Source organism: Bartonella sp. ML69XJBT (assembly GCF_028618515.1).
GTDB lineage: Bacteria > Pseudomonadota > Alphaproteobacteria > Rhizobiales > Rhizobiaceae > Bartonella.
The window spans coordinates 1-57,671 of the sequence record NZ_JAQITB010000012.1 but is presented as its reverse complement, the minus strand read 5'-3'; the positions used below and the strand labels follow the sequence as shown (position 1 = coordinate 57,671).

Annotated in this window: 31 protein-coding genes, 1 tRNA gene, 2 pseudogenes and 1 riboswitch; of the genes and pseudogenes, 19 read left to right on the top strand and 15 right to left on the bottom strand. The window is 38.6% G+C overall.

All coding sequences use genetic code 11. The features are described from left to right. Window positions 1-1,002: 1,002 nt before the first annotated feature. From PVV68_RS05495 to PVV68_RS05485, 3 genes are all read right to left on the bottom strand, one after another. Window positions 1,003-1,587 carry a GNAT family N-acetyltransferase gene (locus PVV68_RS05495; RefSeq protein ID WP_273720936.1) on the bottom strand — a complete coding sequence of 195 codons (585 nt, stop codon included), beginning with the start codon at window positions 1,585-1,587 and terminating at the stop codon, window positions 1,003-1,005. 50 nt (window positions 1,588-1,637) lie between these two features. Then, window positions 1,638-2,771: a type III PLP-dependent enzyme gene (locus PVV68_RS05490; RefSeq protein WP_273720929.1), complete on the bottom strand. Its 1,134-nt coding sequence runs from the start codon at window positions 2,769-2,771 to the stop codon at window positions 1,638-1,640. Between the two features lie 1,120 nt (window positions 2,772-3,891). Further along, entirely contained in the window at window positions 3,892-4,809 is a 918-nt protein-coding gene (locus PVV68_RS05485) for a rhodanese-related sulfurtransferase (protein WP_273720935.1), read from the bottom strand. A gap of 114 nt (window positions 4,810-4,923) precedes the next feature. On the opposite strand from PVV68_RS05485, the gene eda reads away from it, so the two are divergent. Continuing rightward, complete coding sequence (gene eda / locus PVV68_RS05480) at window positions 4,924-5,589, top strand: bifunctional 4-hydroxy-2-oxoglutarate aldolase/2-dehydro-3-deoxy-phosphogluconate aldolase (protein ID WP_273720928.1); 666 nt, start codon at window positions 4,924-4,926, stop codon at window positions 5,587-5,589. Window positions 5,590-5,961: 372 nt separating this feature from the next. On the opposite strand, the pseudogene PVV68_RS05475 reads toward eda, so the two are convergent. Further along, a pseudogene (locus PVV68_RS05475) lies at window positions 5,962-6,222 on the bottom strand (ferredoxin--NADP reductase); the annotation flags it as partial. A gap of 72 nt (window positions 6,223-6,294) precedes the next feature. After that, complete coding sequence (locus PVV68_RS05470; RefSeq protein ID WP_273720927.1) at window positions 6,295-7,125, bottom strand: ferredoxin--NADP reductase; 831 nt, start codon at window positions 7,123-7,125, stop codon at window positions 6,295-6,297. A 1,966-nt stretch (window positions 7,126-9,091) separates the two neighbouring features. On the opposite strand from PVV68_RS05470, the gene alr reads away from it, so the two are divergent. Then, entirely contained in the window at window positions 9,092-10,207 is a 1,116-nt protein-coding gene (gene alr / locus PVV68_RS05465) for an alanine racemase (protein ID WP_273720925.1), read from the top strand. Window positions 10,208-10,503: 296 nt separating this feature from the next. On the opposite strand, the gene gcvP is transcribed toward alr, so the two are convergent. From gcvP to gcvT, 3 genes are read right to left on the bottom strand one after another with little or no spacing between them, the layout of a single operon-like run. Then, window positions 10,504-13,299, bottom strand: a complete 2,796-nt coding sequence (gcvP, locus tag PVV68_RS05460; protein ID WP_273720934.1) for an aminomethyl-transferring glycine dehydrogenase — start codon at window positions 13,297-13,299, stop codon at window positions 10,504-10,506. Between the two features lie 5 nt (window positions 13,300-13,304). Then, window positions 13,305-13,673 (bottom strand): glycine cleavage system protein GcvH, encoded by a 369-nt coding sequence (gene gcvH / locus PVV68_RS05455; RefSeq protein WP_273720924.1) that lies wholly within the window; start codon window positions 13,671-13,673, stop codon window positions 13,305-13,307. A 6-nt stretch (window positions 13,674-13,679) separates the two neighbouring features. Further along, a complete protein-coding gene (gene gcvT, locus PVV68_RS05450; protein WP_273720923.1) occupies window positions 13,680-14,798 on the bottom strand; it encodes a glycine cleavage system aminomethyltransferase GcvT in 1,119 nt (372 codons plus the stop codon). A 137-nt stretch (window positions 14,799-14,935) separates the two neighbouring features. After that, window positions 14,936-15,036: riboswitch (glycine riboswitch) on the bottom strand. Window positions 15,037-15,499: 463 nt separating this feature from the next. Here gcvT and PVV68_RS05445 point away from each other — a divergent pair. The 4 genes from PVV68_RS05445 to PVV68_RS05430 all read left to right on the top strand — a co-directional run bounded on the left by PVV68_RS05445 (window position 15,500) and on the right by PVV68_RS05430 (window position 19,090). Then, window positions 15,500-16,162, top strand: coding sequence for an LON peptidase substrate-binding domain-containing protein (locus PVV68_RS05445; protein WP_273720922.1), 663 nt, complete (start codon window positions 15,500-15,502; stop codon window positions 16,160-16,162). A 13-nt stretch (window positions 16,163-16,175) separates the two neighbouring features. Next, the gene (locus PVV68_RS05440; RefSeq protein ID WP_273720921.1) at window positions 16,176-16,376 is read left to right on the top strand and encodes a Trm112 family protein; all 201 of its coding nucleotides are present in this window, start codon (window positions 16,176-16,178) and stop codon (window positions 16,374-16,376) included. 364 nt (window positions 16,377-16,740) lie between these two features. After that, complete coding sequence (locus tag PVV68_RS05435; RefSeq protein ID WP_273720920.1) at window positions 16,741-17,154, top strand: helix-turn-helix domain-containing protein; 414 nt, start codon at window positions 16,741-16,743, stop codon at window positions 17,152-17,154. A gap of 904 nt (window positions 17,155-18,058) precedes the next feature. Next, window positions 18,059-19,090, top strand: a complete 1,032-nt coding sequence (locus PVV68_RS05430; RefSeq protein ID WP_273720919.1) for an aspartate-semialdehyde dehydrogenase — start codon at window positions 18,059-18,061, stop codon at window positions 19,088-19,090. Window positions 19,091-19,425: 335 nt separating this feature from the next. Here PVV68_RS05430 and PVV68_RS05425 read toward each other — a convergent pair whose 3' ends face one another. Then, a complete protein-coding gene (locus PVV68_RS05425) occupies window positions 19,426-20,052 on the bottom strand; it encodes an SH3 domain-containing protein (RefSeq protein ID WP_273720918.1) in 627 nt (208 codons plus the stop codon). A 514-nt stretch (window positions 20,053-20,566) separates the two neighbouring features. Here PVV68_RS05425 and PVV68_RS05420 point away from each other — a divergent pair. From PVV68_RS05420 to PVV68_RS05410, 3 genes are read left to right on the top strand one after another with little or no spacing between them, the layout of a single operon-like run. Continuing rightward, complete coding sequence (locus PVV68_RS05420) at window positions 20,567-21,385, top strand: MetQ/NlpA family ABC transporter substrate-binding protein (protein WP_273782712.1); 819 nt, start codon at window positions 20,567-20,569, stop codon at window positions 21,383-21,385. 6 nt (window positions 21,386-21,391) lie between these two features. Beyond that, window positions 21,392-22,426, top strand: a complete 1,035-nt coding sequence (locus PVV68_RS05415; protein WP_273720916.1) for a methionine ABC transporter ATP-binding protein — start codon at window positions 21,392-21,394, stop codon at window positions 22,424-22,426. Then, entirely contained in the window at window positions 22,419-23,078 is a 660-nt protein-coding gene (locus PVV68_RS05410) for a methionine ABC transporter permease (RefSeq protein WP_273720915.1), read from the top strand. The genes PVV68_RS05415 and PVV68_RS05410 overlap by 8 nt, the downstream gene beginning before the upstream one ends. A gap of 1,035 nt (window positions 23,079-24,113) precedes the next feature. On the opposite strand, the gene PVV68_RS05400 is transcribed toward PVV68_RS05410, so the two are convergent. Continuing rightward, on the bottom strand, window positions 24,114-24,593 hold the full coding sequence (locus tag PVV68_RS05400) for a MaoC family dehydratase (protein WP_273720914.1): 480 nt from the start codon (window positions 24,591-24,593) through the stop codon (window positions 24,114-24,116). Between the two features lie 167 nt (window positions 24,594-24,760). Here PVV68_RS05400 and PVV68_RS05395 point away from each other — a divergent pair, with 167 nt between their 5' ends. The 4 genes from PVV68_RS05395 to PVV68_RS05380 all read left to right on the top strand — a co-directional run bounded on the left by PVV68_RS05395 (window position 24,761) and on the right by PVV68_RS05380 (window position 30,072). Beyond that, entirely contained in the window at window positions 24,761-26,092 is a 1,332-nt protein-coding gene (locus tag PVV68_RS05395; protein WP_273720913.1) for an NAD(P)H-dependent oxidoreductase, read from the top strand. Between the two features lie 1,215 nt (window positions 26,093-27,307). After that, on the top strand, window positions 27,308-28,045 hold the full coding sequence (locus PVV68_RS05390; protein WP_273720912.1) for a creatininase family protein: 738 nt from the start codon (window positions 27,308-27,310) through the stop codon (window positions 28,043-28,045). A 16-nt stretch (window positions 28,046-28,061) separates the two neighbouring features. Continuing rightward, window positions 28,062-29,090 (top strand): GTP-binding protein, encoded by a 1,029-nt coding sequence (locus PVV68_RS05385; RefSeq protein WP_273720911.1) that lies wholly within the window; start codon window positions 28,062-28,064, stop codon window positions 29,088-29,090. Window positions 29,091-29,100: 10 nt separating this feature from the next. Beyond that, on the top strand, window positions 29,101-30,072 hold the full coding sequence (locus tag PVV68_RS05380) for a WD40 repeat domain-containing protein (protein WP_273720910.1): 972 nt from the start codon (window positions 29,101-29,103) through the stop codon (window positions 30,070-30,072). Window positions 30,073-31,170: 1,098 nt separating this feature from the next. On the opposite strand, the gene PVV68_RS10625 is transcribed toward PVV68_RS05380, so the two are convergent. From PVV68_RS10625 to PVV68_RS05360, 3 genes are all read right to left on the bottom strand, one after another. Then, window positions 31,171-35,952: an autotransporter outer membrane beta-barrel domain-containing protein gene (locus PVV68_RS10625; protein WP_342753038.1), complete on the bottom strand. Its 4,782-nt coding sequence runs from the start codon at window positions 35,950-35,952 to the stop codon at window positions 31,171-31,173. Window positions 35,953-36,124: 172 nt separating this feature from the next. After that, entirely contained in the window at window positions 36,125-38,704 is a 2,580-nt protein-coding gene (locus tag PVV68_RS05365; RefSeq protein WP_273782711.1) for an autotransporter outer membrane beta-barrel domain-containing protein, read from the bottom strand. Between the two features lie 387 nt (window positions 38,705-39,091). Then, complete coding sequence (locus tag PVV68_RS05360; RefSeq protein ID WP_273782710.1) at window positions 39,092-41,809, bottom strand: autotransporter outer membrane beta-barrel domain-containing protein; 2,718 nt, start codon at window positions 41,807-41,809, stop codon at window positions 39,092-39,094. A 930-nt stretch (window positions 41,810-42,739) separates the two neighbouring features. On the opposite strand from PVV68_RS05360, the pseudogene PVV68_RS05355 reads away from it, so the two are divergent. Further along, window positions 42,740-43,298 (top strand): annotated as a pseudogene (locus PVV68_RS05355) (integrase arm-type DNA-binding domain-containing protein); the annotation flags it as partial. Between the two features lie 435 nt (window positions 43,299-43,733). On the opposite strand, the gene PVV68_RS05350 reads toward PVV68_RS05355, so the two are convergent. Both PVV68_RS05350 and PVV68_RS05345 read right to left on the bottom strand, forming a co-directional pair. Continuing rightward, window positions 43,734-46,889, bottom strand: coding sequence for an autotransporter outer membrane beta-barrel domain-containing protein (locus PVV68_RS05350; protein WP_273782708.1), 3,156 nt, complete (start codon window positions 46,887-46,889; stop codon window positions 43,734-43,736). A gap of 667 nt (window positions 46,890-47,556) precedes the next feature. Further along, window positions 47,557-53,460, bottom strand: coding sequence for an autotransporter outer membrane beta-barrel domain-containing protein (locus PVV68_RS05345; RefSeq protein ID WP_273720906.1), 5,904 nt, complete (start codon window positions 53,458-53,460; stop codon window positions 47,557-47,559). A gap of 216 nt (window positions 53,461-53,676) precedes the next feature. Here PVV68_RS05345 and PVV68_RS05340 point away from each other — a divergent pair, with 216 nt between their 5' ends. The 5 genes from PVV68_RS05340 (at window position 53,677) to PVV68_RS05320 (ending at window position 57,520) form a co-directional block, all read left to right on the top strand. Beyond that, the gene (locus PVV68_RS05340) at window positions 53,677-54,612 is read left to right on the top strand and encodes a siderophore ABC transporter substrate-binding protein (RefSeq protein ID WP_273782713.1); all 936 of its coding nucleotides are present in this window, start codon (window positions 53,677-53,679) and stop codon (window positions 54,610-54,612) included. A gap of 91 nt (window positions 54,613-54,703) precedes the next feature. Next, the gene (locus PVV68_RS05335; protein ID WP_273782706.1) at window positions 54,704-55,660 is read left to right on the top strand and encodes an iron chelate uptake ABC transporter family permease subunit; all 957 of its coding nucleotides are present in this window, start codon (window positions 54,704-54,706) and stop codon (window positions 55,658-55,660) included. After that, window positions 55,653-56,603, top strand: coding sequence for an iron chelate uptake ABC transporter family permease subunit (locus PVV68_RS05330; protein ID WP_273782704.1), 951 nt, complete (start codon window positions 55,653-55,655; stop codon window positions 56,601-56,603). Before PVV68_RS05335 ends, PVV68_RS05330 begins: the two co-directional genes overlap by 8 nt. Continuing rightward, window positions 56,600-57,358, top strand: coding sequence for an ABC transporter ATP-binding protein (locus PVV68_RS05325; protein ID WP_273720903.1), 759 nt, complete (start codon window positions 56,600-56,602; stop codon window positions 57,356-57,358). Before PVV68_RS05330 ends, PVV68_RS05325 begins: the two co-directional genes overlap by 4 nt. An 88-nt stretch (window positions 57,359-57,446) precedes the next feature. After that, a tRNA-Gln gene (locus PVV68_RS05320) sits at window positions 57,447-57,520 on the top strand. Window positions 57,521-57,671: the final 151 nt, after the last annotated feature.

Here is a 57,671-nt window from a genome sequence, read left to right as displayed (position 1 = left end):
TAGATACTGAATGCTTATTCCTCATCAAACTCTTATTAAATGCGAGAATATGTGCGCACTTTTAAGAATGACCTTTTGGAAAGAGTTGTACAGTTTGAGATAAAAAACATCTTTATGATGATTTTTTCTTCCCGATTCTATGACACAAAAAAACATTGAAAGAGTATTTTCCTCTTTATGATAGAGAACATTGTAATACTCTTCTTGCCTTTAACAAAACACTGTTCTTGAATACGTAAATTGATTGTTTTATCCAGGTCTAACGAAAGCTTACATTTCATTATAATTGCACTATCAAAAACCTCTCTCGTTATTTTATGGATTTTTCACTATAAACTTAAGTCGTACAAAAACTCTCAAACTTTTTCTCTTTAAACACAATGATAGGAAAAACTGTTAAGCACAATAGGCAATATTATTATATCATTATCAAAACACATATCCATAGACTTGATTCAAGCCATGAAGAGCACATATTTGCACGGCGTAGTATAGTAGAATCTACCTTAGCAAAGGACTTTCTGAAATGTAACTTCTTCCTCTTGAGAAATCATCATTTTGAATTCACAACCCCTAACAATCAAACTGACTATTTCAGTTATAATGGCATCTCTAATCTCAAAAGATACTGGTCTCTTGAGTACTACAATTTTTGAAACATAGGACTCTCTCAAAACGAGATTTTAAAACCATTTCTGCTGTTCTTCACCCTCTATTTACCTCCAATGAAAAACTTTGGTGACATAAAGTAATGAAAAAATTCTATAAAGAGAGCAATAAAATAACATCAACGTTTTCATCAAACGCCCCTTAAAAACAATATAAACACCAAGCCCCCTCAATAAATGACCAGAAATGATCAAACAGAGCAAAATACACATGCAAGCAAAAGCATGCTAGGCAATAAAGCTATCCTAAAATTTGTATTTCAAGACAAAAAACACCATGCATAAAAATGGAGAGTTCCTCCATGATACTATGGTTAGAAAATAAATTAGTCTTTTAAGCCACTTTATGACGCTGCAAACGATTCAAAAATTCTCGTTCTCCACTAGGAATCAGAGTGCCATGACATGCGGAAAGGTAGTCTGGTATTAATTCCAACGCTTGAAAACGGTGTTTTTCATAAGGACCAGGCATTGCCAAATTTTTCGTGAGCCTGTTTGAAAAACCAAAACGCTGATAAAATGCACCATCACCCACTAATAAAATGGCACCATGACCGAGTTCTCTTGCTGTTTTAATTGCATGTTGCATAAGAACAGATCCTATCCCCATACCGGAATATTCTGCTGAAACAGCCAAAGGTCCTAAAAGCAAAGCATATTGTATAGCATTTTGCTCTTTGTTAAACCGGACATGCCAAAGACGTACACTACCGACAAGCTCTCCAAGTGCATTTTTAACGACAAAGGAAAGCCCACACGCAGCTAACCGGCCACGACGTAAAACCTCTGACGACTTACGCTTACGCCCCTTTCCCAAAGCTAAATCAAGTAACTGTTCCCGATACGGCGCATCAGCTTCTTGCTCACATGCAAGGCTAAAAAGCGCACCATCTTTTGTTTGAAAATGTATCATATCCATATTTGTCACATGCCTTCCCACTATACATCTTGTCATCAATAAAGAAAGACTTAAATCACATAGGATCGCAAAGGCTCAAAACCATTAAAAGCAACCGATGCATAAGTTGCCGTATAAGCACCCGTTCCATGAATCAACAACTCATCGCCCACTGTCAGAGATAAAGGGAGTGGATAAGGTTTTTTTTCATAAAGAACATCTGCCGAATCGCATGTTGGACCCGCTAAGATGCAAGGCTCCATTACCTTATCATCATGAGGTGTTTCAATAGGATAGCGAATTGCTTCATCCATAGTCTCAGTAAGACCATTAAATTTTCCCACATCAAGATAAACCCATCGGATATTATCATTGTCTGCTTTTTTGGATATCAGAACAACTTCTGTGCGAATAACACCCGCATTACCAACCATCCCACGTCCTGGTTCAATGATCGTTTCAGGAATACGATTACCAAAATATTTTTTTAACGAATCAAAAACAGCTGTACCATAAGCTTGTTCGCTAGGAACATCTTTCAAATAACGCGTTGGAAAACCACCGCCCATATTAACCAATTTCAAGGAAATTCCTTCTTGCTCCAAACGCTTAAAAACTGTAGCCGCATCCGATAAAGCACGATCCCACGCCCTAAGATCAGTTTGCTGAGACCCTACATGAAAAGAAACACCATACGCTTGCAAACCCAATTGATGTGCTCGACGTAATACATCAACCGCCATAGCAGGAACACAACCAAACTTACGTGACAAGGGCCACTCAGCGCCTTTTCCATCTGTAAGAACCCGACAAAACACGCGAACTCCTGGAGCAGCACGCGCAATCTTTTCCACTTCTTCAATACAATCAACGGCGTAAAGGGAAATGCCAAGAGCATATGCATGGGCAATATCGCGCTCTTTTTTAATCGTATTTCCAAAAGAGATACGATCACACGTTGCCCCCGCTTTTAAAGCCATTTCAATTTCTGCAACAGAAGCCGCATCAAAAGATGAGCCTAAGCAAGTAAGCAAACGCAAAATCTCAGGTGCTGGATTTGCCTTTATCGCGTAGAAAATACGAGACTGCGGAAGAGCTTTTTCAAAATTTAAATAATTTTCACGGACAACATCTAGGTCAACAATTAAGCATGGACCTTCAGAACGATGTGTTGCAAGAAAATCGCGAATACGTTGCGTCGCCATCTATCAATTCTCCTAAGGGAATAAGATCCCTTCTCTATGCTTGGACAGCATAGAGCCGCCAATAGCTAAAAGACAAAACACATACAGCTAATATGATTACTCTGATTACTTTCACAATCAGAAAGAAACCATACCGCATACAATGAAAGAACAGCGCAGAAACTGCGTTATCCTATTTTATCTGCCTTTTTGATTGGAGTTGAGAAAACCACTTCCGCACTGAAGGCAATGAGGTGTGCCTCTATAGTTATCCCAGCATTTGGACAGCTGGAAGACACCAGAAAGGCCCGCACCGTCGTTGCTTCAAGATGTCCTCACTCTTTCGGTTGGCCGTAAGAATGACTGGAGCGGTTAGTTCCAGGTACCGTACCGGTTAATCTCACCATTTGAGAACCAGCGGACACCCACAGGCACGTGCGACTTTGGGCAAGGTTTCATATAAGATGAATTCCTCTTCATTTCAATAATTTTTTTTTATTTAAACATTTTTTAATTTTTAAAGAAAATATGATGTAAAAAAACAACAGATTCTGGCAAAAAATAAGTCACTCTATTTTTTTAATCACTTGTAAGCCTTATAAAAAGCCTCATCATTATGTCACTTATTTGCAACTTTTATTCAAAAATCTGTTTGCTTGGGATTCCTTTGTGGAGAGTTGCCGCTACGCAATCCATAATGATAACTCTCTTATCTCGAAACATTCAGCATTCCATCATAAGAATGCTTATAATAATACATGCCACAGTATCATCGTCTTTAATATTGATGAAATCATAAATCCATCATAATATCTTTACCATTCCCACTCATACACTTAACTCCTACATGTAAAAGAGCGCCTTCATCCCATATTGTATCTGAGAACACGTTCAAGTCACCCCTATTTACACTCTCACCTCTATGACACTCGCAATGAAACACTTTATTGTTTCAAAATGAGGAACATTTGAAATCAACCAAATACAAGAAATGAAAGGAAGCTGATTGCAAAAATAAACAACACTTAACCAATAACTGAAACTTTCACAGCAAACAAAAGACCGGACAACGCCCAGTCTTCTAACCCTTTTCTTTCTTAACAAAAAAAGTAAAAAAATTAAGCTTTAAACGACAATATCTTTAAGACTCTTGATGAGAATCAATTGCACGCAATTTTGCTAATTGGAATTGCCTATGACGTTCGCGAAAACGCTGCCTATCAGCTTCACTGCGCGTATCATAACAAGCATCACACGAAACACCTTCTTCATAATGAGGTGACAATTTACTTTCAGCATTAAGAGGAGAACGACATGCACGACAAAGCTCACGTCCACATTCTTCAAGACCATGTTTAACAGAAACACGCTCATCAAAAACAAAGCACTCTCCCCACCATAAACTTTCTTCTTTTGGAATTGTTTCCAAATATTTCAGAATCCCGCCTTTTAAATGATAAACCTGTTCATAGCCAAGTGCACGCACGTAAGCAGTTGATTTTTCACAGCGAATCCCACCTGTACAAAACATGGCAATTTTCTTTTTCTTTTTTAAATCAGCTTCATGCTTGCGTACCCATTCAGGAAATTCACGAAACGTTTTAATACGCGGATCAATTGCTCCTTGAAAACTCCCAATCGCATACTCATAATCATTACGCGTATCAATGAGAATTGTCTCTTCATCTTTAATAAGAGCATTCCAATCTTGAGGATCGACATAAGTCCCAACCACCTTTAACGGATCAACACCTTCAACCCCCATAGTGACAATCTCTTTCTTCAAGCGCACTTTCATGCGATGAAATGGCATTTTTGATGCCCATGAATATTTAATTTCCGGCGTTTGAAACGCTGGTTCAGCTGTAATAAAATCCACTAATGTTTCAATTGCAGCACGAGATCCCGCAACAGTTCCATTAATGCCCTCTTGTGCCAAAAGCAGGGTTCCTTTGATATCATTTGCTTGACATAAATTCTGCAAAGGTTTTTGTAATTGACGATAATGCTTTAATTCTGCAAAGCAATAAAGTGCAGCAACTCTAAATTTTTTTTCCATGTTCTTTGCCATAACGCGGGTTTCATTCAATTTCAAGATTTATTCATCCACCCTTTAACATATTGTGCTTAATCAAACTATATGAAACAATATCATCTCTTAAGAGAAAACATCATGTGCCAAAAAATAGACGCTCTTTTATCACTTCTCCAACAACAAACTGTTATACCTATTTTGCAGATTGACGATCTGCAAAGTGCCATACCCTTAGCACACGCCCTTGTTAAAGGCGGACTCAAAACAATTGAAGTCACATTGCGAACCCCCAATGCATGCGATGCAATAAAAGCAATTATACAGGAAGTGCCACAAGCAATCGTTGGCGCAGGAACAATTCTGAACCCTCAGAACTATGAACAAGCCGAACGTACAGGAGCAAAGTTCATTGTAAGCCCTGGCTTCTCAAATCAATTAATCGATTGTGCAAATAATAGTGAAATCCCCCTTCTCCCTGGTGTGATGACACCAAGTGAGCTCATGCAAGCACGAGATAAAGGCTATTCATATCTTAAATTTTTTCCTGCCAAAGCAGCAGGCGGCATCGCCTTTATTCAAGCCTTAGCGTCCCCCTTCTCTGACATCCACTTTTGTCCAACAGGCGGCATAACACAAAAAAATGCAAAGCAATGGCTCCAGCTTTCTAATATCTTCTGCGTTGGCGGTTCTTGGATAGCCCCAAAACAGCTTATAGCAGCAAGGGATTGGAATGCAATAAGCGCATTAGCACATGCAGCAACACAGCTTTCCTCTCACACGACAAAAGGACGTTCCACACTATAAGGCGCAGATCTATATTATCACTCTTAACGAAGACTTCCCCCTCATACACCCCCGTTGTCATTCTTCCCTATCACCACCATAGAGAGGCAAATCATCACCCCCCCCTTCATCAGAAGAAATTTTGCAGTAAACCTGTCGTTTCCAATGTTGGGAGAATCCTTCGGCATCTGAAACGATTCACAAAAGACATTTTACGCCTTTCTTCTATAGTTTTTATTCCCACGCTAATCCCGCTTGTAACCTGCAAACAAATGATTTTGATTGATCAACATAGAAGAGATAAGAAAATCTCACGATATTTAGGGTTCTCATTCAACATAAAAACTCTCATTACCATTATAAATCAATGTATTATAAAAAATAATCATTCTACAGAACAGTTGTAATACATCCCATATGCTCGAGAAATTCACGAGTGATCATAGGATAAAATTTCAACTGTTGTGCATATGCGTCAATCAGGAAATCTTTTGGGAAAGAGACACCAAGATCTCTCGCAAAAGCGAATTCATCTCACCGATGAGTTGTTTGAATAAGCACCATTTCTGAAAATATTTCATAAGTATCAGAATCACGAACAAAACCTGCAAAGGGAGCAACACCCACTGCTGTTGAAAGCAAATAAAAAAGCTTTTTTAGAAACAAAAGCAGCAAAAATCCTTGGATCTATAGAGTTTTATGCATAAAATGCAGAGAGCTCTGCTCTCACCCTACAAAAGCACGCTCCACAACATAGGTAGCAGGTGCATTATTAGCACCTTCAACAAGACCAAAGGATTCGCACATCCTTGCACAATCCTTCAACATTGCCATAGAGCCACAAATCATCACACGATCTTCATCAGGAGAAATTTTGGGTAAACTAGTCGTTTCAAAAAAAGCACCGCTCTCCATAACAGTTGTAATGCGCCCCATATATTCAGAAGATTCGCGGGTGGTCATAGGATAAAATTTCAACCGTTTTGCGTATTCGCCAATCAGTGGATCTTGTTGTAAAGAGGCGACAAGATCCTTCGCATAAGCAAGTTCATCTCGCTGACGGGTTGTTTGAATAAGCACCACTTCTGAAAATTTTTCATAAGTATCAGGATCACGGATGAGACTTGCAAAGGGAGCCACCCCCGTCCCCGTTGAAAGAAGATAAAGACGCTTCCCAGGAATAAGAGCATCAAGAACCAATGTTCCAGTTGCTTTCTTACGCATCAGCACTGTATCACCAATTTTAATTTTTTGCAGATGTTCGGTTAATGCCCCCCCAGGAACTTTGATTGAAAAGAACTCAAGCTGTTCATCCCAAAAAGGACTTGCAATTGAATACGCACGATAAACCGGTTTCTCTGCGTTTGGTAAACCAATCATAACAAATTCACCAGAACGAAAACGAAAATTTTCTGGACGATTCAAGCGAAATTTAAACAAACTGTCCGTATAATGATAAACTTCCTGAACAGTAAGCGCGAACACATTTTCAGGAATAGGAAAGTTTGACGTAACGCCGCTAATGTTTGACTGAACATGAGTAGCAGACATTTTCATAAAACTCTTCCCTTAATCTTCATCCAACCTACAATCTTCAAAGTGATATAATACCTGCATCCTCATCTGCCAATATTTTTCTTAAAATACAGATCATAAGATTAACACTTTTATATCAAAATTAGTTGCAAAAAAACGTACAAAACATGCAACTTGCATGATCCCAAACGCTATTATCCCAAAACACATTATCATTATCATTGTCGGTGATAAAAAAATCCAACGCAGACATTTTATAAAGATCATTTAAACAGTAAATATAACATTTAGGCAAATCTGCTCAAACACAATTAAATTCATAAAAAAATAGAAATTTGATAATATCCAACACAATACCCTATGTCATTTGTATCTTTGTCAAAGCAAGAGAAGATATTTCAAAATAAATTCTCAATCACAACAGCTCTTACATTTAACATCGCTCAATTTATGCTTGTTTTCTTATGAGAAACACAAATGTTAGCGATATGAGTACAGATCAATAACTGGTTTTAGTGTGTTTCTATAATTTTCCAGCGTTGATTATCAGGCATAGAGATTCGTTGTGTTCCCTACCGACCTTCCTCACATCATTATTCACGTGAAGAGATGAACTATAAGATGATCTTTGAACAACAAATTTGATTTCCATTTCAATAAATGAAGTTGTGGAATACAAAAATACCCAATAACGACCATCTTGGGAAAAAAGAACGGTCAAATCAACTGCTTTCAACGCATCAGAAATGGTTTGTACAGTCAAATCTTTCCCATTAACAAAAGCTACTTCAGGTACATGATGGGACGGTATTCCTCCAAGATTGTTTACAATGTTGATGCAATCATCATCATTACCGACAGCTTGAACGACATAAAGATCATTGCAGTTTCCATAAGTATAGGTATTTTGCTTGGCTTTGGCTGTATTATCGCCTCTAGGGAATCTAAAGATTGAACTTTACACACCCGTCACAAAACAACAGGAGAATTATCCTGCCCCTTTAAAGATATTGCAAAGCGAGTATTCTTCAACGAGCATAAAAGTTACCAAATGTTTTGGAACTTTAAGAATACCCACGATTGTTTTGTACCATCCATTAAATCTGTTATGATAGAGGTAAGCAAATTTTTACTTTGTAAAATATTTCATTTGTATTGTATTGTTTTCTTGTCTTGCACAGCACTTCAATACGATAATTGCACTCCTGAACCTCTACCACAAAAATGCTTACACGTATCACTCTTCCAACCAACAGTCTTCCAGAGAAAGACATTAACGAAATGATCATCCCCACTTTTTATAAACCAATATACCCACCATCCCCGTTTTTAAAAAATGGGTTTGCCCAGTAGTAATGAGAACGCACTCCACCATCATTATTCTTCTGCTGGGAAAACGCTCATTGATTAAATTCAGAAACAAGCCAACCATTATGCGAAACAGCCACAGTCCCAACCGAAACAATAGTACAACTTGGCAAACGCACTAAAAACAATAAACAATGAAGAATATTTTTTATCTGTAATTGATAACACCTCCCCCTTTAATTCATGACAGATAAAGCTCATTTTATCAAAAGCACGCTCTATAACACCAATGTTACAAAAAACTTTAATTCACTACTGGTCGTACAGTTTTTTCTGATTTCACTATGAAAAACGACACAACACTATGAGTACATTTTTATTTTTTTAATGCTTGAACCAAAGACAATTCAGTAAAATACAAAAGTCTATGCCTTACCAACCCTCAGTAAATTACGCTGCCATAAAAATACAAAGGGAAAGAATAATACATTGACATGATTATACTCAAAATCAATCTTTTACCTTAAAAGATTGCTCTGACGATACATAATCCAGTATGAACTATTGATGATTTTAACAAGAACAAATAATACGGAGATCCTCTTCATATATCGTAGAGAACTATATGAAATAATCAAAGGGAACTTCGAGCCTCACTGACTTTAAGAGAATTTTTCAAATGAACAAATACATTGATGAAGCAAATGGTTTCTTTCCTGCTACAGCTATAGCAATTATTGATGTAAATGCTATTGTTGAAAATTATAAAATTTTAGCCAAACGTGTCGCCCCAACACAATGTTCAGCCGTTGTAAAAGCCAATGCCTATGGGCTGGGTGCAGATAAAATTGCTCCTGCGCTTTATCAAGCTGGTTGCCGCACTTTTTTTGTTGCCAAAATCGAAGAAGCACTCCAATTAAAAACTATCTTACCAGAAAATGTCATGATTGCTCTTCTCAATGGGCTTCCACACACAGCAGAAGAGTTTATCGCACAATCAGGCATTGTTCCTGTTCTCAATTCTTGGCATGCTATCGAAGACTGGCAAAAACTTTGCCAAAAAAAGCATAAAAGATTTCCTGCAATCATTCAAATCGATACCCAAATGAACCGATTAGGACTTGATAAACAAGAATTACAACAACTCATCAAACACCCTAAAATTTTCGAACTAGCAGAAATAAAATATATTCTCAGTCACCTTTCAAATGGAGAAAACGCCTCTCGTTCATCCAATAATACACAATTAGCTGCTTTTAAAGCCATACTTGCAAAGTTGCCTGCCTGTAAAGTCTCATTTGCCAATTCTGGAGGCATCTTTCTTGGTCCAGATTTTTATTTTGATCTTGTTCGCCCCGGCATTGCGCTTTACGGTTTTAATCCCCATAGCAAACAGCAAACCACTCTCAAACCCGTTATAAAACTTGAAGCTCAAGTTCTGCAAAGCCGCTTTACTGATATAGGAATGCCTGTTGGTTACGAAGAAAGCTTTATTACCCGCAGACCAAGCACTCTGACAACCATTTCTATCGGCTATGCTGATGGTTGGCCACGCATTCTTTCCAATAAAGGGAGCGTTTATTTCAATGGACACAAACTCCCTATTGTTGGACGCGTTTCTATGGATTCTATCATAGTTGATGCTACCGATCTTGAGAAAAAACCTCAAAGAGGTGATTGGGTAGAACTCATTGGTCCCCATCAAACTCTTGAAAAAGTATCCACCGATGCCAATACCATTCCCAATGAAATTCTTACTTCTTTAGGAACCCGCTATAAACGTATTTACATTTAAAGTTCTCTCAAGACATAAAGTAAAAAAACGCCTCCTTTCAGTAAAAAATCCTTCAGCACTTTCAAATTGGATAAAACAGTCAAATATAAGACTATCCATCCATACGCCTTCCCCAGAATTCTGTTCATCGATATTTCCATCAAAAGATTTAAGTGAATAATGATAATAGAAATCATCAATTTATTTGAAGCCGATTACTAAGAAAAACGAAATTCCAGAAGAACAATAGAGTCCAGAACAAATGACAAAAAGCCCACACAAAATGTGTGGGCTTTTATCAATATAAACCAATAAATTTAATAGCTATTCCCCAACGGTGGACAAGAACAAATCAGCATTCTATCACCCGCAACATTATCAATACGAGAAACAGGAGGCCAATATTTACTCGCTGGTTCAAGATGAGAGTTGGGAAAAGCCGCTTCTTGCCGCGAATAAGGTCGTGCCCAAGCATCATCTACCGTATCGACTAATGTATGAGGTGCATTTACCAATGGATTATCATCTTTTGGCCAAACACCGCTACCAACTTTTTTGGCTTCTTCAGCAATAGAGAGCAAGGCATCACAAAAACGATCAATCTCTACTTTTGGTTCTGATTCCGTTGGCTCAATCATCAAAGTTCCAGGAACAGGAAAAGACATTGTCGGTGCATGAAATCCGTAATCAATTAGACGTTTTGCGATATCATCAACACTGATCCCATATTGTTCTTTCAAGACGCGTGTATCGACAATACATTCATGAGCAACACGTCCATTTTTGCCTCGATAAAGAATAGAATAAGCCTGAGAAAGACGCGCAGCAATATAATTGGCATTTAAAATTGCTGTTTGTGTTGCATATTTCAAGCCATCAGCTCCCATCATTCGAATATACATCCAAGTAATGACAAGAATAGATGCACTTCCGTAAGGCGCTGCTGAAACAGCATAGGAGGTTCCTTCTTGTTCATGCCCTGGCAAAAATGGTATAAGATGCTCTGCCACTCCAATCGGCCCCACACCAGGACCCCCCCCCCCATGGGGAATGGCAAATGTTTTATGAAGATTCATATGACAAACATCTGCACCAATATCTGCCGGACGTGCAAGCCCAACAAGTGCATTCAAATTAGCACCATCAAAATAAACTTGTCCGCCATTTTCATGGATAATAGAGCAAATGTCCTTAATACTTTCCTCATAAACACCGTGAGTTGAAGGATAAGTGATCATGAGAGCTGCCAAACGCTCCTTATGCAATTGTGCTTTCATTTTGAGATCATCAACATCAACATCACCATCACTCAAACATTTCACCACAATAACTTCCATGCCCGCCATATGAGCAGAAGCTGGATTGGTACCATGGGCAGATGCCGGAATAAGACAAAGCGTGCGTTGATGTTCTCCCCGCGATTGGTGATAGCGGCGGATTGCCAAAAGACCTGCATATTCCCCTTGAGCACCAGAATTTGGCTGAAAAGAAACTTGTGCAAAGCCTGTAATTTCACACAACCACGCATTGAGTTGATGAATCATTTCCAAATAACCCACAACATCTTCTTGGGGTGCGAAGGGATGTATATTGGCGAGCGTAGACCAACTGACAGGCATCAATTCAGCAGCCGCATTAAGCTTCATGGTACAAGAACCAAGCGGAATCATTGCCCGATCCAATGCCAAGTCTTTATCTGACAAACGACGTAAAAAGCGCATCATATCAGTCTCTGAATGAACCGCATGAAAAAAGGGCTGTGAAAGAAAAGCAGCATCACGCCCCTCTCCCATAAGTCTTGGAGAGGACTCATCAACTAACTCAGCTCCAAAAAGCTGTACTAAAGCATGGGCATCCTCGTCTGTTGACAATTCATCAAAATTAATGGCAACCCTATCATCATCGAGAACACGAAGAAGACGCCCACCTGTTTTCGCTTGGCGTGCAATCTCCAGAGCTTTTCCCTTAACAACAACACTAACACAATCAAAAAAATATTTTCCTTCACAAGGAATACCTGCTGCCTCTAAACTGGCAGCAAAACGGCATGTTAAACGATGAACGCGCCGTGCAATATCTTGTAAGCCCTGAGGTCCATGCCAAACAGCATAGGCTGTTGCCATATTTGCTAACAAAGCCTGTGCTGTACAAATATTCGACGTCGCTTTATCGCGCCGGATATGTTGTTCACGTGTTTGCAATGCTAAACGAAAAGCAACACGCCCTTTCGTATCCACGGATTGACCAACAATACGCCCTGGAAGAAGACGTGTGAGCGCATGACTAACCGCAAGATAACCAGCATGAGGCCCTCCAAATCCCATCGGAACGCCATAACGCTGCATCGAACCGACAACAATATCAGCCCCCCATTTTGCTGGTGCTTCCATAAGAGTGAGTGCCAAAGGATCAGCAACAACAATGACCAGCGCGCCTTTTGCTTTTGCTTCTTTAATCACTTCACTATAATCATTAAAAGAGCCTTTTGTATCAGGCCAAGAGAGAACAATGGCAGCCGTATCAGAACAAATTTCGCCATTTTGGCTTATCTGAATGCCTTGTGTTTGTGCACGCGTTTGTGCAACACTCAAAATCTGAGGATGCAAAAGACTTTGAAGAGAAATTTTTGTTTTTTTCTCACGTGCAAAACGTATAGCTATCGCATTTGCTTCTGCTAAAGCAGTTGCTTCATCAAGCAGTGAAGCAGCAGCAACAGGTAAACCAGTAAGTTCACTCACTAATGTCTGAAAATAAAACAAAAGCTCTAAACGTCCTTGGCTAATTTCTGCCTGATAGGGAGTATAAGCAGTATACCAAGCTGGATTTTCAAAGAGATTTCGTAAAATAACGGGCGGGACAAATGTTCCATGATACCCCTGCCCTATAAAACTTTTATGTATCTTGTTCTGCTCCATTATTTTGGAGAGTTCTTCCAAGGCTTGGTTCTCACTTGCCGCCTTTGGGAGATTAAGAGGTCGTCCCAAAAGGATAGAGTGCGGAACAGCTTGAGAAACCAGTGTTTCAACACAATCAAGCTTTAAAACATCAAGCATTTTTTGTGTTTCATCGGGACGAAGCCCAATATGGCGGGAAAAAAAATGACGTTCTAACATAGCACTCATCCAATGAATGCCTTATAAGCAGCCTCGTCCATCAACCCTTCAAGTTGCGTTTCATCCTGCAAGGTCATTTTCCATAACCAACCTTCTTTTTCGGCTTTCTGGTTTACCAATTCAGGATTATCTACCAATGCCTCATTTATTTCGACCACCTCACCATCAAGAGGAGCATAAACATCAGAAGCTGCTTTCACCGATTCCACAACAGCAGCAGCATCACCTTTGACAAGTTGCGTGCCAATCTGCGGTAAATCAACAAAAACCAAATCCCCCAACTGTTCTTGGGCATAATGTGTGATACCAACCGTAATCACTTGTCCTTCAACACAAAGCCATTCGTGATCTTCTGTAAAATAAGTTTTAGACATAGAAAATTATCCTTTAAAATAACGTTGTTCAACAAAAGGAAGTGAATGAACAGACAGTGCAATCTTTTTGCCACGCAGCTCTGTAAAGACCTCTGTTCCTTCCACTTTCCAACCAACAGGAACGTAACCCATCGCTACAGGACCATCAAAAGAAGGACCAAAACCACCTGATGTTACTACCCCAATCTGATTCCCCTCATCATCGAGCAACACCGCGCCCGCACGAATAGGTTGACGTGTTTGCGGTTTTAATCCGACACGACAACGAGAAGGACCTCTCTCAAGTGCTTCAAGAAAAGCCTTTGCTCCATAAAATTGTGCCCCTTCTCGAACACTTTTAGGCACAGCCCATGTCAGCGCGGCATCAATGGGTGTGGTATCAGGCGTAATATCATTGCCATGCAAACACAACCCTGCTTCCAACCGAAGACTGTCGCGCGCCGCAAGACCAACCCATTCCACACGAGGATCTTGGAGCAATTTTTCAGCCAATGCATGCGCATGCACTATGGGGAGAGCAATTTCAAAACCATCCTCTCCCGTATAACCAGAACGGGTTATAAACCAATCTTGTTGTGGTTCAAACCCCTGCATAAACAACAGTTCATTACCAGGCACCCCCGCATCCGCCATAACAGCAGCGGCTTGAGGACCTTGGAGAGCAAGCAAGACCCTTTCAAGAGCAGTCACCTGACAGTCAAAACCAACAACCCGCTTTTGCAATTCAGCAAAGTCGCCTTCTGCATTTCCAGCATTCGCAACCAACATAAAACGGCATTCAGCTAAACGGGTAATGATAAGATCATCCAAAATACCAGCTTGCTCATTCAGCAAGTAATTATACCGTGAGTGACCAATCTTTAACAGTGCAGCATTAAGAGGAAAAGCATAGGATAAAAATTCCACTGCCTGTGGTCCCTCTACAGCAATCAATTTCATATGAGAAATATCAAAAAGCCCTGCATGTGCACGCGTATGAAGATGCTCTTTCAAAACACCAAGAGGATAAGTCAAAGGCATGTTCCAGCCTGCAAAAGCACCAAATTTTGCTCCCGCTTTTTCATGGAATTCATGTAAAGGAAGTCTTTTTAAAGAAAGTGTTTCAAATTCTTGTGATGTACCCATAATATCTCCAAAAGTCGCGCTAACGCCATACAATATGGCTGTCTCTGCACCCCTCTGTCATAAACCTGAGAGACTCGCGAAAAGATCTTTCGCTTACACCTTCGGCGCGGACCTTTCCGACTTTCCAGATCTGTCTTTCTTCTTTTACGGTCCTTTAAAGCCTGAGAGATTATGGGCTATTTTCCCCTTCGGCGGCATACGCAAAAGCTTGCAGTCTGCACTCTCCCGCAAAAGAATGAAAGAAACGATAACGCTCTTTCCGACATTTTTTAACCTATAGCCTATCTTTATCATGCTGTCATTAATAAAGTGATGAGAGCGCTCTCATTTTAAACTTGCATAGACTGTTGCAAAAGAATTATAATAGTGAGCCTTTTGAGCATTCTGAAACCCATAAATGTCCCTGTTTCAGGAAATAAAGGAAAAAAGATCAAGGGACATAAACAAAAATACAACTTGAGAAAAGGCAAGGTTTTGCCCTCTTAAAAGAAACACCAAGCAATATCCCTCTTGCACAGTACAACCTTAAACCACAGAGTTTCTGTATTTTTTAAAGAGGTAAAAATTTCAAATATTTTATCCAATAATTTAACGCACAAGAGATTTATTTTTCTTTTCTGTAAATTTTTGTCTCTCAATAGCGTCATAAAGTGCGATTATTTACGTACCAAACTTCATCACATAAAGGTTACAAAATACTCATGAAAGCAGGCAACATTCATTATAATTGCGAAAATGATCTCCCAAAGCAAATTGCTCTTTTCCCGCTAGAGGGAGCACTCTTGCTACCAGGTGGTTTTTTATCGCTCAATATTTTTGAACCAGAGGCGCTCGAAATGGTTGAAAATGTTATGCTAACGAATCGTTTAATTGGAATTATCCAACCACTATCATCGGATACAAACCGCTTTTCCACACAACTTTACAAAATAGGCTGTATAGGGCGCATTACAAACTACAATGAAACAGGAAATGGTCAACTTTTCATTATCTTACAAGGTGTTTGCCGCTTTACCTTAGAACAGGAACTCGTGAATACAAAATCTTATCGAACCGCTCTCATTCGCTCAAACATCGAAGACTTACAAGAGCCTGCCATTGCAGAAAACATTAATCGAGACAATTTGCTCAATATTGTTGAAAAATATCTCACGATAAATGAAATGGAATATAATTGGAGCAGTATTATACAAGCGCCCACCCCTTTATTAGTCAATGCTTTTTCAGCCCTTATCCCCTTTACACCGGCAGAAAAACAAGCTCTATTAGAGGCTCCAGATATTGGCAGCCGCGCCCAAACTCTTCTTGCTTTAACGGAGCGTTCACTCATGAAACAAACAGGGGCAGATTACCATTTAAACTAATAAATGTTGCAATATGAAAAAAATGATCACCGATCCCAAAATGCTTGAATTGCTTGTCTGTCCACTTACAGGAGGCATACTCTCCTTAAACAGAAACACGCAAGAATTAATCTCACTCAAAGCAAAACTTGCCTATCCCATTCGCGACGGCGTTCCCATTATGCTTGCTTCCGAAGCTCGTCCCTTGCACAACAATGAACTTGCACGACAATAAAAAAACAGCATATGAACAGTAGAAATCTTCGCACAGTTTTGCTCTGTAGCAGCCTGTTATATCGAAATTTCATCAAAACAGAGAAATGCATTGCAACAGTTGCATTTAAATTTTGCAAAAAGCAACAAGCAACCCCTTTCAATTCTAATTGACGATTTTAGAGAATTACCTTATGAATGAGCTTGTGATATTGGTCGTATACGCAGCGATCAATAGGGCCTGGAAGCCCTAACATCGAACACAGAATAGATCTGCTTTGCGGATATCCCGGAATTTCCGGGGGCTCTTGTTATGTCCAAGTGCTCTCAAGCACTAAAAGCAAGAGGCTGATTCGATGTCAGCACTTCCAGACCCCGGAATACTAATGCGAGGGCGCTCGCATCCAAGGGGGAATAAAGTGCGCGCAAAAAATCCACATTTTAACGATATCTCCGTAGGCAAAAAAATTCGTCTCAGAAGAAGCATCATAGGGCTTTCGCAACAAAAATTAGGCAGTCGCTTAGGTGTTACTTTTCAACAAATTCAAAAATATGAAAAAGGCATAAATCGTGTAGGTGCAGGACGCTTGCAAGAAATTGCCGATATACTGGAAGTACCTGTTTCTTTCTTTTATGCTGATATCGCAACAAAAGAAAAAACTACAAATCCCCATGATGACAGAATATCGAGCAAAGCGGAATCTCTGCTTTTAAAAAATTTCAGAATGCTTACCCGCAAAAAACAAAGAGCAATCTTGCAATTAATTTCTCATGAAGAAAACAGCAGCTTATTTTCATAAATTACACTGAAATTTTCTTAAATAAAAAGCTTTATAACAGGAGAGCTGATTTGAATACCATAAGCAAAAAAAATCACGACAAAAAACGCCTGTTGCCTTCATAGTATAGCAAATTGATTGATCATGATCATTTATTATCATGCATATTGAATGCTCTCCCGAAGATCGTAAGATACTCTTATTTTAAACCCTCCCCATTAAATCAGCAAAAACTATCCCCTTGCACGTCACAGGCATAGCTTGTGTGTGAGTAAAAACTGTATAAAAAGTGCCTCTTATAAACACTTTTAAATACAAGAGCTTTCACCCTATTGAGAACTAGTAAAGAGAATAATGATGCCAGCTTGCTCCTTCACAAACGTATAGATGGGAGTACATAATGGCTTTATACCATTCATGATAGCCGTCGTGAAATAAGCATAAGTGTCTTAAGAAAGATCTCTTTAAAACAAGGGCGTCAATATGCAACACAATGGTATTCTGTTCTTCACAACAAACATGCCCCCATGAGAACCTATCTATACAATAAATACTTAAACCAAATGAAATATAAAAAACTCTACCAACGCAATGCACGGATCAATTGTCACAACATTCAACTTCTCACGAAAACAATGCATATAAAAATAATGAAGAATTCACGAGATGAGAAGACTGTAAAAAAGACTGATACAACTTAGTATCAGTCTTTGATTTTGTAACTCTCAAAATTTCAGAAGAACAGTAGATTTAAAATAAACCGCTTTGTTGGCTATTGATTACAATTGATATGAACAAATTGAAGCTACATACAAAAATGAACTTTCTAAAAATAATATTCATTTAAATATTCCTTGACCAACTTACCTTCACCTGAGTATAGCCCAAGGGGAGAAGATAGAGAGAGGAACAGGAGTACAGAAAAATGAGTTTTAAAGTTGCAGTTGTTGGCGCAACAGGAAATGTTGGTCGTGAAATGCTCACAATTCTAGAAGAGCGTGGTTTTCCTACTCATGAAGTCGTTCCTTTAGCATCACGGCGTTCATTAGGACAAGAAGTTTCTTATGGTGATAAAACTTTAAAAGTAAAAGCGCTTGATAGTTACGATTTTTCTGACACAGATATTTGTCTCATGTCTGCGGGAGGAAGTATTTCCAAAGAATATGCTCCTAAAATTGCTGCTGCCGGCTGTGTCGTCATCGATAATTCATCCACTTGGCGCTATGATGCAAATGTCCCGTTGATTGTTCCTGAAGTCAATGCACAAGCGATTGGTGAATTTTCCAAGCGCAATATTATCGCCAATCCCAATTGTTCAACAATTCAACTTGTTCTAGCGTTAAAGCCCCTCCATAATGCAGCAACCATCAAACGTGTCGTTGTGTCCACTTATCAATCGGTTTCTGGAGCCGGTAAAGAAGGAATGGATGAACTCTTTGAACAATCACGAGCTGTTTTTGTTGCAGATCCCATCACAATAAAAAAATTCAGCAAACGCATTGCTTTTAATGTCATTCCCCATATCGATGTTTTCATGGAAGATGGTTATACAAAAGAAGAATGGAAAATGACGGCTGAAACAAAGAAAATTCTTGATCCTAAAATCAAGTTAACAGCCACAGCTGTTCGCGTTCCTGTCTTTATCGGTCATGCTGAAGCCGTTCATGTTGAATTTGAAAAGCCTCTAAGTGCATCTGAAGCACAGGCCCTTCTACGCGATGCGCCAGGCTGCCAAGTAATTGATAAACGCGAAGATGGTGGCTATATAACACCCTATGAAAGCACGGGTGAAGATGACACCTTTATTAGCCGTATTCGTGAAGATATCACCGTTGAAAATGGTTTAGCTTTTTGGGTTGTTGCGGACAATTTAAGAAAGGGAGCCGCATTGAATGCTGTTCAAATTGCGGAATTACTGGCATCCCGTAACTTAATAAAACCTAAGTCAGCAAATTAAACAAAAAAGCAGCATAAAGCAAAAGAGTGCTTTATGCTGCTCTATTTTTCGTAACTCCTGCCAATCACTGTTATCCACTGACTTCCTTCCCCCACCTCAAATGACGAAGCTTCCTCTTCGTGCTAGTTTGTAAATAACCAGCTTTTTGTCTTATAGATTTCACCTGCTGAGCATTTGTATGATTGACTGACAGAAGGCTGTAAATCCTTCCCTGAAGACCTACCATATACTCTAAAAATACTTGAATGTAAAAGTCTTATACACCTTATATCGCTATACTCCAAATGACAGTGTTTTACGGCGTAATGGGATAAGTTATTGGATTTCTTTCTCTCTTATGGAGCAGGATATGTCACAACACGGTAACGTGTTTCATTGCGTTCAAAATTTTTGAAATTGACATCTTCCGGGAAAAAGGGATTATAAGCGTTCACGTGCTTTACAGAGACACCCTGTGCCTTTGCTGATGGATTAAAAATCGTTTGTTCATCCCTTTTTTTGACACCTGTAGAATCAATAATCATATCGGTTCTGTAGAATTTTTGCGCCTTTTTCCGTGTTTTTTCAGGCACTGCAAGATTTTTTAAACCAGAAACAATCTGCTTTACCTTTTGCTTTTGTGTTTTTATGGCAGAATTTGGCTTCACAGACATATCTGTAAAAGAGATTGTAGGAACATTATTGACGTTTAAATAACGTGCAAACACCCAACCAACCTTTCCATTATAACCAAGCGAACACCAAGTTTTATTGGAGAGACAACCATTAATTTGTACTTTTTCTCCCATCGGAACGGTTGCAATAACTTTATAAGCTGTCGCTGGACCTGAGCGTAAAACCGCCTGACCTGATGCTACACGAGCAACATTTCCAAGCGCCGCATAGGCAGTCGTCACTCCAAGCCCCACTCCCCCCAAAGCTGATAAAATCAGTGTTGTTGATAAAAAATTCTTTTTAAACATTATGTTTCTTCCTCTCTAAAATGTGAAGGGCAAAATATTTACCTTGGCAAAAATTTGCCGCGTTTAAGTCAAGTGGTGACCAATTCTTTGCCTGCTCAAAGAAATTTCACCACATTTCGAGAAAAGTTCATCCCTTAACCGCCCTGTAAACACAGTCTATTGTCTTGATTGCGTACTATTCTCCTCATGGATTTACCGCCCAAACGTCGTCTGACCGCCGTAGCGCTATAAGCAATCATTACTTAAAGTAAGTTTTGAAATGCCCTTTGGTTCCCCAAACAAAACATGATAAGAAAAGAATTTGTTGCCAAAATTGAAGAGCAATACCGCTCGTACATGATGTTGTTTTGCAAAGAATACTGACAAATAGAGAAAAAATAATACTCTTTTTTGCATAAAAGTGATTGAATATTTTATAAAGCTTTTATAGTCTCAGATCTCTTTAAATAAAGACGAGTATATTGAATCCTCTCTCAAGAAATCTCTTGGAAAAGCAAAAGAAAGACAAACGCGCATGACATTAAAAAAAATATTCCGGAGTGCAACTATCGGATTCCTCCTATCTCTTTTTGCACTTTTTTTGTCCAGTGCCTTTTCCATGGCAGCAGATAAATCAAAAATAAAACTTGGTGTTATGGAAGGGCATGAAGCAACTATTTGGCAAGTCGCAGCTGCACAAGCTAGAAAAACCGGTTTAGAGATTGAACTTGTTTATTTCTCTGATTACACCCTCCCCAATGATGCTGTGAATGCTGGAGAAATTGATGCAAATGCTTTTCAGCACACACCTTATCTGAATAATCAAATGGAACAGCGTGGTTATAAACTTTCAACCGTGGGATATACATTTCTTGCCCCAATTGGGGTCTATTCACACAAAATCAAAGAATTAAAAGAGTTGTCTGATGGAGCACATGTTGGCATTCCTAACGATCCAACAAATGGTGGAAGAGCCTTACTTTTCCTTAATTCGTTAGGTCTTATTAAACTAAAAGACCCTCATGATATTCTTGCATCGCCACTTGATATTATTGAAAACCCTAAAAACTTGCAAATTCGTGAATTGGATGCCGGTATGTTAGGACGAGCTGTTGATGATTTCGACATTGCCGTTATAAATACAAATTGGGCTTTGGTCTCTGGATTAGATTTACAACAAGATGCAATCGCATGGGAAAAAGCAGAAAATAATCCTTATAATAATATCATTGTTGTACGCACCAGCGAAAAAAATGAACCTTGGGTCAAAAAATTAGTGGCTGCTTACAATAGCGAACCTGTCCGTGCAAAAATCAAAGAAATTTTTGGTCCAGCTGCCAAAACATCTTGGTGATTGTAAATGGAAAAACCCGCTCTTATTTCCTTAAAAAATATCAGCCGTTGTTTTAACAAAACGGCTGGTATTCCAGCAGTGAATAATCTCTCCCTCGATATCCAGGCGGGTGAGATTCTTGGCATTATTGGACGCAGTGGAGCGGGAAAATCGACACTTATTCGCTGTTTAAATGGATTAGAACAAGTTGATTCAGGATCGATTTTTTTTGAAGGGATAGATGTTTCCAATCTCTCAGAGACAGAATGGGCACCTTATCGTCAACGGATTGGTATGATTTTTCAACATTTCAATCTTTTATCATCAAAAAATATTATTGATAACATTGCACTGCCCTTAAAATTAAGTGGTATAAGTAAAAAACAGCGCCACAAACGTGCCCTTGAACTCATTGAATTAGTGGGATTATCTGGTAAAGAATATTATTATCCAGCAGAACTATCGGGGGGGCAAAAACAACGGGTTGGTATTGCCCGCTCTCTGTCCGCTAATCCTAAAATATTGCTCTCAGATGAAGCAACCTCTGCTCTTGATCCAGAAACAACACAGTCTATTCTAGAACTTCTTGCCGATATTAATAACCGCCTTAATCTCACGATTGTGCTCATTACCCACGAAATGGAAGTTGTGCGCACCATTGCGCATCGTGTTGTTGTTCTCAATCAAGGACGCATTGTAGAAGAAGGACGTGTGAAAGATATTTTTACCTCACCGCAAGATGATACAACCATTGCCATGCTCAAGCTTGTGACCCCACAACTTCCTGAAAAATTTGCAAAAAATCTTAAATCGATAGGCAATGAGGCTGTCATTGAAATCAATATTGCCGGTGAGATTGCCCAACAACCTTTTCTCAATCTTCTCGAAGATGAAACCGGTTTTAGAGCACGTATTTTACATGGTGGTATTGATACAGTCCAAGGTGAAACTATTGGGCGATTATTTTTAGGTTTCCCCGCAAAAGATAAAGAAGCTTTAGAAAAGGCTGTTCAGTGGTTGACCAAACAAGGGCGATATTGCGAGGTTTTAGGTTATGTTTAATGTTCTCTCTCATGAACTCCCAAGCGCCGTTCTTGATACAATATTAATGACAATAAGTGCTTCTTTGATGGCACTTATAATAGGGCTTCCCCTTGGTCTTCTGCTTTATACAACCGCACGTGGCGGTATTTTTGCCTCTTCTCTCATCAATCGCCCTTTGAGCATCATCATTGATAGTATTCGCGCCATTCCCTTTATTATTCTTGCATTTTATCTTCTCCCGATTACACGTATGGTTGTAGGAAGAGGTGTAGGAATGCCTTCGGTGATCTTTGTCCTCACCATTTCAGCTATTCCTTTTTATGCACGAATGGCCGAGCTTTCTTTTAAAACCGTTGAAAACGGCCTCATTGAAGCTGTCCGCTCCATGGGAGCAAGTCGTTTGCAAATTATCAGGCATGTTCTCATTCCTGAAGCACTTCCTAGTCTCATCACCGGTTTTACTGTCATGATAATTTCTCTTATAGGCGCCACTTCACTTGCTGGATATCTTGGTGGAGGCGGTTTAGGCGACATGGCAATCCGCTATGGCTACCAACGTTATAATACTTCTATCATGACAAGTGTTATCATTCTTTTAATCATTCTCAACGTCATTACCCAATGGACTTCTGATAAAATTGTACAAAAGCTTGACAAAACAAAGCACTAAAACAATTGAGTCATTCACACACTGTTTACCAAACACCATAACGCCTTTTAATGATGAGCTCCATTTTACCTTCTCTTGATGACGCATATATCGTAGAAAAAGGTATGGGGACATTTTAGGCAATCTTCATCCCTATCCTTTCAGCTATCTCTTTTGATGCATGAATGACCGCTTTCCTTTAAAACAGTTTTAAAAAGGCTCATCAAAGCTGTCCGTTTTGTGAGAGCAAATCATCTATAAATTATCAGGCATGTTATTATTCCCACCAACGCATTGATTTATAATGATAATTGCCTTTTTACATGCCTAATGAAAAACATAAATATCGTACGATACTCTTATTTTAAACCTCGTTTATATTGAATCAATCAAAGCTATTCCCTTACACATCACAAACAAGACTGGCATCTAAGTAGAAACTGTAAAGAAAAAACTAATGGCTCTCATGAATGCTCTCAAACGCAAAGGCTATCTGCACCATTGAAAGCTAGCAAAGTAAATGATACCGGCTCGTTCCCTCATAAACATAAAGATGAGGATATACGACAACTCTGCTATTATACTATTCATAAGCTTTCGTACAGTAAGCAATATTTCTTTAAAACAAGTACGTGAAATGACAACACAATAGTATTTTGCATCATGAGCTTCCCCCCCCAAAAAGAACATAAGAAATAAAAGCGTGAAGCAATGCGTAATCTCTATTATTAAAAAAACACCGTAAATGCTTTTGAAAGCCGTAAAGTAAAATTCAAAATGGCCGATAGTACAAGAACTGTTTTTTACTTAAACCACTCCTTATCCTGATCACCGGTTTTACAGTTATGATGATTTCTCTTCATCAGAGCCACTTCACTTGCTGAATATCTTAATAGAGGCGATTTAGGCGACATGACAACCGTCTATAGCTACCAACATCATAATACTTCCATCATGATAAGTGTTTTCATTCTTTTAATCATTTTCAATATCATGACCTAATGGAATTTTGATAAAGTTATGCAAAAACTTGATAAAACAAAGCACTAAAATAATTCAGGAATTTACATGGTTTTCCCCAACCATAGCAACAATAAGCCACTGAGCTGTAAGAGCTGGTTTTTTTAACTGTTCAATTTCCACCGTGACACCATAATGAAAAACAACCCGACCAGAAGGGCGCACTTCAGCATTATTTAAAACAAAACGAGCACGCACCCGCACACCTGTTTTCACAGGGCTCATAAAACGTACTTTATCAAAACCATAATTAATTCCCATTGTTGCCCCTTCCAACTCTGGAAGTGCCTCATAAGCAAGCGTAGACAAAAGTGATAAGGTTAAAAAACCATGAGCAATAGTTCCACCAAAAGGCGTTTTTTTTGCTCTTTCCTCATCTACATGTATCCATTGATGATCATCTGTTGCGCATGCAAATTGATTAATCATATCCTGTGTAACAAGACGCCACTGCGACAATCCTACTTCTTTCCCAATAAAATTGGCAACATCTTGTACTGCTATTTTTTGCTGCATAACACTATTCCTGTTTTATATGCTAAAAGTACTCCATCCCTCTTGCTTTTATAAAACCCATTCATTAGAGCATCAAGAATAAAAGATGAACTATCTTAAAAGCAAATGCGCCTTATCAATAAAGACAATGCCCTTTTAGCAAGGTAATGTGCAAATAGGAAAAAATAATGGCAAGTAATGTAAACCTAACAGGTTTAGCGCATGATTTGAAGCAACGTGCCCAAAACCACCCACCCATCCGTATTGGACTCATTGGTTGCGGTGAAATGGGAACAGATTTGCTATCAAGTGTTGCGCATATGGATGGTATAACAGTTGCAGCTGTTGCCACCAGAACGCCTTCACGTGTTTTTGATGCTGCTACATTGGCCTATGGTGAAGATGGATATGTACGTGAAGTTGAAAATGCTCATGCTCTAACCCAAACTCTTGAAAAAGGTTTTATTGCCGCAACAGATGATATCAACCTTGTTCTAAGCCATGAACAAATCGATATTATCGTTGATGCAACAGGCTATCCTGAAGCTGGAGCTGAAATTGGCATCAAAGCACTTGAGAATAATAAACATCTTGTCATGATGAATGTTGAAGCAGATGTTACAATTGGCTCTTATCTGAAACATGAAGCAGAAAAACGAGGTCTTATTTATACACTTGGTGCTGGTGATGAACCAAGTGCTTGTATGGAACTCATTGAATTTGTTTCAGCCCTTGGACACAAGATTGTAGCAGCTGGAAAGGGAAAAAATAATCCCCTCCTCTTTGATGCAACCCCCGATGCTTACGAAGAAGAAGCATTACGACGTAATATGAATGTTCGCATGCTCGTTGAATTTATTGATGGTTCAAAAACAATGGTTGAAATGGCAGCAATTGCCAACGCCACTGGGCTTCTTCCTGATTGCCCAGGCATGCATGGACCACAAACAGCATTGCAAGATTTAAACAAAGTACTTATTCCACAACAAGATGGTGGTCTTTTAAAACACTATGGTGTTGTGGATTATTCAATAGGTCAAGGTATTTCCCCAGGTGTTTTTGTCATTGCAGAAATAGCACACCCACGTCTACGCGAACGTATGGAAGATTTAAAAATGGGACAAGGACCTTACTTTACCTTTCACCGTCCTTATCATTTAACAGCAATGGAAGTTCCACTCACCTGTGCACGGATTATGCTTTATGGCAAAAAAGATATGGCACCACTTAACCATCCTGTCGCAGAAGTCTGTGCTGTTGCCAAAAAAGATTTACATCCTGGCGATCAATTAGACTTTATTGGTCTTTATAGTTATCGTGCTTGGATCATGAATTATACAGAAGCCCGTACACAGCAAGCCATTCCTTGTGGACTTCTAGAAAAAGCAACAGTAACTGCTGAAATTAAAAAAAATGAACTCATTACGGTGCATAATACTGCAATTCGTAAAGATCAGTGGATTGCACGCCTTCGCGCCAAACAAGACCTTCTGCTTCATGCCACCCTTCCTTCCCACTAATGCCTCAAAAATCCCTTGTTATCTTTATTATGTTAATTTACAAAAATAATTTTATCATTCTATAACTTGGATCAAAGACTAAATACGCTACAATTCACTTCTTCTTGTCCCCCCCTTATGATAAATGAATAAAAATATTCATTTAGCCTCACAAATGGAATAAGTGCGTAGATAAAATTTTTCATGAAGAAAATATCCTATTAATCCATTTTCATGCAAGAGTAATCACAACATTGAAAACTAGCAAAATGAAGGACAGAGTCCGCTTGTAGCTTGCACAAATAAGATAATCATACCGACTAGATTTTGCATTATTCTTTATATAGCAAGCGTTCTGAACGAGAATTGCAGAAAATAAGAAAGATCTTTTCAAAATAACGCATTGATTGATAAATCATCATTTATCATTTTTTAATTGCCTTAAAATTCCAAACACAAGAATATTTTTTGTTTTATACCTACTTAAAAGCATAAAAATTGTTCAAATTTGCTTCCCATACAAGACTTAAAAATAAGAGAGCGATATAAGGATATGGTAAAAGAAAGACAGTACTAACTTGCCAGTACAAAATAACCTACTGTCAAAAGAGAACGCAAACTCTCTCATTAAAAAAATATCAATTGAAAAATTTTAAACTTTCGCTAATAGCAGAATATTATATATTGTCTTTAGTGACTTTCATATTTGATACAGAATAAACTATTTAAAATATTCATTTCCCTCACTCAATAAAATGAACAACAAACTCTCCCGATTAGATCAGTGAAACTTCTTCTAAATTAGAAATAATAACGCTACAATAGAGACTACAGTGCTCAGTATATTTCCTATCATTAAAGAAGAAAACAATGAAATAATACCTACAACGCCGCAAAATCCTGCAAATAAAGACACATCCTTTAAAGACACATCCTTCACTCTTTCAAAAGTTAATCCACTTTGTCCTTCAATATGAGAGAAACAAGAAATCTCGCAAATTATACATTCTCTTTGCATAAAGCCTTATATTATCATAAAATTATAACCAAAATCGTAGTGCTTTTTCTCAAGAAGACTTTCATCATTTTTCATAAATCTCTCATCTCCATTACACACATATTTGAGATGACAAGGCTCCTATTTGCGTTTCTCTGATAGATAGATTAGGGTACGAGGAACGACTCTACCATTTTGATCACTTTGTCTCTATCGACTTTCTTTTAGGCAATAAATTTATGGTATCTAACACGCCTTTTCTTGCTCTTTTGCCCTTGGGCGCCCACGAATATCATGGAAGTCATCTTCCCTTTGAAACCGATTGGATTATTGCTGAAGCTTTTGCAAAAGCACTCACCCTACAAACAAAAGAGCAATTTCCGATTGCACTGTTACCGGTTGAAAAAATTGGTTATTCTGTAGAACATATGGATATTACAGGCACAAAAACCCTCACCTTTTCTGATGCTATTGAACGCTGGATCAATATTGGTGAGAGCTGCTATCATAAAGGTATGAAACGTTTTCTTCTTCTCAACGCGCATGGGGGCAATTCCCCTTTAATAAGCATCGTGATCACCGAATTACGAAGACGTTTTTCAATGCTTGCGGTTGCAACCAGCTGGAGTCGTTTTGGCCTACCGCAAGGTTTGATGGAACCGTCTCAACAGCACCTTGATATCCATGGAGGATTTATCGAAACCTCCTTAATGCTTTATTTAGCACCAGAAAAAGTGCATATGGAAAAAGCACAAAATTTTCATAACAAGCAAGCTGATATGATTGCCAATTATCGGTATTTACGCGCTTATGGTCCCCATGCCTTTGGCTGGACAATGCGTGATCTCAATCCCCAAGGAGCTGCAGGCAATGCAAGCCAAGCAACCCCAAAAGCAGGTGAGGCGATTTTTTCTCATGTTCTTTGTGGGCTGCATGATTTACTTGATGATATCAATCGATTTAACATAAACGCATAACGATAAAAGGCCCTTCATGGAAAAGACACAAAATACGCCAAAGAAACTTCCCGTTACTGTTCTCACTGGCTATCTTGGCTCAGGAAAAACCACTCTCCTCAATCGCATTCTCAGCGAAAATCATGGCAAACGTTACGCAGTCATCGTCAATGAATTTGGTGAAATTGGCATCGATAATGACCTGATCGTTGAATCTGACGAAGAAATTTATGAAATGAATAATGGCTGTGTTTGCTGTACTGTGCGCGGCGATCTTATTCGTATTCTAGAAAGCTTAATGCAACGCTCTCACCGGTTTGATGCGATCATTATAGAAACAACAGGGCTTGCTGATCCTATTCCCGTAGCACAAACCTTTTTCATGGATGAGACTGTCCACCAAAAAACAGCTCTTGATAGTGTCATAGCAGTCGTTGATGCAAAACATTTACCCTCTCAACTTAAAGAAAGCCGTGAGGCTGAAGACCAAATTGCCTTCGCAGATATTGTTCTTTTAAATAAAATTGATCTAGTCAATGCACAAGAGCGTGCCCATGTTGAATCACTTATTCTGGCAATTAATCCGCGAGCAGTGCTTTATACAACAGAGCGTGCCAATATCCCTCTTGATAAACTCCTTAATCTTGGTTCCTTCGATCTCCAACGCACTCTAGAAAATGACCCTCATTTTCTTGATCATCACCATGTAGATCATGTATGTGGTCCAAGCTGTCATCATGATCATCAACACCAGCACATATCTACCATTCATGATATTACAGTCACTTCTGTAAGTTTAAAAACAGGGGCTCTTAAACCAGAAAAGTTTTTTCCATGGATACAACAAATTACACAGCAACAAGGTCCTAATATTTTACGTTTAAAGGGGATTATAGCGTTTCAAGGAGATGATGATCGTTATGTTATCCAAGGCATACATATGATTCTTGAAGGACAGCATCAACGCCCATGGCGTGAGGATGAAAAATGTGAAAGCCGACTTGTTTTTATCGGCCGCACCCTTGATGCTGAAAAACTGAGAACGGGTTTTGAAAATTGCGCGTAAGTGAGTAACAATGTCAAGCATAACCAAGTATGATCTTAAAGGCTACTGCCTCTCCTGCGGTTTTATAGACAATAAACCAGCCTTCGTTTCCGTGGAAGGTTTTATTGTTTTTTTAACCCCAACCCCACAAGTTATGGAAATTCACCAAGGAATTATTTCCAGTGTTTTTTCCCCTGATAATACAGCGATCATCACTGGTGGAGAAGATGGCAAAGTCTGTCAAACAACAGCAGATGGTCACACACAAGTGCTAGGAGAACGCAAAGGCAAATGGATAAACAAAGTTGCTTTTGGACCCAAAAAAGCTTTTGCTTTTGCCTCTTCACGTTTAACATGGGCAAATGTTGGGAAAGGAGAACAAGAGCTTATTCATGAACGTAGTGTAGAAGGTCTTGCTTTCGCCCCAAAGGGGTTACGACTTGCCGTTGCCCATTACAATGGTGTTACCCTCCATTGGCTCTCAACGCAAACCACTCCAACCACACTGGTGTGGAAAGGAGCACATTTTAATGTCACCTTCTCACCAGACAACCGCTATGTCATTTCTACTATGCAAGAAAACGCTCTCCATGGCTGGCGTCTTGCCGATAATCAGCATTTACGCATGAGTGGCTATCCCAACAAAGTCAAAAGCTGGTCTTGGAGTGCAAAAGGCAAATGGCTCACAACATCAGGAGCATCAGCCGCAATTGTTTGGCCCTTTCATACAAAAGACGGTCCTATGGGTAAAATACCATTAGAACTCGGAACAAGAGCAAATGCACTTGTCACCACCGTCTCATGCCATCCAAGTGAAGAAATTGTCGCAATAGGCTTTAACGATGGGGTGATTTTATGTGCCCATTTTCGCGACGGAAAAGCAATTCTTCTCAAAGATTGTGGGAAAAGTGCCATCTCAGCGCTAAACTGGGATCAAACAGGGCATAACCTAGCCTTTGGCAGTGAACGTGGTGAGTGTGGCATCATCAACATCACTGCTTAAGAAAAACAATAATAATCATTGCCAATAAAAACCATCCCTCACCCATTTAAAGATAATTGCACTCAAAATTCCATTTTCTTGCTAACAGAAAAACTACACTCCCCAATGAAATAAATACTTTAAGAATGTCTGAGCAATTTACCTTTTAACACTACTGTTTTATCCCCTCTATAGAATGAAAAACATTACCCTGCAACAGACCATAAGAAAACAATTCCCTCAGATAAAACCCTATGCCATACTGCAGACTTCCACACAAAACATCCTGAAAACTTCTGGCAAATAATGGTCTGTCATCTTCAACCTAAAAATACCGCCAAACCTGCCCCTAATATCAAAAGAGAGGAAGCTTAAAGCTGTTTTAGATAAAACAGCTTTAGCAAAGTTCAAAAATTATTCCAATGACAACGCCACCAATTACTTTTTCAAAGCCTCTGCTTATAAGCTGTCTTTTCTAACACGATCCACTTGCAACACCAATGATTGCAACACACAACCTCTTCATATCTTCTGCGCTTCTATAGCAAAGAGGATAGTTAAATCTACCTGTTACAACTTTTGCATGGGTACCTACAATCGCGAAAAAGAAAAAATCACAACTGTAGAAATACAATAAAGCGCATTTTTAATATCCTCTCCATTTATTTTACCTTCTCCCTTATTTAAAACACAAAAAGCAGAAAAAATAGCTGAGCAAAAATTTAAAATAACATGAAGATATAGATGCTATCTATAACAGTTTATAAACTGTAGGTTATCTATACAAAATAAAAATGAAAACAACACCTTATAATAAAGGCATAATGATTATAACCTACACAACAACTGCTAAAAAGACGGATAAAATAACAAAAAATTGCTCCCGCAAAAACACCCCTGATCCATTTATATTGATAAAAAAATATCAAAAACAAAGCCAAAAAATCTTTTGCAACACCACGCATATCAAGCAATTTCAATCATAAGCGCAAAAATCATAGAGAATGAATTTTTTTATCAAAAAACAACGAACCATTGAAATACAGCAATAGAGATTTTAATAAATGAAAAGGCAGCAAAATCTGCTGCCTTTCGTAGACAAGTGCGCATCATACCTTATCAAAAAAGATGACGCAAACCAGCAGAGAAACTTGCTCCTGAAACTCCTGCTTTGGTAAGTCGATGCTGATAGATTATATCCCCATGAAGTACAAATTGGGGAGAGAGCCGAGCATTAAAACCAAGTCCTACCTCTAAAGGAGAACCCAAATCACTTAATTGGAACTCTTTTTTAAAAGAGACAAACTGTCTATCTCCAAAACTATGTGAAAAATAAAGCATACTATAAAAGGAAACAAGACGTCCTACCTTAGATGTGGTAAGAGTCTTGCTTAAACGCGCACCAATACGCCCCGTCCATTGAGAAAATTTTCCCAAATCAACATCAATATGATCAACATCACGCACACGACCAAAATGAAGATGTTGATAAACAATCTGAACCTGTGGATCAAAAACAACACCCCTATATCGCATTGCAAATGCTTTACCACTGGTCAAGGAAGCACTAAACTGTTTACCTTTTAATGTTGCAGCCTTACCCCGAGCAAGAGTGAACACATCTCCCCGCAATAGACCATACGAGAATACCCCATCCATATACTCCCCTGTATCATGCTGTAGATTTCCATAACTAGCAATGGACCATTTATCAAATGGACTCTCTTTGCTGTGTTTAACATCTTGAGGATGCAGAGAAAGACTTCCATAAGTTCCCATAAAGCCAAAGAATGTGCGACTATATAAACTTTCAATTTCCTTCAACAAAACACCTGCTTCCAATGCCGTATAATCGAGATCTGCGCCATACCCATATTCAAAAGCCGACAAATTTGAAGCATAATGGTGACTTCCACCATAACCACGAACAAAAAATGCTGATTTTTCATCACCCTTCCAAGAACTACCAGAAGTACTTCGCATTGCCTCCAATTTTTTATTTTGAGAAATAAGATCTATCAAGCCAGCATAGAATAAGCTATTTGGCAGCAAGAGATAAGTTGGCAATTGCGGAACAACAGCCCTAATTCTTGGAGAGATTTTAACATCAGGCTTAACAGGAGTGTAAGGAGTAAGCTCTACGGAAGAGGGAGAAGATGCTGATAAAGTAGGCGTAGAATCCACAGGTGAAGACTCTATTGGATCAGAGGATGCAGACAAAGAATTTTCAGGAAGAATTTCACCAGACGTAGGCGGTACAGGGGTAGTATCTACAGAAGAGGCTGTAGATGAAACAGGTGTAGGTGCCGAATCCTCAGATAAAGAATTTACTGGTTCAGATGATCCAGACGGAGAAACTGTTGATGTATCAGATCCAGAGAGAGTAGAATTAGGACTCGTAGACGAAGAAGTTATGGAATCAGATCGCACAGAAGAAGATTCTGCAGGGGCAGACGACGTAGGTATAAAAGCCGTAGAAGAAGTTTCAACTGAAACAGACGGTACAGATGAAGATTCCACAGGTAGAGTGGCAACCACCAGATCAGACATCTCCGTTGTAGCTTCAGAAGAAGGATTTCCAACTGAAAGAGATGAAACCGCAGATGTAGAACCTTCAGGAAGAGACTCAATCGCCTTAGATGGCACAGGCGTAGTATCTACAGAAGAAGATGTAGATGAAACAGGTGTAGGTGCCGAATCCTCAGATAAAGAATTTACTGGTTCAGATGATCCAGACGGAGAAACTGTTGATGTATCAGATCCAGAGAGAGTGGAATTAGGACTCGTAGACGAAGAAGTTACGGAATCAGATCGCGCAGTAGAAGTTCCTGCAGGTGCAGACGACGTGGGTATAGATGAGACAGGAGTAAACGTAGAATTTGCAGGTGAAGGATTTAATGGATAAGATGACCCAGATGGAGAAGATCGTGAGGGGTCAGATCTAGAGAGAGTAGGCTTAGAGCCTGTAAGCGAAATTTTTGTAGGAACAAGTCGCATAAAAGGAGCTTTAGCTGAAACATCAGAAGTAGATGATACAAAAGTCTCAGATAGAGAATTTACTAGTTCAGATGCCTCAGACGAAAAAGATCTTGGTGTTTCAGATTCAGAGAGAGTAGAATTAGGACTCGTAGACGAAGAAGTTATGGAATCAGATCCCGCAGTAGAAGTTTCTGCAGGTGCAGACGACGTGGATATAGAAGCCGTAGAAGAAGTTTCAACTGAAACAGACGGTGCAGATGGAGGTCCCACAGGTAGAGTGGCAACCACCAGATCAGGCACCTCCGTTGTAGCTTCAGGAGAAGGATTTCCAACCAAAACAGATGAAACCGCAGATGTAGAACCTTCAGGAAGAGACTCAATCGCCTTAGATGGCACAGGCGTAGTATCTACAGGAGAAGATGTAGATGAAACAGGAGTAGACTTAGAATTCGCAGGTAGAGACTTAGCTGGATCAGATGACTTAAATGGAGAAGATCCTAATGAATCAGATCTAGAAAGAGTAGAATTAAGACCTGTAATTGAAATTTTTGTAGAAACAAGTCGCACAGAAGGGGATTTAGGATCTGTAGCCGAAGAAATTACGGAAGCAGATCCCGCAGTAGAAGTTTCTGCAGGTGCAAACGGCGTGGGTATAGATGAGACAGAAGTAGACGTAGAATTTGCATGTGAAGGACTTACTTGATAAGATGACTGAGACAGAGAAGATCGTGAGGAGTCAGATTTAGAGAGAGTAGGATTAGAACCTGTAATCGAAATTTTTGTAGGAACAAGTCGCATAGAAGGAGATTTAGCTGAAACATCAGAAGTAGATGATACAAAAGTCTCAGATAAAGAATTTACAGGATCAGATGACTCAGACGGAAAATATGTTGATGTATCAGGTTTAGATGAAATAGAATTAGAATCTGTAGATGAAAAATTTATGGAATCAGATGGTGCAGACTCTTCAGGAGAAGTCGACGCAGGCAATACAGGAGGAACGACAATAGATTCAGAAGCATCTACTCTAGGATTAATATAAACACTTTCAAGACGAAAATCCCAAAAGTCTCCACTCCCAGAAAGTAATCTATTTTTGGCATCTGCTTTTCCATAAGAAGAACTGGGACCATAAGCATGAAGATGATATTGATAAGGCAACCCACTGATTGCAACATAATCATTTGATTGATAATTTAAGAGTTTAAATGAATCCTTCTGTGCCGTCCCAGAAACTTGAACAAGTGAAATACTTTGACTTCCTTCACTGTTTGCACTTCCTTGACCATTTGCTGCTTTTCCTGAAATTTTAGAAAGGCCTTCCAGCTGAAGCAGTGTAATTCCAGAAACATCCCCATAGATCAAAATGCGATCCGTTTTGTGAGGATCCAACGAACCATCATCATTCACAAATGCACTGAGCTTAATCTGAACATTTCCCTTTGCACTATATACTGAATTCTCTAAAGTTGTCTGGCTTATATCACTTTTGGGACCAATGCGCAGTGTTTGATAACTAGGGGCTGGATAGTGATCGAAAACAATTGTACTATCAGAGAGACTTATAGACGAAACAGATGAATCTATAGAATTCTCCCCCTGCACTTGCATATGTTTACTTTTTTTTAAGTGCCATATCGAACCACGTGTTAACTGCAAATCAACAGTAGAAATATCCTCAACATGAATACCTCCTGTAAGGATAGAATCGTCTGCTTTCACCAATATAGAAGAGTTACTTTCAGCTTTTAGTAACAAATCACCAGAAATTTTTGTTTGGTCCGATAATTCAATTGTTGCTTCAGCTCCATAACCATCAGATCCAGTACTATAAATAGCGATACTATCCGGCGCACTAACAGTTGTCTTTGATAAAGAAACAGTTGCCGCTCCACTAACAATTTCTTCGACTTCTGAACGTTTATCATCATTTAGCTTCAACATATCAGCCCATATATCTGGGTCTAACCCATTAAAATAAAAACCATATGTTCCCTTTCCCTGCACAACAATATTTGATCTTTCAATCACAATATCCGCATTTTTAAACGTATCCGATGAATCAAATTCTTGAATTAATTTGCCATTTTTATAAGCGTAACCTGAAAAATTTGTAATCAAGAAGCCATGCATATCAATAAGCTGAATAGAATCACCTCTCAAATGAACATGACTACCTTGAAAAATATCAAAAGCTGCTGGCAATTTATTGACTTCTTCATCATCAACTACAATCGTGTATTTCTTTCCTTTTCCCTTAATGTTTGTGGCATCAATAAGATATCTTCCTCTAGAATAGGCTGAAAAAGCACCACTCCCATTAAAAGTAACGGTACTACCTGACATCCTAACAAACGCACCAAAACCACTAACAAAACCCATCCCCTTTACATTTAAATTATCTGACGCAATCTCAATATCTACAGTTGCTAAAGCAATATCCGTTGCTTTTCCCTCTGCACAAACAACTTGCATCGCTCCCTCAATCTTCCCTCTGTTCATTATTACCTGCCCATTCTGAACACGAAAACCGGATATATCCCTAAGATTTGAATCGGAAAGAACAAGCTTTCCACCATCTTTTACATACATACCATAGGAAAGCATCCGCTTTGGCTGATCAACCATAGTATCAACCGTAATATTTGCCTGTAATACATTTAAAACAGTTCCTGCTTTTTCAAGAGATACAAATGCAACAAAACCATCTCTCGCAGAATCGAAAAAACGATATGTTTTATCATGTATCGTGCGCTCTTTACTATCATTATATGTAAAAACACTCTTAGCAACAGTACAGGGAGTTCCAAAATCATTAGAATTAGCATTCGCATTAATATTTACGATTGGCAAAAAAGAAACAGCCGTGGCTGTAAAAGTAAATAAAAACTTATAATCCCTCAGTATATTAACTATAACCATTATCAATTTTCCCCTTCTTCCCCCCCCCTTTATTTATTAAAACAAAATAATACCTTTTATAACAATAAGTTAAACACGAGCAGAGCAAAAAACATAACGCTTCAAAAGCCGTTTTATTATTTCATAGTAAGCCCTATACTCATGTAAAACTCATCGTGTATTTTTTAGGTCTCTAAAAATGGTAGCGAAGACCGCCAGAAAAACGTGCTCCTGAGAAACCAGCTTTGCTAAGCTTATGCTGATAGGTTACATCTCCAAGCAAGGCAAACTTCGAAGATAATTGCGCATTAAAACCAAGTCCTGCTTCTAACGAAGCACCAAAAGCACCCAACTGGAATTTATCTCCAAAATGCACAAATTGTTTCTCTCCAAAACGATGAGTGAAATGCAGCTTTCCATTAAACGATACAACGCTTCCCGTTTGAGAGACAGCAAGTGCTTTACTTAAACGCCCACCAACGCGCATCACCCACTGATTAGGTTTTCCCATCTCAATATCAAAACCATCAATATCAGACGCCTTATCAAATTGCAGATTTTGGTAAACAACCTGAACCTGTGGATCAAAAACAAGACCTTCATATCCTGTCATAAAGGACTTACCGACACTCAACGAAGCACTCAGAGCATTTCCCTTCAATTCTGCTGTTTTTCCTCTTACAAGAGTCAGGACACCCCCTTTAAATAAACCATAAGAAAATAGTCCATTTAAATAAAATCCCGTGTCATGCTGTATACTGCCATAGGCTGTAACCAACCACTTATCAAATGCACTTTTTTTGCTCTCTACGACATCCTGAGGCTGTAGGGAAATTTTCCCATAAGTTCCCATAATTCCAAAGCTTGTGCTATAATCAGCGCTCTTCATTGCTTTGAGTGAAACACCAGCTTCTACAGCATGATAACCAAGATCGCCTCCATAGCCATATTCAAGATCAGACAAATCTGAAACATAACGACTATTACCGCCATAACTCCGCACAAAAAAAGCAGGATTTTCACTATTTTCTAAAAATCCTCCAACAGCAGCACGGGATTCCTCTAACTGCTTGTTTTGATTGCTAATATCAATTAAACTAGAATGAAACAAAACATTTGGCAAAAGAAGATATGTCGAAACTTGTGGCACAACCGCGCTCACATTCATCTCATCAAGAGCGTGAAAATCATTATTGGATAGAATGCCATTATAACCTAAACCAGCATCAGCCGAACGCGGATGACGGATATGAGAGACAACTTTCTTTGATTTAGAAGTAATGTTCTTAGAAGAAAATTTTATATATTCACGTTCAAGACGAAAATCCCAAAACTCGTTACTTGCTTTACTGCCTGCAGCTAATCTTTTTCCCTTATCAGCATTATTCAAAACCGATGTATAAGCTTTAAGACGATAGCGATAAGGCGCTCCTCTTAGCGCTACATAACCAGTCGCCAATTTAAAGGAATCTTGCTGCGCTTTTCCATAAACCTGAACAAGTGAAATACTATCATTATTTTTATGAACTTTACGAGAATTTGCTTTCATCTCGGGATCTGATGGAACGCCTATCACATACACCTTAGTTGATCCATAAACGTCACCATAAATCACAAGCTGATCAGCCTTCAGCTCTTTTGTCCGATTATATGCAGTAAGATATGCATTTACATACAAACGCGCTTCTCCTCCTGCAACATAAGCATAATCTGAGACAAGGTCATCTGCCCCAATGTGAAGAGTCTGATAACGACCATTTTTCGGTTTCTGGAAAAAAATGGAACTATCAATATTTCTTACAAAAGAAACAGATGACGCATGCCATTTATTATTTTTTCCTAGTGCTAAAGTCCATTTTGATTTATTAAATAAATTAAGTTCAGCATAAGAATCTTTATCAACACGCGCTCCTCCTACAAAAAAGGAAGCATCAGCTAAAACTGATACGTATGAATGATTCTTAACCTCTAATAACCGATCAGCAAAAACATTTGAATTCTTTATCGCTGTGATATAAGAGGGTCTTCTAATATCATCAAGATAAATAGCCGTACCGTTAGGAACTTTAAAAGAGGACTTCTTAAAAAGAACTTCCCCTAATCCAAGCAACGCCTCCCCTTCAATATATTTACCTTCTGAAAGCCCTCCTAAAAAATACAATCCACGAATCCCATACCCATTAAGAGTAATATCTGAATTTTCAAAAACAATATCAGACATCCCCTTAAGCGGACCTTCAATTCTCCGTTCAAGAGGAGAAAATGCTGGTGCACTTTCAGCGACTAAACCATAAACATTATTAACATTGACCGTACTATCCTTAACAAGGAGAGCGCCGCCTTGATTTACACCAAAAACTGTGTGATTTATGCCATTATTACGACCGCTTATTTTTTTACCGTTACCAGTATTTTTGCCACTGCCAGTAATAGAACTGCTCTCTAAAATAATTTTCGTCTTTTTTTGTGAAAATACCTCTGATGTAATCAGACCAGCTTTTTTTAATTGTAAAGTCCCATTAATATTTAATCCTTTCTCTCCTATTTTAATTGTTTCCTTTAAAAACCCTTTTATAACAGTAATATCAGCAACATCAGGACGAGAACTGTCAGTGTTCTCCATTTTTTCAAGCTCACTACATTTATACGGATTTAAAAGAGAACTGCACGAAGGTTTAGAATCTTGTGCATAAACACTTATATTCGGCATAAAGAAAAAAACAGATGTTGTAAGAGCACATAAACATACATGGCTTTTTAAGATTTTAATCATAATTCATTTATCAACTTTCTCCTCTCCCCCTCATTCAAAACAAAGAAACACATCTACCGATTGCTTCATTACGGGGCAATTTATTTAATTCATTTTGAATAAAATGTAAAGCTAAAAACAAAAAAATAACACAATAAAGTCACTATCTATAAATTCACTATACATTTATGTATTTTTAGATGAAATGTGTCACCTGATGCATTTTTCTATTTTCATAAAGACCTTTTCCCATCATTTCATACATAAAATTTGCCCCTAGATCATAAAATCCAGGGGCATAAATATGAACAATATGCAAAGAATAGATGAGTAAAAATAAAGAACACTATAAAAGGCTTAATATACCATTCTCTACTTATGTGTAATTGTTTTACATTTCATGTATGGCTAAAAACGATAACGCAATCCTCCAGAAAAACTTATTCCAGAAAAGCCACCCTTCGTGAGCTTATGCTGATAAATCAGATCAGCATTAAAGACAAATTTTTGCGACAACTGAGCATTAAAACCAACTCCAGCTTCTAAGGAAGAACCAAAAGAACCTAACTGGAAAGCATCTTTAAACTGCACAGATTTCTTTTCTTCAAAACCATGCACAAGATGGACTTTCCCATATAAAGAAACATCAAGATCTTTTTTAGATACAGCAAGCATCTTGGTGAAGCGACCACCAACACGTGCCACCCACTGATCAAGCTTGCCTATTTCAATATCAAAATTATCAATATCACGGGTCTTCTCAAACTGGAGATGTTGATAAACAACCTGAACCTGCGGATCAACAACAAATCCTGCATACCTTGTTGCAATTGTCTTACCACCTGTCAAGGAAACACTTAAAGGATGCCCCTTCAATGTTGCCGTCTTACCCCGTGCAAGAGTGAAAACATCACCTTTGACCAGACCATAGGACAAAAGACCATCTACATAGAAGCCTGCATCATGCTGCATACTACCATATGCTGTAGCAGTCCATTTATCAAATGTACTTTCTTGGCTTTGTTTAACATCCACTGGTTGTAGAGAAAGCTTTCCATAAGATCCCATAACTCCAAAAGATATGACACTGTTAGAGTTTTCAATCTGTTGCAATAAAATACCTGCCTCTACAGCATGATAACTAAGATCGCCTTTATAACCATATTCGAATGGAGATAAGTCTGAAGTGTAACGGTAACTCCCACCATAGCCACGCAAAAATGAAACAGAATTTGCACTAACATCTAGCATTCCATTAGACATATTCCGCTGTATTTCCAACTGCTTATTTTGATTGCTAATATCAACCAAACCGGCATGGAATACACTATTGGGCAAAAGCAGATAGGTTGGCAATTGCGGAACAACAGCCTTTCTCATAAACTCAGAATGACGTTCCAAATCTGGACCAGCAATGGGTCTAAATCCGGGGGAAGAACCCGGCACAAACGTAGAACTAGGAGCTAGACTAGAGCTAGGATGGGAATCAATATACCCATTCTCAAGGCGGAAATCCCAAAAATCCTCTTTACCTTCAACTAATCTCTGAGCAGAACTTGCCTCCCCTAAATCAGACCCTGGACCATAAGCACGAAGCCTATATTGATAAGGTGAGTTCTCCAATGCAACATAATCACCATCTAACTTAAAAGAATCTTGACTTGCGCTTCCAGACACCTGAATAATTGAAATACCTTTGTTATTCCCATACTTCCCAGTGCCTCCCCCTAGACTTCCAGCAACACTTTGTACATGTACTATCGTATTTCCCTCAACATCACCATGAATTAAAAGCCTATCCGTTTTTTGATTTTGAAGAGTCCCCCCGCTATTGAGGTAAGTGTTAAAATAGAGACGCGCATTACCTTGCGCCTTATAAACCAGACCTGATCCTTTCCCAATACGAAGCGTTTGATAATCCGTAGCTATGTTAGTCTTTGGTTGTTCAAAAGCAACAGAACTATCAATAAGATGTATCAATGAAGTTGACGAAACACTCATAGAACGAGAATCTCGCAAACTGATATGTTGGGGTCGCGATAAAATCCATTTTGAATTATCCCTCAAGCGGAATTCAGCAGAAGAACTACCATCAAGATGGACACCCCCTATAAGCGTAGAATTATCAACCGAAACCTTTATAAAAGAATGATCTTCAGCCTTTAACAATAAATCCCCAGAAATTTCAGATTTTTCTAAAAGCTTAATCAGACCACCAGATTTGTTGCTATAAATGGCTATACCGTTTGGCACTTTTAAAGTGGTATTGTATAAATGAGCACTTCCTCGCTTTGGTAAATTTGTTTCTGGCAAGCCTCCAAATAACTGCCTCTCCCCAAAAAAGCGATAAAGTCGCTCTTTCTCATAAGAATTTGCCGTTTGCTTTTGACTCTCAGATGCTGCCCCTTCAAAAAAATGGAAGCCATAGGATGTACTACCTTCCACAGCAACAGTGGAATCCATTATATCAATATAACCAACATCTCCCTGAAATGAAACACCATGGACATTTGTAGCTTTAACTTTACCATCTTCAAAACGAATATAGCCAGCATTTTGAGACATCTGAAAAGCTGAATTCTTACTATGATGACCTCCACTGCCCGCTTGGTCACCCTTTTTAGTAATGGTAACACTTTTTAAAGTCACTTGTCCTTCTTCTTTTGTTTGAACTCCAACACCCTTTGTAAGATCAATCTCTCCTTTTTCTATATGAACTTCTCCAAAATTATCTGCTATAATACCATACTGCCAAAAGTCCTTTTCACCAGCAGTTGCAGCATCTTTAATGGCGATATCCTTCCCTTTAATCGTTGTACGTTCCCAAGTTGTAAGTTTCCCAGATGCCCTTATAGCTGCTTCTTTAGTGTCGTCCTTGGTTTTCTGATAAGTTTTATGAGAAATAGCCCCCCAACGTCCCCCATTACACCAAAAAAAATTAGCGTCCGTATTACATGAAAATTCATTCTTACCATTTTGCACTACAACAGTAGCAGAAGCGGAAGCATTCGCTTGCACCGCACTAACGGCAGCGGTTTGAACCTCGGCATCAACCTTGTGTACAAAAAAAAGGCATGCCGTTGTAAAAGCACATAAAGAGAGATGATTTTTAAATATCTTTACCATAATTCCACCATATTTATCCCCCACTTGATTAAAAGAGCTACATTTCTCAAAACTGCATCAAAAAATTTAATACGTTTTGTTAGAATTTTTTATGTTTATTAGTTTATTTTGTTTTTTATGTAAATGAGAAATAGAAATTATCAGAATACTACAGTCTAAATTTGTCATTTTTATAAAAACTTACGAGAATACCATTGAAAACGATATGAAATGCACAAAAAATACTAAAAAGATAACTTTAGTAAATTTGTATTTATAACATTGCGTGATTAAGATGCTGCCTTTAAAACAGCATTTAAGACTTTTTTGACCATATTTTTGAGACAAATGTGAAATGCATTAGTGCTCTGTGAGCAACACCAGCTTTTGTAAAGAAAATGAAGAAAAAAATAGTCTATATCTGTCTTATTTATCTCTTAATAAGATAAATATCATTTTAGTTAGTTAAAAATATAAAGACGTAAAAGAAAACCCAATTTCCATCTTTATTGCCTCTTTTAAATTTGGTTTTCAACCTTCAAAAGCACCTAGAACAATATCTTTTAAAGAATGGAGATGTTATTTCACATTTTTGTTTACGGCGTTTTTTAAATGGAATCACAAACACAAAAAAATGGCACATTATTACGCGGACTCATTCACGCACGTTCTTAAAAAAACATCTTTTATTGCTAAAAATCCTATCTCACAACATTGCCTATAAATACGTATAGATCTATTGAATACGACCACTTTTAGATTGAGGAAAGAAAACAGCTTATCATATTGATTTTAAAGATATTTTAACATTTTCAGTTTGAATTACCCTCCAAATAGCGTAAGATTTTCTCACTTCAAATCTCTCCCATGTTGAATCAATCAAAATCATTGGCTTCCACATTACAAGCGATACTGGTGTATGGGTCAAAACTACAGAAGAAAGGACTTAAAATATCTTTCATGAACTGTCTAAATACCAAAAGCTGTAGCAATATTGGGGGCTAGCAAAGAGTATGATGGTACCGGCTTGCTCCTTCATAAACGTAAAGATGGTGGTGCTCAATGGCTTTATCGTTATACTATTCACAGGTGCCATCACGAAATAGGCTTGGGTGTCTTGAGAGATGTCTCTTTAAAACAAGCGCGTGAATGTGCAACTGGGTGGCGTTTTGGTTTGCATGAGGAGCGTGATCCCATAAAAAACGAGAGAAACAAAACCGGGGGACAATACGCAATCTCCATTATTTAAAAGATATTGCTATAAATGCCTTCGAAAGCCGTAAAGCTGCATTAAAAGGTGATGGTAGAGCTAGAAATCAATTTATGCCTTTACAACTTTATGTTCTCGCTCATTAAGCTGTATTCCCATTTCAGAAATTACACAAACAGAGATACGCCATATTCCTGCTGCTATTTGGCATACAAAAGCTGCAACAGCAGAAAAAGCACTGAACCGTCATTTTGTCTCAAACATGCGGCTAAATTACATTTAGATGTTGATTTACAAGCAGCACCACCATTTCATTTTCAAAATCAAAACACTCATAAATACCTTTTATTAAAATGGTTCTAAATGATCTTCTTCACCATTTCTAAAATGGTGCACATCTACAGATCACTCCACCTTGTGACACACCTGAAAATGACTTTATGAATTCATCAGAAGAGAAATAAAAATAATAGAACCTTCTGTATTCAGTACTCTTACTTTAAATGGCAAAACAATCAATTTGCCACATAGGAAATAGCTATGAAAGGTAAAATTTGGCAATTATTGAGTACAATAAGCTCATCAGACTTCTCACACATAAAATAATAAAAAATCATAACTGTTCCACTTGTATTAAAATGGCAAAGATCTTGTAAGAGTACAGCAGATTATAACAAAGAAAAAGGCAGCATATTATACTGCCTTTTACATAAAGCTAGGTATTGTAACTGGATTTTAGAAATTATAGCGCAATCCGCCAGTAAAACTGGCTCCAGAAAAGCCTGCCTTAGTCAGCTTATGCTGATAAACCAAATCACCATGAAGGGTAAACTTCGGAGACAATTGGGCATTAAAACCTAACCCAGTCTCTAACGAAGAACCAAAAGCGCCTAACTGGAAAGCATCTTTAAACTGCACAAATTGTTTCTTGCCAAAATTGTGAGTAACATGGAGTTTACCATACAAGGAAATAACATGAGCCTCATCGGCAGCAGGAAGCACCTTTGTTAAACGTCCACCAATACGTGCTAGCCACTGATCAAGAGTACCCATCTCAATATCAAAGGCATCAATATCACGGGCCTTATCAAATTGAAGACGCTGGTAAACAATTTGAACCTGCGGATCAAAAATAAGATCATCATCCCCTATTACAAATGCTTTACCAGAAGTTAATGCAGCACTGAGAGATCTTCCCTTTAATGTTGCCGTCTTGCCACGTGCAAGAGTGTGAACATCTCCTTTGAACAGACCATAGGACAAAAGACCATCCGCATAAAATCCCGTATCCCACTGCATACCACCATATGCCGTAGCAGCCCATCTATCAAATGTACTTTTTCGGCTCTGTTCAACATCAAGAGGTTGCAGAGAAAGTCTTTGGTAAGATCCAATAACGCCAAAAGAAGAGGCACCATATCTATTTTCAAATGTTTGTAGCAAAACACCTGCATCAATAGCATTATAGTCAAGCTCACCTCCATAACCATATTCAAGCCGAGAAAGATTTGACCTATAACGGTGATTACCACCATAACCACGCACAAAGAACGCGGGATTTTCACGCCTTTCTAACATTCCACCAGAAACAATGCGCAAGGGCTCTAACCACTTGTTTGTATGAGTAATATTCATCAAGCCTGTATGGAACAGAGCATTTGGCAATAGCAGATAGGTTGGAACTTGCGGGACAACAGCCTTAACACCTGGCTTAGGATGAGGTTTTGGCTCTGGTCCTGGAGGAGGCGTTGGAGAAGGTCCTGGTTCAGGAGAAGGGGCTGGTGGCTCAGGCTCTGGCGTCATATATCCAGTTTCAAGGCGATAATCCCAAAACTCTCCTGAGCCTTTAACTAATCTTTGAGCAGGGTTCGCTTTTCCCAAATTAGATTGTGGACCATAACTATAAAGCTTATACTGATAAGGTGAATTATCTAACGCAACATAACCGCCCTCTAACTGAAAAGAATTTTGATTTGCTTTTCCAGAAACCTGAATGATGGAAATCCCTTGATCATTTCCCCCACTGCCCGTAGGTCCTCCAGGACTTCCTGAAACACCATGTACATGAACCATAGTTTTTCCAGAAACATCCCCGTAGATTAAAATACGGTCAGTTTTTTGCTTATTAATATCACCTCCTCCATCTAAAAATGTATTGATATAAATATGTGCACCATCCTGCGCCCTATAAACATCATCAATTCCATGTCCAATGTGAAGTGTATGATAAGTGTAATTACTATCAGGCTTTAAGTTTATAAACTTAATAGCACTATCATTCATAAGACTTACACGTGAAACAGATGAAGCACTTATAATTTTAGCTTCATGCTGATTTTCCTGTTTCTTTCGTTGTAAAATCCACGCAGATTCATTACTTAAATAAAGTTCAGCATTAGAATCCTCATCAACATAACTACTCCCTTCAAGAGTAGAGGCATCTGCTAAAACTATTATAGAAGCACCTTCCTCAGCTCTTAACAATGAGTTCTCTGAATGAAGGCTACTTTGTAATAAACTGACAGCACCATTCGTTTCACCAGTACTATAAAGAGCCGTACCGTCTAAAACTGAAAACATTGTTCTTCTTAAATTAACAACTTCCACTCTGGAGATAAGTTCTTCCTTCAATAAACTTTCTTGATCATCGGTATTTTCCCACGGCTTGCCTCCCTTAAAATATATACCATAAGCTCCATCACCTTTTACTGTAATAGAAGAAGAAGACACATCAACCTCAGACACAGTAAAATGAGACTCAGAATCCTTAAATAAAGGAACCGAATTAGGAGTTCTGATAGTATTTTCTAATAATATGCCATGCATATTCTCAGCATCAATAGTTCCCTGAAATGTAACAGAACCACCTAAATCCGTGTACAAAACCGCATGTTTTTTATTTTCATCACCCCTCCCAGTAATATTAACATTCTCGAGCTTTACTTTCCCACCTAATGCAGAATAAACTCCATGGCCGTTCATGAAATCAAGAGAGCCACCACTCATATTAACTTCTGAATCACCGTAACTATAAACACTTGCTTTTTTATCTTCACCATTCGTTTTAATTTGCACATCTTTTAACGCAATATTTGTGTTCTTCCCTATAGCTTGCACAGCCATTTTGCTTTCACGAATATAGCCATTATTTACTTCAATCCTCCCATCACTAGCATGAAGAGCTACCTCTGCATTACTGAGTTTTAAATCGGTTAAAGTAATTTTTCCTCCCTCCGATACAGACACACCACGCACAAAAGGCTTTCCTTCAACTTCACTACGGACAGTTATATTTTTTCCTTTTACTTCCGCAGGTGCTTTTTTTACTGTTATAGCAACACGACTAGACGGAACTCCGTCACTATTCTCACCCATAATCTTATAAGATTTATCGTTAATTGTGTCCGTTTTGCAATTATCGCATATATAATATGCACCATCATATAGAATAAGTTTATCTTTTCCCGTCCTGTCATACGTGTAAACGTACCTCCCACCGTCTTTATCCCCACCTATTCCTTTAAGAGGAGGATGACTAGAATTATTTCCGCCAAATCCACTCAAAAAAGGCTTTCTCTCCCCATTAAGTCCACTCAAACTACCATTTCTCCTCCCACTAAGCGCATTATAGTTACCTGCCTGCCCAGAAATGCTAGGAAGCCTTTCACGTGACATATTAGGAACAGGGGAAAGAGGAACACTCTCAAGATTGGAAGAAGTAGGCAGCATAGGAATAACACTGAGCTTATAAGGCGGATGACTAACAGTAATCTTATATCTACCCCCATATTCCTCTGCACTTGCACAAATGACTATTCCATTTTGTAGCAAAGAAAGGATAGCCGTTGTGACAGTATATAAACACACACGATTTCTAAATATTTTAATCATAGTTCCCTCGAAACCTTTTTTCCCCTCTCATTGAAAACAAAAGCATTCGTAAAAACATCCCTACGCACCCCTTAAATACGAAAAGGTGTAACCAAAGGAACGCATCTCATACTCATTTGAACCGTGTAATGAATGATCAAAACGAACTTACTGGAAGCTCTACAGACAACACGAAAACTACCAATAAGAGAAATAATTATTCAGTACAATTTATAATTGTATAATGCATTCTGTATTTCGTGTAAAGAGAAAATAAATCAATACGTGCAAATTAATAACAATTACAACCAACAATCGTTTTCTAAAAAAACGATCAAAGATATGTGCGTAAAAGAGATTGACCCAATTCGTAAAAAACGAATTTTAGCAAAGATCAAGCATGATAATGGCTAAACAAATCAGCACAAAACAAGATCAAGATATCCTATACGAATACTAGGCTCCCTCATCATTAAAGAAGTGCCTAAAGATAAATAGCGGGATGATGATTATCAGAAAAATTTAAAAAACATTTATGTAAGCTTAATAAAATGCTTCCATGCATAAAACAAAACATGTTGTGCACTCCTATCTCAAAAAGAAAGTTTTTGATCACAACATATTGTTACAAAGAAAAAAGGCAGCACAGGGTGCCGCCTTTCCTAAAAGGTACATACTGTACCTTATGTTAAAACTGATAACGTACTCCTCCGGAAAAACTTGTTCCAGAAAAACCAGCTTTATTGAGCTTATGTTGATAGACAAGATCAGCATGAAGAGAAAACGCTGAAGATAATTTAGCATTAAAGCCTAATCCAGCTTCTAAGGAAGAACCAAAAGCACCTAACTGGAAAGCATCTTTAAACTGCACAGATTTCTTCCCTTCAAAACCATGCACAAGATAAAGCTTACTATAGAAGGAAATAGCATCCAGTCCTTCAGATCCCTTAGGCGTCTTGGTTAAACGTCCACCAACACGTGCAACCCACTGATCAAGTTTGCCCATTTCAATGTCAAAATTGTCAATATCACGGGCTTTCTCAAACTGAAGATGTTGATAAACAACCTGAACCTGCGGATCAACGATAAAACCTTCATATCCCGTTGCAATTGTCTGACCTCCTGTCAAGGAAACACTCAAAGGATTACCCTTCAATGTTGCTGTCTTACCCCGTGCAAGAGTGAGAACATCACCTTTGAGCAAACCATAGGACAAAAGACCATCTACATAGAAGCCTGCATCATGCTGCATGCTACCATATGCTGTAGCAGTCCATTTATCAAATGCACTTTCTTGGCTTTGTTCAACATCCACTGGTTGTAGGGAAAGTTTTCCATAAGATCCCAGAACTCCAAAGGATATAGCGCTGTCAGTACTTTCAATTGTTTGCAACAAAAGACCCGCTTCTAGACCATTATAGTTAAGATCACCTTTGTATCCATATTCAAGGGCAGACAAGTTTGAAGTGTAACGGTAACTTCCACCATATCCACGCAAATATAAAGCAGGATTTTCACGAACTTCTACCATTCCATTGTAAGTAGCTCGTAATGCCTCCAACTGCTTGCTTTGGTTATTTACATCCATCAAGCCGGCATGGAATACACTATTTGGCAAGAGCAAATAAGTTGGAACTTGTGGAACAACAGACCTGACAAATTGTTCAGGAAAACCAGATGCAAGTGTAGGAAGAGTAGACTTAACATACTGATTTTCTAAACGGAAGTTCCAGAATTCCCCACCATCCTTAATAAATTTCTGCTCAACATGCTCCTGTTTTGCAGTCGCTTTTGGGCTGTAAGAACGGAGAGTGTACTTGTAAGGTGAATTCTGCAATGCAACATAATTACCATCCAGTTGGAAAGAGTCCTTTGCTGCTGTTCCATAAACCTGAATGATTGAAACACTATGAGGATTCCTAACATGCCCCTTATCCGCTATATTTTCCGAAATTCCCTGCACATGTACTGTCGTTTTTCCAGAAACATCACCATGAATTACAAGCCTATCGGTTACTTGCTCATCACTTGGATCGTTAGGACTTAAATGCGCATTGAGATGAATTGAAACATCACCTTCTGCTCTGTAAACAATACCTTTACCCTCTCCAATGTGAAGTGTCTGATATTTCTCTTCAGATTTTGGAGCTACAAACTTCATACGACTATTTACAAGACTTAAAGATGAGATACATGAATCCACACATTCTGAGTTTTGTTCATCAATCTTATGCGCACTTCTTGTAAGAATCCACGTTGATTTATTGGTCAAATCTAATTTTGCATAAGAACCTTTATCAACGCGCGTACCACCTACGATAACAGAATTGTCAACCACAGCAAGTACACTAGAATTATTCTCAGCGCTCAATAGCAAATCACCAGCAAGAATCGTTTCCTTTTCTAATGAAATCTGACCATTAGAACCATTAGCATAAATAGCTATACCATTTGCAACTTCAAAGTTCGTTTTTTTCAATGAAATTGCCCCTGTTACGTGTATAGGTGTTTCTTTCTGTTGGGACACAGCATTAGATTTCACAACACCCACTTTCTCAACAGCAGCCCCTGCCATTTCAGGCAATCCTGCAACCACATTCCCTGAATCCTTATTTTGATTCCGCTGCTGATCTTCTTTTTTCGTCCCATCAAAATATATACCATAAGATTGATTACCTTCCACTTTAAAAGTAGAAAACTCGATATTAGCACGATTCAAAGAAGGACGAACGTCAGCAGATTTCCTTCTCCTAGAAGTTCTAGCTTTAACAGCGTCACCGCTTTCTTTAATCCACAAAGCAGTAGCATCAGTAGAAACAGTCCCATTCTTCAAATCAACAGAACCATTATTGTCTAACAGAATAACAGCATGTTCAACCTTCTCTGCAGACTCTGATCTTCCTGCTTGTTTTTTTACAGTAATCTTAACACTGTCTAAATTAACATTACCTCCAGATTCTGATTTCACTGCCGCCCCGCCTGTAACACTTATAGAACCAGAATCCATTGTTATTTCACCACCGCTACTAACAAGACCAGCAGAGGCTAAAGCACCTTCCACATTAATTTTCGTGTCCTTTAAATTAACAGAAGATCCAGGACGTGCAACAGTACCCACATAACGAGCATTGACCGTTCCATCAGTCATCTTAACTTTTCCGCCACTTTTAGCTTCAAGCCCAATCACAGAAGATTTAATCGTTGATTTATTATCCAAAACAACCTCTGCATTTTCTTCTGCAAGCACAGCACTCGTAAGGTTTCGTTCAGTAACATCAGAACTATTTTCATTATCACCTCCCGCACCAATAATGGTAGTATTCTCTAACTTAAGAACTGTACCATCTTTATCTGCACGCACAGAATGCTGATCTTCGCCTTTTGCCTCCAGTGTACGATTTGCTATTGTATGAGATCCACCATCACTACATGAATAAGAAGTTCGTGATTCTCCTTCACCATTTTCCTGCGTACTATCACACTGAGAAGAAACATTTCCTTGCCCAACATCATTGATAGATACAACTTTAGAGTCCTGTGACTTAAGAGGTGCTGGCTTAGAAGAGACAGTAAGCGTGTTAACCTCAGATGTTTTAGCAGGTCCAGCCGAAAGTAGAATACGCCCTACAGGACCACCTTCCTTCTTCTCAGGTGCAAGCTCCTTTTCCTTAGACACAATAGAAACAGCTGGCTCAGCAACAATCTTAGACGCTTTAGCTTTCTCATGAGTAATAGGTGTTACAACCTCAGAACTTCTCAACGGTGTAACAGTCTGCGTATTTACATTTTCAGTTCTCTCAGTAGAGGAAGTAGGAACACCTGAAGCTAAAGTATACTCTGCTTCATTCCCATTAATGCCTCCATTTGAATTAGGAAGAAGAGTAATATTTAAGGCTTCACCCTGTTCATCTGTTGTTTCCAATAATGGAGTAGATAAAGTAGGTCTTTCAGATCCCGAATAATCAACAGCCTCATCTGTATCAGACCTTGCAAGCGCAGAAAACGGAGCAACTGTAGGCACTCCCTGAAGAGATACAATTTCAGGGTCAGAACCCTCTGCTAGAGGAGGAGTAGTTACCTCAGCCAAAGAATTTGGCCCTACAGAAGAATCGTCTAGATTAGATCTCTCAGCTATAGCACCTCCATTTATGTTTTTTTCTTTTACGATATCTTTTTTAGTATTTTCAAACTCTAATTCTACATCCCTTAAAGCAGCAAAACCCAAATCCATCTCCATATATTCCCCTAAAGCTACGTCTGTCGCCAAAGGAGGATCTTCCATAGTGCCATTTTCTTTTTGTATTTTACTTTCTAAACGGAAATCCCAAACTTGTGTTGTTTCTAATAAACGCCCATCGAAAAATTGCATCTTCGGAGTAAGGGTTGGACCATAACCACGAAGAATATACTGATAAGGCAATCCTGATATCGTAACATAACCATTTGCAAGCTTAAAGGAATCCTTTGTTGCTTCCCCATAAACCTGAATAATTGAAACACTATGATACTTATGTTTCTGTTTTACATTATTCTCATTGTCTCTTTGTCCACTTTCTGTGCCATTAGCTGCTCTTTCATTCACATGTACCTTCGTCTGACCAGAAACATTACCATGAATCAAAAGCCTATCAGATATTTGAGAGTTTTTTGAATTGTCCTGATTTACAGATGCATTAAAATAAATGTGAGAGTCTCCAGAAGCAGTATAAACTACACCACTCCCTCTTCCGACACGAAGAGTCTGCTTCTCTCCATTTTCTGCAGACACAAACTTAATAGTGGCATCTTTCAGGTTTATAGACGAAACACATGAACTCCCACAACCCGCATGCGTTTTTTTACTTTTCGTTAAGTGCCACTCTGATCCAGAGTTCAAGAAAATCTTAGCATGAGAATTTTGATCAATATGAGTACCACCTTTAATAATAGAACCACCATTAATAAAAACTGACAAATGAGCATTAGAAGTAGCTTCCAACAATAGATCACCAGAAATAGTTGATGACGGATCGCCAGAACCCTTTAAAGACGAACTACCAGAAACCTTTGAAGACTTGTCTATAATGACAGAACCTGTGGTATTCTCACCATAAATGGCCTTACCTTCAGGAACTTTAAGAGTAGTGTCTTTCAATAAAACGAAATAATCTCTCTTTACTACCCCTTCCATACTTTGATCTTCTAATTCTGAATCATCATCCAGACTTGCCATATCTTGTATATCTTCATGACTAAAATATACGCCAACAGATGCCTGCCCATTCAGTGTAACATCTGAAGAGTCTATGACAGCATTAACCCAAAGGTCATTCATCGTACCAGAAGACTCTTCACCTAAGAACTGGGGCATAAGCGTTTTAACCTTAGTTAAAGAACTGTTATATTCTTGATACGGTTGCGGAGGCTCTACGCTAGGAAGGTTTCCTACCCCATTTACGCTAGGAACGCTTTCTAACTCATCTTCATTATCAAAATAATCCTCAAAGTCTTCATCATCGTCATTACCGTTAGTATCCAGTACCCACAAAAAAGCAACATCAGAACCATCAAATTTTCCATTTTTATAGGAAATAAATCCGTTATTTGCTAATAAAATATTACTCTTAAATGATCCCTCATCTAAACTCTGAGATTCTGCACGTTCAGAACTACCCTGTAAGTTTTCAGATCCATTTTTCTTAATGTTAATACTAACATTATCTAATGTGACAAACCCTCCCTCAGATATGGCTGCACTTCCACCTTCTCGTAAAGCAATAGATCCAGATTTCATAACTATTCCTGATTGACCATAGCTGTGCAAGCCCGCTGTACCTAAACCTGAAACCTGAGAGTTTTGCCTTGCAAGAGGAAGACTACCGCTATCACTGTCCCCAGAAAGCTGATCAAGTGAAGGAAGCCCCTCCACATTAATCGTTGTATTATCCAGAGTAATCAATGAATCACTATCAGCCTGAGCTCCTGAATTCAAACTATGGATTCTCCCACGCTTCACAATAATCTTCCCACCCATCTCAGAATAAAGACCAATCAGAAAATTGGAAATTCCGGAATCTTGCAACTCAACCTTCCCGCCTACTGTTGCAAATATAGCACTTCCAAATTCTGGCCCTATATCATCAGGATCCATATCATCAGTCCCTACATAACTAGCAACCATCTGTCCTTCATATGTACCAACATTCAACTGGGTCATATCCTTAATAGACATATTTCTCAATTTAATAGTTGTCTCATCAACACCAACGCCTTCCTCTGGAAAGTCTCCTGTTTCTTGTCCCTTCTGTGAGGTTTGAGAACCTGACTCAACCCGAAGCTTTCCCATTGAAGTTACAGCATTAGCACCATAGCTCTTCACGTGAATACTCCCATACTTTGCTGAATGCTCCTTACCATCCTGACAAAAAATAGGAGCTAGTGGTTCAGACTGAAAACTCTTAACTCCACATGTATAAGCACCCACTACAGGCAAAATTGAAGAACTTTGGGGAGAAGAATCACTTCCCATAGAAACGCCTCCACCTTGCAAAAAGAAGAGAGCACTCGTTGTCAGTGCGCACAAACATGCGCGATTTTTAACTACATTGATCATATGTCAAACTTTCTAAATATAACTTGCAAAGGCACTAGAATTAAGTGAAAATAAGATAAGGTACGTTTTGTAACATATCTTAGTCTATTTTACAACATACTGCATCTTATTATAGTGCTATTCTGTGCATAATTTTGTACATAAAAATGTCTAAGTTCAGTTTTTAAGTGCGTAAACCCTTAAATAATATTTTATGAAATAAAGGATAAAATGATGATGATAAAATATCTGAAATGGGTGGCTTCTATTTTTGTTGTTGCAATGAGCTTTGCAACATTTGCATGGGCAGGTATGAATGTTAATGCAAATATAACAGTTGATCATGTTTCAGGCACAACTTCTGTTCCCACCTCTCCACAAAAGGTTGTTGTATTTGATATTGCGTCGCTTGATAATATGAATCGCCTTGGTATCAAAGCTGTGGTAGGTATTCCTGAAGGGAAGAAACCTTCATATTTACAGCAGTTCAATGATGCAAAATATGAAAAAATTGGCACTCTTTTTGAACCTGATTATGAAAAAATTGCTGCCCTTCAACCTGATTTAATTATTATTTCCTCGAGAACTCAAGCCAAGTATAAAGATTTATCCAAAATCGCTCCAACCATTGATCTAACCGTAGGAAATGAAAACTCTCTTGGGGATATAGAACGGAATGTGTCTATCCTTGGGAAAATTTTTGGCAAAGAAAAAGAAGCGACAGAAGAATTTTCTAAGCTCAATAAAAATTTAGCAGAAGTCCGTAAGAATACTAAAGGAAAAGGTACGGGACTTGTCCTTATGACCTCTGGTGGAAAGATCAGTGCTTTGGGTCCAAAGTCACGTTTTGATATCATCCATTCCGCATTTGGAATTGCTCCTGCAACCGATAAACTCACTGTGCAGAAACATGGACAACTCATTTCCCCTGAGTTTATTCTCGAAACCAATCCTGACTGGTTGTTGGTTATTGATCGAGATGCAGCGATTGGACGAGAAGGACAATCTGCTGCACAATTGCTTGACAATGAACTTGTTCATCGTACAACAGCTGGCAAACAAAAACAGATTATTTATTTAGACTCCTGGAGCTGGTATCGTGCAGCTGGTGGTCTAACTGGACTCAATGAGGCAGCACAACAAATCAATGAAGCTTTTACAAAAAGCAAATAAGTGTAAAATAACTTGCGTGCTGTCGCAATAAAATTTAAGAGCAAAGGCTGTTATTAAACAGCCTTTGTTTTTTGTTAGAAAATGATTTAACGTGAAAAATTATTGGATTATCATAACAATTCTTATCCTTCTGTCTATTCTCAGCATTTTTGTTGGTTATTCCGATGTAACGCCCTCTGACCTCTTATCAAGGGATCCACATGCCTGGCTTATTTTCTGGCAAACCCGTCTTCCTCGTACAATTGCAGTGCTGTTAGCAGGTGCAGCACTTGCACTCTCCGGCATGATTATGCAACTGCTTGCACGAAATCGCTTTGTTGAACCATCTACCGCTGGAACTGTTGAATCGGCTTCCCTTGGCATTCTTTTTGTTATGATTTTTTTGCCCGATATCCCTGTTTTAGGAAAAATGATGATTGCGACAATTTTTGCCATGACCGGTACACTGCTTTTTATGTTTTTATTACGTCAAATTCCTCTCAAATCGGCCCTCATGGTACCGCTGACAGGAATTATGCTAGGCTATGTTATTGGTTCCCTCACCAACACCATTGCCGATTATGAAATGTTGCTTCCCTCTCTTCAAGGCTATCTATTTGGCAGTTTTGCAATGATTTTAGAGGGAAAATATGAACTTTTATGGTTCTCTCTTCCCCTCTGTATTCTTGCCTATTTCACGGCTGATCGCTTTACCGTTGCTGGTCTGGGAGAAGATTTAACCAATAATCTTGGACTCAATTATCGTGCTGTTATGATTTTTGGTCTCTTTATTGTTGCATCAATTACTGCAGTTATTGTCTGTACAGTTGGTCGAATTCCTTTCGTTGGATTGATTATTCCAAATCTTGTTTCAAATTTCATGGGCGATAATATGCGCCATACTGCTCCCTGGGTAGCAATCAGCGGTGCAGGATTGGTTTTAATTTGTGATCTTTTAGGGCGAATCATTAACCCTTCCTTAGAGATTCCCATAAGTACTATGATGGGCGTTATCGGTAGTTTTATTTTTATTATACTGCTGTTACGCTGGAGAAAGCGTCTTGGATAAAAAGAAAAAAACAACATTTGTATTGTCAACGCTTATCCTGATGGCATGCGCCGTAACGTGTTTTTATATGACATGGAATGTCAACATCTATACTTGGTCGTTCCGATTCACAAAACTCATCTCTCTTCTTCTTATTGCCTATACGATTACCGTTTCTACTATTTTATTTCAAACAGTGGTCAACAATCGTCTGCTTACGCCTTCAATTATGGGGTTTGATCAGCTTTATATTTTAATTAAAACCACCACGATTTATTTTTTAGGTTCTCTTTCTCTACCCTTTTTAAATGAAGAAGGGCAGTTGATTTTTGAAACTTTCATTCTCATTCTCTTTTCCATAAGCCTTTTTCGCTGGTTATTTTCAGGAAATCTAAAAGGACTTCATTTGACACTCTTGACTGGTGTTATTTTAGGCGGCTTTTTTTTCAGTTTGCGCATGTTCATGCAATTGCAACTCAATCCGGACCAAATGATGAATTTAACGGATATTATGTTTGCAAATTTTAATAAATTTAATACGTCATTAATCAGCTTTGCTAGCGTCATTGTCTTCATTGTGAGTCTGATTGGTTGGCGTTCACGCCACCTGCTTGATGTACTTGCTCTGGGACGTGAAAATGCGCTCAATCTTGGCGTGGATTATCGCAAAAGCGCTACAGCTATTCTCATTTTTGTTTCTATTCTCGTATCCATTTCCACAACACTAGTAGGACCGATCACCTTTTTGGGCTTGTTAGTTGCCAACCTTGCTTATGAACTCTCCCCTCAGGTGAAACACGGTGTTGTGATGCTTATTGCAATATTATTGGCGATTATTTGTCTGGTTGGTGGACAATTTATTTTAGAACAAATTTTTCATATGGCAGGACGTTTAAGTTTTATTATTGAATTTTGTGGCGGTGTTGTCTTCTTAACCTTACTGATAAAGGGAAAACTAAAATGATTGAAATCAATCATCTTTCCAAATCTTATGGAGCAAGATTGATTATCGATGATTTGTGCCTTCGTCTTCCCAAAGGGGGAATTATTTCTCTCATTGGTCCCAATGGTTCTGGAAAATCAACACTTTTGATGCTGATAAGGCGCCTTTTACCCCGCCATCATGGTACAATTCATATCGACGGCTGTGATATTGATAAAATGCCCCATGATATTTTGGCTCAAAAACTCTCAATCCTGCGTCAAGATAATCCTTTATCCTTTCGTCTTACCGTATATGATTTAGTCAGTTTTGGACGCTATCCATACTCAAAAGGCTGGTATAATAAGGAAGATAAACAATTTATTGACAGTGCGCTTCGCTATCTTGGTTTACAAGACCTAAAAGACTGCTTTTTAGATGAACTTTCTGGCGGACAGCGTCAACGTGCTTTTATTGCAATGGTCATCTGTCAAGACACTGATTATCTCCTGTTAGATGAACCTTTGAATAATCTGGATATGAAACATGCCGTTTCTATGATGAAACAGTTACGCCGTACAGCCGATGAACTCAAAAAAACCATTCTCATTATCATGCATGACATTAATTTCGCATCATCTTATTCAGATATGATTGTTGCCCTTAAAAAGGGCAAAGCAGCCTATTGTGGAACACCACAAGAAATTATGCAGCCAGAAATTCTTAAAGAAATTTATGACATGGATATTCAGATTAAAACAATCAATGATATTCCTATCGCCTTTTATTATCGATAAATCCCTCTTACTGATTTATGGTTATAAAGATTCTTTTTTATCCTTGCCTGCACACTAAAATCTGTTAAAAGTGGCGACATTAGCTTATTGGGGAATAGTTTAATGGTAGAACAGCGGACTCTGACTCCGTCAATCTTGGTTCGAATCCAAGTTCCCCAGCCAAATGGCTGTATGTATGTAGCTTGCTGTAGCTTGCCAGCAGGTTTTGTATATTTTGACACCAGGTTTTGTACCAATTTATTTTCTTTTAAAGGGTTTTTAAGGTGTTTTCAAAGGGTCTTCAAAGACCTTTCAAAGGGTATTTAAAACCTCT

Bases quoted from the DNA above. Each gene is read 5' to 3' on its own strand.
- PVV68_RS05410 (WP_273720915.1), top strand. From the start codon at position 22,419: ATGTTTAATGTTCTCTCTCATGAACTCCCAAGCGCCGTTCTTGATACA.
- gcvT (WP_273720923.1), bottom strand. From the start codon at position 14,798: ATGGGTACATCACAAGAATTTGAAACACTTTCTTTAAAAAGACTTCCT.
- PVV68_RS05360 (WP_273782710.1), bottom strand. From the start codon at position 41,809: ATGGTAAAGATATTTAAAAATCATCTCTCTTTATGTGCTTTTACAACG.
- PVV68_RS05340 (WP_273782713.1), top strand. From the start codon at position 53,677: ATGATAAAATATCTGAAATGGGTGGCTTCTATTTTTGTTGTTGCAATG.
- PVV68_RS10625 (WP_342753038.1), bottom strand. From the start codon at position 35,952: ATGGTTATAGTTAATATACTGAGGGATTATAAGTTTTTATTTACTTTT.
- gcvH (WP_273720924.1), bottom strand. From the start codon at position 13,673: ATGTCTAAAACTTATTTTACAGAAGATCACGAATGGCTTTGTGTTGAA.
- alr (WP_273720925.1), top strand. From the start codon at position 9,092: ATGAACAAATACATTGATGAAGCAAATGGTTTCTTTCCTGCTACAGCT.
- PVV68_RS05380 (WP_273720910.1), top strand. From the start codon at position 29,101: ATGTCAAGCATAACCAAGTATGATCTTAAAGGCTACTGCCTCTCCTGC.
- PVV68_RS05490 (WP_273720929.1), bottom strand. From the start codon at position 2,771: ATGGCGACGCAACGTATTCGCGATTTTCTTGCAACACATCGTTCTGAA.
- PVV68_RS05430 (WP_273720919.1), top strand. From the start codon at position 18,059: ATGAGTTTTAAAGTTGCAGTTGTTGGCGCAACAGGAAATGTTGGTCGT.
- PVV68_RS05435 (WP_273720920.1), top strand. From the start codon at position 16,741: ATGCGAGGGCGCTCGCATCCAAGGGGGAATAAAGTGCGCGCAAAAAAT.
- PVV68_RS05420 (WP_273782712.1), top strand. From the start codon at position 20,567: ATGACATTAAAAAAAATATTCCGGAGTGCAACTATCGGATTCCTCCTA.
- PVV68_RS05390 (WP_273720912.1), top strand. From the start codon at position 27,308: ATGGTATCTAACACGCCTTTTCTTGCTCTTTTGCCCTTGGGCGCCCAC.
- gcvP (WP_273720934.1), bottom strand. From the start codon at position 13,299: ATGTTAGAACGTCATTTTTTTTCCCGCCATATTGGGCTTCGTCCCGAT.
- PVV68_RS05470 (WP_273720927.1), bottom strand. From the start codon at position 7,125: ATGAAAATGTCTGCTACTCATGTTCAGTCAAACATTAGCGGCGTTACG.
- PVV68_RS05415 (WP_273720916.1), top strand. From the start codon at position 21,392: ATGGAAAAACCCGCTCTTATTTCCTTAAAAAATATCAGCCGTTGTTTT.
- PVV68_RS05350 (WP_273782708.1), bottom strand. From the start codon at position 46,889: ATGATTAAAATATTTAGAAATCGTGTGTGTTTATATACTGTCACAACG.
- PVV68_RS05425 (WP_273720918.1), bottom strand. From the start codon at position 20,052: ATGTTTAAAAAGAATTTTTTATCAACAACACTGATTTTATCAGCTTTG.
- PVV68_RS05445 (WP_273720922.1), top strand. From the start codon at position 15,500: ATGAAAGCAGGCAACATTCATTATAATTGCGAAAATGATCTCCCAAAG.
- PVV68_RS05325 (WP_273720903.1), top strand. From the start codon at position 56,600: ATGATTGAAATCAATCATCTTTCCAAATCTTATGGAGCAAGATTGATT.
- PVV68_RS05495 (WP_273720936.1), bottom strand. From the start codon at position 1,587: ATGGATATGATACATTTTCAAACAAAAGATGGTGCGCTTTTTAGCCTT.
- PVV68_RS05365 (WP_273782711.1), bottom strand. From the start codon at position 38,704: ATGATTAAAATCTTAAAAAGCCATGTATGTTTATGTGCTCTTACAACA.
- PVV68_RS05440 (WP_273720921.1), top strand. From the start codon at position 16,176: ATGAAAAAAATGATCACCGATCCCAAAATGCTTGAATTGCTTGTCTGT.
- PVV68_RS05345 (WP_273720906.1), bottom strand. From the start codon at position 53,460: ATGATCAATGTAGTTAAAAATCGCGCATGTTTGTGCGCACTGACAACG.
- PVV68_RS05385 (WP_273720911.1), top strand. From the start codon at position 28,062: ATGGAAAAGACACAAAATACGCCAAAGAAACTTCCCGTTACTGTTCTC.
- eda (WP_273720928.1), top strand. From the start codon at position 4,924: ATGTGCCAAAAAATAGACGCTCTTTTATCACTTCTCCAACAACAAACT.
- PVV68_RS05395 (WP_273720913.1), top strand. From the start codon at position 24,761: ATGGCAAGTAATGTAAACCTAACAGGTTTAGCGCATGATTTGAAGCAA.
- PVV68_RS05400 (WP_273720914.1), bottom strand. From the start codon at position 24,593: ATGCAGCAAAAAATAGCAGTACAAGATGTTGCCAATTTTATTGGGAAA.
- PVV68_RS05485 (WP_273720935.1), bottom strand. From the start codon at position 4,809: ATGGAAAAAAAATTTAGAGTTGCTGCACTTTATTGCTTTGCAGAATTA.